The organism is Rhodococcus sp. 06-235-1A, assembly GCF_002258785.1.
In the GTDB taxonomy this organism is placed as follows: domain Bacteria; phylum Actinomycetota; class Actinomycetes; order Mycobacteriales; family Mycobacteriaceae; genus Rhodococcoides.
Genome location: NZ_NOYI01000012.1, coordinates 400,471 through 458,011, shown reverse-complemented (window position 1 = coordinate 458,011; position 57,541 = coordinate 400,471). Strand labels below are relative to the sequence as shown.

Sequence of the window (57,541 nt, the reverse complement as noted above, 5' to 3'; positions counted from 1 at the left end):
CGAGGTGTACGGCACCGGCCGCGAGCGCGGACCGTTCAGTGGAGTGCCGATCGCAGGCATCCTCGGCGATCAGCAGGCAGCGACCTTCGGGCAGGCCTGCCTGTCTCCCGGTGAGGCCAAGAACACCTACGGCACAGGCAATTTCGTGCTGCTCAACACCGGCACCGAAAAGGTCATGAGCAAGAACGGACTGCTGACCACGGTCTGCTACAAGATCGGCGACCAGCCGACGGTGTACGCGCTCGAGGGTTCCATCGCCGTGACGGGCTCGCTCGTGCAGTGGCTGCGTGACAACCTCGGCATGATCTCCTCCGCCGCGGACATCGAGACCGACGCACGTTCGGTGGACGACAACGGCGGCGCATACTTCGTGCCCGCATTCTCCGGACTCTTCGCTCCGCACTGGCGCTCGGATGCGCGCGGTGCCATCGTGGGATTGACGCGATTCGTCAACAAGGGACACCTCGCCCGCGCCGTGCTCGAGGCCACCGCATACCAGACGCGTGAGGTGATCGAGGCCATGAACGCAGACTCCGGCGTCGATCTCGAGGTGCTCAAGGTAGACGGCGGAATGGTCGTCAACGAGCTGCTGATGCAGTTCCAGTCCGACATTCTGAACGTCGACGTGGTGCGTCCCGTGGTGGCCGAAACCACGGCTCTCGGAGCGGCATACGCGGCCGGCCTCGCCGTCGGATACTGGGAGAGCGAGGACGACATCCGCCAGAACTGGGCCGAGGACAAGACATGGACCCCGTCCATGGACGAAGACCAGCGGGCAAAGTTGTACGCCGGCTGGAAGAAGGCAGTAACACGTACTCTCGATTGGGTTGATGAAGAATGAGTTCCACCACAACGGCTTTGAGTCCGCAGTCCCGCGCAGACGCGTTGGCGCGGATGGAGGCCGAAGAGCTCGACATTCTGGTGATCGGCGGCGGCGTCGTCGGTGCGGGAACGGCGTTGGACGCGGTGACGCGTGGCTTGAAGGTGGGTCTGCTCGAAGCGCGTGACTACGCGGCGGGAACGTCCAGCCGCTCCAGCAAGCTCTTCCACGGCGGCCTGCGCTACCTCGAACAGTTCAACTTCGCGTTGGTGTTCGAGGCGCTCAAAGAGCGTTCACTGGTTCTGAACAAGCTGTGCCCGCACCTTGCTCGCCCGGTGCCGTTCATCTATCCGCTCGAGAAGGTGATCGATCGTCCGTACGTCGGGCTCGGCATCGGCGTCTACGACGTCATGGGTGCCGGGCGCGGCGTTCCGAGCCACCACAAGCACCTCGGCAAGAAGAAGACGCTCGAGTCCTTCCCGTCCGGTAAGCGCTCGGCGATCCGCGGTGCGGTGAAGTTCTACGAGGGGCAGGTGGACGACGCACGGCACACGATGATGCTCGCTCGTACTGCGGCCGCGTACGGCGCGTTGTGTGCCAACAGCACTCGCGTCACGGGCTTCCTTCGGGAGGACGACAAGGTTGTCGGCGTCGTGGCGAGCGACCTCGAAACGGGCCGCTCCTTCGAGGTGCGGGCCAAGCAGGTCATCAACGCGGCCGGTGTCTGGACCGACGAGGTGCAGCAGATGGTCGGTGGCCGTGGACAATTCCAGGTTCGCGCCTCCAAGGGCGTACACCTGGTGGTGCCGCGCAACCGCATCAACAGTGCCACCGGAATCATCACGCGAACCGAGAAGAGCCTGCTGTTCGTCATCCCCTGGGGCAGTCACTGGATCATCGGAACCACCGATACCGACTGGAAGCTGGATCTGGCTCACCCGGCCGCGAGCCAGAGCGACATCGACTACATCCTCGGTCATGTGAACAAGCTGCTGGCCGATCCGCTGGACCGGACCGACGTCGTCGGGGTCTACGCAGGCCTGCGTCCGTTGCTGTTCGGAGAATCCGATTCCACCAGCACCCTCTCCCGGGAGCATGCGGTGTCCAGTCCGGTGCGCGGGCTGACGGTCATCGCGGGTGGCAAGTACACCACCTACCGCGTGATGGCCAAGGACGCAGTCGATTCCGCGGTGCACGGACTCGAACGCACGGTGCCGAAGTGCGTCACCGAGGACATTCCGCTCGTCGGTGCCGACGGCTACCTCGGTGCGTTCAATTCCCGCGCTCTGACGGCCGAACGCACCGGGATGCGCGTCTCACGCGTCGAGCATCTGTTGGGTCGGTACGGCACTCTGATGGGTGAGTTGTTGGATCTCATCGACGCCGATCCCGAACTCGGCGAGCCTCTCGAGAGTGCACCGGAGTATCTCAAGGTCGAGGCCGTCTACGCCGCGAGTCACGAAGGCGCGCGGCACCTCGAAGATATCCTGACGCGGCGTACTCGCATCTCCATCGAGGTTTCCGATCGTGGTGAAGCGGCCGCCGACGAGGTGGCCCGGCTGGTTGCGCCTATCCTGGGATGGGACGACCAGCACGTTGCCGAGGAGATCGAGCACTATCGGCTTCGTGTTCTGGCAGAACGGGATTCGCAGCAGCAGCCCGATGACGACACTGCCGATGCAGCCCGACTCGGTGCGCCCGACGTACGCGCCGGGGTGAGCTGACCTTATCGGTCGAGTGGTTCGGTGAGGTAGCGCCGCAGTGTCGGCCCTACCCACCGAACCAACTGCTCGTGGCTCATCCCTGCCAGTGGCGACACCTGGAGGATGTAGCGAGCGAAGACCAAGCCGAGTACCTGGGTTCCGACCAGCGCAGCGCGTTCTGCGTGCCGGTCGACCGTGACGGCGGCCAGGGCAGGCGCTACCTGTGTGGCGAACACCTGTTGCATCGCCGCGGCGGCGGCGGAGTTGGTGGCGGCCGCGCGCATCAAGGCGAGGAATGTGTCGTCCTCCTCCCAGACTTGAAAGAATTTGGGCATCAACACTTCTGCAATTCTGTCGGGTGCCACGTCGGTCAGATCCGGAATGCCGAGTACGAATGTGGCGGCTTCGGCGAACAGCGCTTCCTTGGTTCCGAAATACCGGACGACCATGGCCGCGTCGACGCCTGCAGTGCCGGCGACGGACCGCATGGTGGTGCGGTCGTAGCCGTCGGCGGCGAATTGTGCGCGGGCTGCGTCGAGAATGCGAGCCCGGGTAGCGGCCGCGGATCGAGGTTGTCGTTCGGTCATCTCCGTAGCCTAAGTCAACGACCGTTGACCACCGTGCTCGGCGGGTCTATCGTCGGAAGTCAACAAGCGTTGACCGAGAATTCGCTGACCCAGGAATTCGCTGACCACAGTGGGAGTGCGTCATGCACCATTCGGACGTGATCGTCGTCGGTGCAGGTCCGGCGGGCTGCATGCTGGCGGGGGAACTCGCGCGTGCCGGCCGCTCGGTGACCGTGCTCGAAAAACACGAGGCGCCGTCACCGCTGTCGCGAGCTTTCGGAGTGCACGCCCGCACGCTGGAGGTTCTCGACAGTCGTGGCCTTGCCGAGGACCTGCTCGCCACCGGAGCGCACGCGTCGGGATTGAAACTCTGGAACGGTCTGTCCCTCGACCTCGGCGTACTACCGTCGCAGTTTCCGTATCTACTGGTCACGCCGCAGACAAACGTGGACGGTCGACTCGAGGAGTACGCGCGGGCATCCGGTGCGCGGATTCTGCGCGGGGTGACGGTCACCGGTCTCGAACAGGACGCCGACGGAGTCGTGGTGCGTGGGAGGGCGGCCGACGGCAGCGCGCAGGAATGGACGGCGTCGTACGCGGCCGGCACCGACGGGGTGCACAGTATCGTCCGCACGTCGATAGGACTCGACTTCCCCGGCAAGGAATTGCTGCGGTCGATCATGCTCGCGGATGTCCGGTTGGTCGATCCGCCCAACGGCCTGATCAACATCGGCGCAGGCAAGGACTGCTTTGCGTTCGTCGCGCCCTTCGGCGACGGGTGGTTCCGGGTGATTGCCTGCGACCGTACCGACAGGGCAGATGTAGCTGCATCGGTCGACGAGACGCGGCTTCGTGTCGTGGTGCGCCGCGCGATCGGAACCGACTACGGCTGGACCGACGTGCGATGGAGTTCGCGCTTCTCCTGCGACGAGAGGCAAGTCCGACGCTACCGAGTGGGCCGGGTATTCCTGGCCGGAGATGCTGCGCACGTACATTCGCCTGCCGGCGGACAGGGCATGAACACCGGAATCCAGGACGCGATGAACCTCGGCTGGAAGCTGGCTGCTGTCCTCGGCGGTGCCGACCAGAAGATCCTCGACACCTATCACGACGAGCGGCATCCCGTGGGAAAGCTGGTGCTGCGCACTAGCGGCGCGACGATCCGCATGTTGTTGCTGCGCTCGGTGATAGCGCAGAAGCTACGCAACATCGTGTCCGCACGGGTGCTTCGTAGCCAACGTGCGGTCGCCAAGATTGCGGGCATGTTCTCGGGAGTGGGGATTTCGTACGCGCGCACCCGGGGTGAGCATGCCCTGGTGGGGACCCGGGCCGTACGGATCCCGCTGAACCAGGGCACGGTCACCGACCGGCTTCGTGCGCACGACTTTCTTCTGATCGGCGAGAGAGACTGCAGGACAGCAGATATCGCTCGTCGCACCGATGGAGGCCCAGCCGTTCTCGTCCGGCCCGACGGCTACATCGCGTGGGCCGGACGCTCCGAATCGGCGGAGTGGCAACAGGTTCTCGAACGATGGACCGGTCAGCCCTGCAACAACGTGAACGAGTGCTCGCGAATCAGGATCGATGGACCGCCGGCCTCGTACGCCTGATCCGGGTCGCTCGACGTCGATTGAGTCCACGTGCCCTTCGGTAGCGTGAATTCCACGGTTCCCGGTGAGGCGTTGACCATCCACGCGAACGACGCATCTCCCTCACCGGCCCGCATGAGGACCAGAATGCTGTGGGCGTTGCCGTCCGACCAGTCCTCGTCGGCCAGCTTCTCGCCGTCGGCGCGGTAGAAGTCGACGGTGTCCGGGCCGGCTCCCTCTTCCTCGGAATCGCTGTCGTGCCGGAACCACGTGGGACGCAGTGCCGGGTGTTCGTCACGCAGCGCGATCAGGTGCGTGGTGAAGTCGATGAGATCCTGATCGGCTGTGCTCCAGTCGAACCAGGAGACCTCGTTGTCCTGGCAGTAGGCATTGTTGTTGCCGTTCTGCGTCCGGCCGAGTTCGTCGCCGCCAAGAATCATCGGCACACCGGCCGAGAGCAGCAGCGTCGCAAGATGATTGCGTTGCTGGCGAGCCCGCAATGCGTTGACACCCTCGTCGTCGGTCGGGCCCTCGGCACCACAACCCCACGAGCGGTTGTCGGATTCGCCGTCCTGGCTGTCCTCGCCGTTCTCCTCGTTGTGCTTGTCGTCGTAGGAGTTCAGGTCGGCCAATGTGAAGCCGTCGTGCGCGGTGATGAAGTTGACGCTCGCCAACGTGGGACGACGGGTGCTCTCGTAGACGTCCGGGCTGCCGGTGACACGTTGCGCCAGAGCGGGCAGCGCGCCGCTCTCGCCGCGCCAGAAATCGCGAACATCGTCGCGGAACTTGCCGTTCCACTCCGACCAGCGCGCCGGAAAGCCGCCCACCTGGTAGCCCTGGGTGTCCCACGGTTCGGCGATGAGCTTGACCGATGCGAGCGTCGGATCCTGATGCACGAGGCTGAGGAACGCACTGTGCACGTCGAGGTCCGAGTCCTGACGAGTCAGGGTGCTGGCGAGGTCGAAGCGGAAGCCGTCGACATGCATTTCGGTCACCCAGTAGCGCAGCGAGTCGAGAATGAGCGCAAGGGCAGCGGGGTGACCGACGTTGAGGCTGTTGCCGGTGCCGGTGGTGTCGTAGTACGCACTTCGGTCGTCGTCGACCAGGCGGTAGTGCGAGCCGTTGTCGATTCCCTTGAGCGAGAGCGTCGGTCCGAGGTGGTTGCCCTCGGCGGTGTGGTTGTAGACGACGTCGAGAATGACCTCGATACCGTTGTCGTGCATGGCTTTGACCAGTGCCTTGAACTCGTCGACCTGGCCGCCGGTGTCTCCGTTGCTGCTGTACTCGTTGTGCGGTGCGAAGAAGCCGATGGAGTTGTAGCCCCAGTAGTTGCGACGGCCCTCTTCGAGCAGATGCGAATCCTGAACGAACTGGTGGATCGGCAGCAACTCCACTGCCGTGACCCCGATGCGCTTCAAGTGCGCAATAGCGGCCGGGTGTGCCAACCCGGCATACGTGCCCCGAATATCCTCGGGCACATCTGGATTGGTGGCAGTGAAGCCCTTGACGTGTACCTCGTAGACGACAGTTCGGTCGAGCGGTATTCGCGGAGACTCGTCCCCGGACCAGTCGAAGTTCGACTGCACCGCAACGGAATACGGCATGTGTGGAGCCGAGTCCTCGTCGTTGCGGGTCTCCGGCTCGGCATGCAGATGACTGAAGACCGATTCGTTCCAGTCGACCTGACCGGTGATGGCGGTGGCATAAGGGTCGAGAAGCAGTTTCGCCGAGTTGTGCCGCAGACCCGACGCCGGATCCCACGGGCCGTCGACGCGGAGTCCGTATCGCACGCCTGGCGTCACATCGGGAACCAGATCGTGGAAGACGTGACCGGTGCGCAACGTCAACGGCGTTGTACTGCGCTCTGTTCCGTCGTCGTTCAACACGACCACGGAGACCGAGTCCGCTGTTTCGGAGTAGACGGCGAGGTTGGCACCGTCGTTCGACAGACGCGAGACGCCCAGGGGGTACGGGAGACTGGATGAGGAGGGCATGACTGCGGCTGTACCCCCGTGCGAGGTGTGCGAAACGCCTGCATATCGGTCGCTCGGCTACTATCGATGCCGAGATTGCGCCGGCCGGAGACAAGCGGGACGCATGATGAGAAGGACGATGCGATGGATTCCCCTGAGCCCGCGAGCAGTGACGCCCGACTGGACGAGTTGTTTCCGGGAGACAACGACACCGACACCCGGTTTCGTGAGCTCGACTGGACCGCCACGACACTCGGTCCCGTAGAGCAGTGGCCGCGGGAATTGGTGACCGCCATTCGCACCGTCATGCCGTCGACGATCCCGATGTTGATCTGGTGGGGACCGCACCTGGTGCAGATCTTCAACCACTCGTACACCGATTTTCTCGGCGACAAGTTTCCCGGGGCAGTGGGCCAGCAGGCCAGTGACTGCTGGCCCGAAATGTGGGACTACGTCGGCGGGCTGTGCGCGCAGGTGGTCGAGGACCGAAAGCCGGTGCACGGTGTTCGCCAGCTGTTCGTCATGGATCGGTACGGCTACGACGAGGAGACGTACTGGACGTTCTCGTACAGCCCGATCTTCGGGGCCGGACGCACGGTACTCGGGGTGTTCGTTGCCACCACCGAAGTCACGATGCAGGTACTCGGCGAACGCCGCATGCACGCGCTGCTCGCCCTGGGTTCGCTGACCGGTGACGACGCCGAGGGACCGGTGGGCATCTGCCGGGCTGCCGTCGAAGTGTTGGGCAGTGAATCCCGCGAGTTTCCCCTCGTGGCGGCCTACCTGCGGCGGGACCTGGCCGAAGACGGAGTGCTCGATCACATCGCGACGTCGGGCGCGCTCGGATGCGAGAACGCGACCTGGGATCTCGACAACGTCGTCGCGGTCTCGGACGGAAGCGTCCCTCGGTCGACGATCGACGTTGCCGGATCCATCGCCAATGCGGTCGTGGTCCCGTTGACGCTGGCCGGACACAGTCGTCCGATCGGTGCCCTTCTGATGGGTGTCGACAGGTATCGCGTGTCGGACGACTCCGTCGCGTCCTTCTTCGTCGCCGTGGCCGAGCGGGTGTCCACGGCACTGACCGCCTCGCATGCGTTCGAGATGGAGAGGCGACGCGTCGCGGCCCTTGCCGAGGCCGACCAGGCGAAGACGCGGTTGCTCGAAAACGTCGGGCACGAGTTTCGCACGCCGTTGACCCTGCTCGCCGGGCCGTTGGATTCGGTGCGCGAGAGCGCCGATTCGACGCTGACCGACATCGACCGCGAGTCCCTCGACGTCGTTCACCGCGCATCGACCCGACTACGCCGCCTGGTCGACGATCTGTTGGACGCGGTCAGTGCCGACGCCGGTCAGCTGCGCCCCCGCCTCGAACCCACCGACCTCGGAGCGGTGACGCGTGACTGCGCCTCGATGTTCGCGGCAGTGGCGTCGAACAAGGGGCTCGAACTCGTGGTCGACGTGGCCGACGACATCGTCGTCCTCACCGATGGTGAGATGTGGTCGAAGATCGTGTTCAACCTCGTAGCGAACGCCGTCAAGTACACCGCCGTCGGCCGGATCTCCGTGCGGCTGAGTACCGACCGTGACACGGTCCGGCTGGTCGTCGCCGATACCGGGCTCGGCATCCCCTCGGACGATCTGCCCCTGATCTTCGATCGATTCCACCGGGTCGAACGATCTGGAGCGCACAGCATCGAGGGTTCCGGTATCGGCCTGGCACTCGTGTCGGACCTGCTCGGCGTTCTGCACGGCCACATCGACGTCGACAGCGAAGCGGGCCGTGGCAGCACCTTCACCGTCGTCGCACCGCGCCGACCGGCCGAGGCGGCCGCGGCCGTCGAACTGCCCACCGCGCCCGCCGATTCGGTGTCGGCGATCTTCGCCGCGAACGACGCCGCGACGGTGACCTCCGATCGCGCGGACATCCTCCTCGTCGAAGACAATGTCGACATGCGCAGCTATCTGGTGCGCCTGCTGACCGGAGAGGGCTGGTCCGTCACCACCGCCGGCGACATCGACACGGCGCTCGACAGCGCTCGATCGACGATGCCGGGCCTCGTACTGTCCGACGTCCTACTGCCCGGACGCAGTGGTCTGGAACTCGTGGACGACATCCGCCGCGACGACGACCTGCAGAGGGTGCCGGTGATCCTGCTGACCGCGCGGGCCGGAACCGACTTCGTGCTCGACGGCCTCGGCCGCGGCGCCGACGACTACATCGTCAAGCCGTTCCACGACCGGGAGCTGGTGGCTCGAATTCGAGTGCATCTGGAACTCTCACGCATGCGCGAACAGCTGATCGAGGAAAGCGGCAACGAGGCGGCGACTCTACGCACTGCTCTCGACACCCGCGGAACCATCGGCCGAGCCGTCGGAATCCTGATGTCGGTGTACCGCATCGACGCCGACGCTGCCTTCACACAACTGACCGAACTGTCGCAGAACACCAACCGCAAAGCCCGCGACCTGGCAACGATGATCGCCGACGATTTCACCGCTGGGCTCAGCCGACAGCGTCAGTGATTGCGGCGGTAGTTCTCTCGTTCGCGTTCCATTTCGGCCGTCTTCTTCTCGCTCTTCAGATCTGCTGGTAGTCCGTGGATTTCGAGGCGGCGGGCGCGATTCTGGTCCATGTAGGCGGCGGTGTAGAACAGTGCGAGCAACAAACTGAGCAACACCATCGAAGCCCGTAGCCAGATCGCTCCCGGGAACAGGACGAAGAACCCGATGAAGATCGGCAGGAATGGAATCATCGACCGCAGGATGTGACGCGGTGTGGCTCCCGGTCCGACGAGGTCGCGTCGGACCCAATCCTGCAGGGAGTCAGGAAGTTTGCGACCGAGGACGGCATAGCCCAGCCATTGGCCGAAGGATGGTCGGCTTCGATTCGAGCGAGTGTTCATGCCAGTGCTCCTGCTGCGATGGCAGCGTTGTTGAGACGGGTGAGGACGCGTCGTAGATCCTCGAGTTCGGTCAGGGACACACCGAGCTTCTCCACGACGGCGGGCGGGATCTTCTCGGCCTTCCTTTTCAGCGCGGATCCGGCCGGGGTGAGCGACACGAGCAGAACGCGTTCGTCTTCGAGGCTTCGCTTCCGGGAGAGCAAACCCATCGATTCCAGACGCTTGAGGAGCGGCGAGAGGGTGGGGGAGTCGAGTTGGAGGGTCGATCCGATGGCTTTGACCGACATCGGCGACTCACCCCACAGTGCCAGCATCACCAGATATTGCGGATGCGTCAGCCCCATCGGCTCGAGCAGCGGTCGGTACACCGAAAGCACGGCACGGTTGGCGACGGCGAGTGCAAAGCAGACTTGCCGATCGAGCGCGAGCGGATCGTCGGTGGTGGTCATGAGTCCCAGGGTAGCAGATTTAGTTAGTGCACTAATGATTAGTGGGCGCTGTACTCGACATTTTGTGGGCCTGGATACCGAAAAGCGCTGCAAAGCAAGCTGAATGCTTGTCTCAGGAAGCGTTGCCAGAGTCCCGGTCGGTCCGATTCGGCCAACTTGGTGTTCGACGTTCTATCTCGTCCGAAGTTGTGCGATGCTCCGTACCGATTCGCTGTTTCCTGCGTCACTTTTCGAGAGGATCGCCATGCGTCGTCGACGCATCTTCACCCCGTTCGTCGTCGCCGCGGCGCTGTCCTTGTCCTCGGTCGGCGTCGTTTCCGCCGATCCGCTCGTCTCTGCCGCGCGCATCGTCGACACCGCGATCGCGTCCGACACCCTGCGCACGTTGAGCGTGGAATCGCCTGCCATGGGCGGAATCGTCGAGGTGCAGGTGCTGACTCCGACCGTGAAGGCCGGATCCCGCCCGACGCTGTACATGCTCAGCGGCATCGGTGAAGAGGATCCGCACAACAGCATGTGGCTGCGCAAAGGTGGAGCCGCCGAATTCTTCGCCGACAAGAACGTCAACGTCGTGCTGCCGTTGGCAGGCCCCGGCAGCTTCTACACCGATTGGCAACGGGACGATCCGAAACTCGGCCGCTACCAATGGGAGACGTTTCTGACAGAGGAACTTCCCCCGTTGATCGACGCAGCCGTGGACGGCAACGGACGTAACGCGATCGCAGGACTGTCGATGGGAGCGCAGTCGGCCATGATGCTGGCCGCACGCAACCCGGACGTCTACTCCGGCGTGGCGTCGTACAGTGGGTGTTTCGCGTCTTCGGAGCCGTTGGGCCAGGCCAGTATTCGGGCGATCGTGGGAGCTTTCGGCGGCAACGCCGACAACATGTGGGGCGGGCCCTTCGATCCGGCATGGGCGGAACACGACTCGGTCGTCAACGCCGAGAGTCTGCGGGGCACCGACGTCTACGTGTCGGTGGGGACCGGCGCGCCGGGACCGTACGAAAGCTTCGACAGCGCAGCAGCACTGGATGTGGTCGTCGTCGGCGGAATCATCGAGGTGGGCGCGAACTACTGCACCCACCGACTGGCCGACCGACTCGGCCAGTTGAACATTCCGGCAACCTTCGATTTCACCGAGACCGGAACCCACTCGTGGCCGTACTGGGTGGATCAGCTGCCCAAGAGTTGGCCGACGCTGGCCGGGTCGCTGGGGATCTGACACGACCGGGTCGCTCAGCGCAACGCGTAGCCGCCGTCCGGGTACAGGGTGGACCCGGTGGTGTACGTCGACGTCAGTAGGTAGACGACGGAATCGGCAATTTCGTGCTCGTAGCCGGGGCGACGTAACAGGGCATCGCGGCTGTACTGCTCGAAAGCTGCTGCACGAATGCTCTCGTCGCGCTGCAACCACAGGTGACCGTCGATGGTTCCCGGGGCAACAGCATTGACGCGAATCGGAGCCAGTTCGACGGCCAACCCGCGGGCGAGGCCCTCGATCGCGGCATTTGCTGCGACGTACGCGGGAGCCGGAGCGGGCGGGCGAACGCTGGCGGCCCCCGAGATCAGCACGATGGACGCATCGGCGGTCAGCAGGTCGAGGGCGGCCTTGATCACTCGATACTGACCCCAGAATTTCGACTCGAACGGGGTGCTTGCATCGGTGATGGTCAGCTCCCGCATCGACCCGGTGCGGTAGTCGGCTGCCGTCGTGAAGATCCCGTCCACGGTATCCACCGAGCGAAAGAACTGTTGGACCGATTCGTCCTCGGAGGTGTCGACCGTCGCCCATCTCGTGTGCCCACCCAGGCGGGAGGCAGCCTGTTCCAGGGTCGTGCGGGTGCGGCCGCCCAGGACCACGCGGGCACCGAGCCCCACCAGCTTCTCGGCGACGGCGTAGCCGATTCCGGTTCCTCCGCCGATCAGTACGTAGGTGCGGTTCGCGGTGGTATTCACGCCGTCCAGCATCGCTTCACTCGGTGCGCGTCTGCCGCACAATGTGTGCGCGATCACACAAGACCTTCTCGTAGGCGCGGGCGCAGTCTGGAGCAGACACGCCACAGGTGCCGCGATCGGCACCCGAGAAGGAGCCAACAAACATGACCGCAGTACAGGAATCGGCCGCACCGTCGTTGCCGACAGGAACCGCCACCGAGCTCTACATCGCAGGGCAATGGCACGGCGCATCCGACGGAGGCACCTTCACCGACATCAACCCGACCACCGAACAGCCCTTGGCGGAGGTTGCTGCGGCCACCGCGTCGGACGTCGATGCAGCGGTGCGTGCCGCCCGTGGTCAGCTCGGCGGTGAGTGGGGCGCAACTCCTGGAGCAGTCCGCGGGAAGCTGCTCAACCGGATTGCCGATCTCATCGAGCGCGACGGGGATCTGCTCGCTCGACTCGAGGCTCTCGATGTCGGAAAGCCGGTGGGTCAGCCGGCCATGCTCGATATTCCCAATGCTGCAGCCACTTTCCGGCACTTTGCCGGCTGGGCCGACAAGATCACCGGCAGCTCCATCCCCACTGCAGGCTACTTCGGGCAGCCGACGCACTCGTACACCGTTCGCGAGCCGGTGGGCGTGATCGGCATGATCGTTCCCTGGAACACCCCGCTGATGATCGCCGCATGGAAGCTCGCGCCCGCGCTGGCCGCCGGAAACACCGTGGTCGTCAAGCCGCCGGAGGATGCGCCCCTGTCGATCCTGCATCTGGCTCGTCTGATCGACGAGGCGGGCGTGCCTGCCGGCGTGGTCAATGTCGTTCCTGGACTGGGTGACGTGACGGGCGACGCCTTGGTCGGCCATCCGGACGTCGACAAGATCAGCTTCACCGGGAGCCCGCGGGTGGGAAAGCTCATCGCCAAGAAGGCCGCCGGCACGTTCAAGCGGACCACTCTCGAGCTCGGCGGCAAGTCCCCGCAGATCATTCTCGAGGACGCGGATCTCGAGGCAGCGATCAACGGAACCGCGATGGGACTGTTCTTCAATCAGGGCCAGGTGTGTGCGGCCGGTACGCGAGTGCTGGTGCATCGCTCGCTGTACTCGCAGGTGGTCGACGGCCTGGCCGCTGCGGCGTCTGCTCAGGTTCTCGGAGATCCGTTCGATCCGTCGACAACGATGGGCGCCCTGGTCAACGCGAAGCAGCGCGACAGCGTGCTGGGATACATCCAGGCGGGACGTGACGGCGGCGCCCGAGTGGCGGCCGGTGGTGGCCGACCCGACAGTGCCGGGTATTTCGTCGAGCCGACCATCTTCGCCGACGCCGACAACGGCATGAAGATCGCCCAGGAGGAGATCTTCGGGCCGGTCGGCACGGTGATTCCGTTCGACACCGCTGACGAGGCCATCCGCATCGCCAACGACACCGTGTACGGGTTGGCCGCCTCGATCTGGACCCGCGACGTGTCGAGGGCGCACACCCTGGCCGCACAGGTTCGTTCCGGTGCGGTGTGGGTGAACGGTTGGGCAGCAATCGATCCCGCACTGCCCTGGGGTGGCATGAAGTCCAGTGGCACCGGCCGTGAGCTCGGGTGGGCGGGCATCGAGGCCAACACCGAGGAGAAAGTCGTCACGATCGTCCTGTAGAGCTTGCGCAGGTGAGGAGAGCTGACGCAGGTGAACGGAACTTCGTAGCAGGGGTCGAAGTTCCGCTCACCTGGGGTAACGCGGTGTTTACCGAAGGAAGCGCGATTCGTAACGAGCAGGTCGCAAGATTTAGTTCAACGGACGTAGAACAACGTCCGAACTCATCGGAAGGCGATGATGACGATGCCCGAACCCTAGGTCCGAGCGGGGAGCCGCTACCGTAGGGCTGTGCCGAAGCTCGTGGATCACGACGAACGCCGCCGCGCAATCACCGCGGCAACCTGGCGTTTGATCGCCGCCAAGGGGATCGATGCCGCGAACATGCGGGACATCGCGACCGAGGCGGGTTACACGAACGGAGCGCTGAGCCACTACTTCGCGGGCAAGGACGAGATCCTCCGAACTGCATTCGAGCACGTCTTCGAGGCGACGAACCGCCGTATCGACGAAGCTCTCGGCGACGCAACGGGATTCGATGCCCTCCGCATCTTCTGCCGAGAAGTGATGCCGACGACCGAGGAGACTCTGCTCGAGGCGAGAATTGCAGTCTCGTTGTGGCAGCGCGCGATGTACGACGAGCACATGGACGACACGAACCATCGATCCCTGGTGTCGTGGCGGACGCGGATGGCGGAGTTTCTCGAGCAGGCTCGCGCGGAAGGCGATGCCGGCGATTTCGATGTCGATCTCGCCGTCGAAATGTTGCTCAACATGATGATGGGCATGCAGATCCTCGGCGTGCTCACCCCCGACGACACCACTGCCGACCGGCAGTTCGAGATGCTCGACCGGTTCATAGCTCAGCTGTAACCACCCTGTGTGCAGGTCACCCGTGTGCTTTCGCATGCCTTCGTTATTCAACGTATGTAGAACCAACACCCGAACTCGAGGACACCCATGCCAACCCTCACACCCCACGCAATCGACCATGCCTTGTCGTTGCCCACCGAAGACGAGATCGCCCAGGTCAGAGAAATCGTCGATGCCGCCGGATTCGTCACTCCCGCAACCCGGTTCGTCTACGTCGGACTGGACGAACCGGACAAGTCCGAGCTGTACGTCGCCGAACCGACCACCCGACGCACCTTCCGGGTGCTGTTGCACGACATCTCGACACCCGACGCCGTCGACCTTCTCGTCTCCCTCGACGACCGTCAGGTGATCGGCTCCACTCGGCTCGACGCGATCCGTGACGGCCAGATGCCCGTACTCGACGAAGAATTCGAGCTCGTCGAGAGAGTGCTCTCCACCGACCCGGACTGGCTCGCCGCGTTGGCCGCCCGCGGACTGGACGTAGCCGACGTTCGAGTGGCGCCCCTGTCTGCCGGGGTGTTCGACTACCCGGGCGAGCACGGTCGACGCATACTGCGCGGCTTGGCCTTTCGCCAGGACTACCCCGCCGATCATGCGTGGGCGCATCCCATCGACGGGTTGGTCGCGTTCGTCGACGTGATGAACCGGACGGTGGACAAGGTCGTCGACCTGGGTGCGGTTCCCATCCCGGAGGAGTCGGGCAACTTCGACGATCTCTCCGTCACCGGCCCGCTGCGCACCACACAGAAGCCGATCGAGATCACTCAGCCGGAGGGTCCGAGTTTCGAGGTGCGAGGCAATCGGGTCGACTGGGAGAAGTGGTCGTTCCGAGTCGGCTTCGACGTACGAGAAGGGTTGGTGCTGCATCAGATCGGATTCGAGGACGGGGGAACCGTTCGGCCGATCGTCCACCGCGCATCGATCGCCGAAATGGTGGTTCCCTATGGTGATCCGTCCCCGGTGCGGTCGTGGCAGAACTACTTCGACACCGGTGAGTATCTGGTCGGTCGGTACGCGAATTCACTCGAACTCGGCTGCGACTGCGTCGGGGACATCACGTACTTCGATGCTGTGATCGCAGACGAATTCGGCAATCCGAAAACGCTGACCAATGCCGTATGCATGCACGAGGAGGACTTCGGGGTGCTGTGGAAGCACACCGATCTGTGGTCGGGCTCGCAGGAGACCCGCCGCCAACGCCGACTCGTGATCTCCTTCTTCACCACCATCGGCAACTACGACTACGGCTTCTTCTGGTACCTGTACCTCGACGGCACCATCGAATTCGAGGTCAAGGCAACCGGAATCGTCTTCACGTCCGGACATCCCGGCGGTGACTACCCCTATGCAACAGAGATCGCTCCCGGCCTCGGCGCGCCGTGCCACCAACATCTGTTCAGTGCGCGACTCGACATGATGGTCGACGGCATCGGCAACTCCGTCGAGGAGATCGAGACCCGGCGAGTGCCGATGGGCCCGGACAACCTGCACGGCAATGCCTTTGCGCTGCAACACACTCCGCTTGCTACGGAATCGGAAGCGCAACGCATCGCCGACGGCACGGTGGGCCGCGTCTGGCACGTCACCAATCCCACCTCACTGAGCCGGCTCGGAAAGCCTGCCGGATACACGCTGCACCCCGAGGGACAGCCGCTGCTTCTCGCCGACGACGACTCGTCGATCGCCCGGCGGGCCACGTTCGCCACCAAGCATCTGTGGGTGACGCAGTTCGACCGAACCGAGCGCTATGCCGCAGGCGATTTCGTCAATCAGCATCACGGGGGAGCGGGCCTGCCCGCCTTCGTCGCGTCGAACCGTAGCCTCGTCGACGAGGACATCGTGCTGTGGCACACGTTCGGGCTCACGCACTTCCCGCGTCCCGAGGATTGGCCGATCATGCCGGTGGACTACACCGGCTTCAAGCTCAAGCCCGCAGGATTCTTCGACCGCAACCCCACCCTCGACGTGCCTCGCACGACCTCTGCGCATTGTGCCGTCTCCAGTTGCGTGGGCGGTGATCAGAATGTCTGAAACACAGTCGAATTCGACTGCAGGTGCACTGCGCGGATCCATCGGCGTCGTCGGCATCGTGTTCCTCGTCATCGCCGCTGCGGCGCCACTGACCGCCATCGGTGGAGCCCTGCCGGTCATGATCGCCACCGGCAACGGTGCAGGTGCTCCGCTCGCCTACATCGTCGCGGCGATCGTCCTGCTGATCTTCAGCGTCGGCTACGCGGCTATGAGCCGACACATGGTGGACACCGGCGCGTTCTACGCCTACGTGGAGAAGGGGCTCGGGAGAACCATGGGCCTCGGCGCTGCGGGTCTGGCGCTGCTGACATATACGGCCATCCAGGCGGGGATCTACGGTCTCGCCGCATCGACCGTGGACAACCTGGTCGTGAAATACGGCGGTCCCGATCTTCCGTGGTGGGTCTGGGCGCTCGGCCTCGTCGCGATCGTGGCGCTACTCGGCTACCGCAGCATCGATCTCGGTGCCAAGGTGCTCGGGGTCCTGCTGGTGCTCGAGATCGGCATCATCGTGATCCTGTCGGTCGCGGTGTTCGCCAAGGGCGGTGCCGCTGGGATCGACGTCGAATCCTTCACTCCCTCGGCCTTCTTCAGTGGATCTCCGGGAATCGCCTTGATGTTCGCCATTGCCTCGTTCATCGGCTTCGAGGCGACCGCGATCTATGGGGAGGAGGCACGTAACCCCACGCGGACGGTTCCGATCGCAACCTACGCCGCTGTCGTCACCATCGGACTGGTGTATGCGGTGTCGAGCTGGGCCGTGGTGCTCGCCTTCGGCAGTGCGTCCGTTGCGCAGGCCGCTACCGACGACACGGCGGGACTGACCTTCGCCGCTGCAGCCCAGTACTTGGGCCCGATGTCGGCGGACATCATGGAAATCATGTTGGTCACCAGTCTGTTCGCCGCCCTGTTGGCGTTCCACAACGCAATCGGCCGGTACGTCTTCGCACTGGCCCGAAAGGGAGTCGCCCCGTCGATGTTGGCGCGCACCCACTCTCGGCACGGCTCCCCGCACATGGGGTCGCTGTTCCAGACCGCCTCGGCAGCGGTGATTCTCGTGGTCTTCGCCGCCGCAGGCGCAGATCCGGTGTTGGAGCTGTTCACCTGGATGTCGGGACTGGCCACCGTGAGCATCCTGGTCCTGATGATCCTCACCGGCGGCGCGATCATCGCGTTCTTCCGTCGATCGACCGTGGACAAGCGCACCTGGCACACCGTTGTCGCCCCGGCCCTCGGAACGATGGGCCTGGTTGCGATTCTCGGCCTCGTGCTGGACAACTTCACCCTGCTCATCGGTGGTTCGGGAGTGCTCGCCGCCCTACTGTTGATCGTCGTTGCGGTGTTCTTCGTCGGCGGGCTCCTCGTAGCTCGGCTGACCGGATCTCGGTCTCGAGATCTCGAGCCGACGGGCTGACACCGATGGTCATGACGGTGCTGATGGCACTCGGTGCAGTGGGTGCTGTTCTTCCGCTGATCGGACGCCGGAACCACACGGGGCGGGCCCGGTGGGCTCACCTGTGTATGGGCACCGTCATGGCCGCCATGGTGGCCTTCGGCAACGACCCATCCGTGGCATTGGTATCGATACTCGCTCTTGTTGCGGCTGCCGTACACGTCACCGCAGACCGGCCGAACAGGACGCGATCTATCCCGTGCGCGGTGGACCTGACCTGCATGGCCGTGCTGCTGATGATGCTGCCGCCGACGCAGGCCCACGCGGAACCGCAGTCGTCGATGCGGCAACAGCACGGAGTCGAGGCGGATCCGAGAATCTTCGCCGCGCTGCTCCTGGCGGGGTGGTTGGCCGTGACGATCCACCTGCTGCGCACGAACCCGCCCGGGCGACGAGTGACGGCAGGTTCCGCGCTGATGATCCTGGGAATGGCACCGATGGCCTTCTGACCGAGCTCGCTTCCGGTGCGCATCTGACCCAGAATGTGTGCGCGCAGCGACATGTATGTGCTCGCGGACTCGGCCACTCTTGTGTCGACGGTCACAACAGAAAGAGGCAGCGCATGTCGACGGACTACATCGTGGTGGGAGCAGGATCAGCAGGAAGCGTCATCGCCAGGAGGCTTCTCGACGCAGGGCACACCGTGCATGTGATCGAGGCCGGGCCTGTGGACACCGACCCGGCGATCCACTCACCGCAGGGCTGGCCGACGCTGTTGGGTGGCTCGCAGGACTGGGGACTGTTCACCACCCCGCAGAAGCATGCCAACGATCGGCGAATCTTCTGGCCGCGCGGGCGCGTACTGGGAGGCAGCTCGTCGCTCAACGGAATGATCTACGTGCGAGGGCATTCCAGCGATTACGACGGATGGGCGTCGGCGACCGGTGATGCCGGGTGGGCCTGGGAGAACGTGCTGCCGCTGTTCAAGCGTTCGGAGTCGCACGAGCTCGGTGCCAACGAGTTCCACGGCGGCGACGGGCCACTGCCGGTGTCGATCATGGGCACCCCGCATCCCTTGGCGGCGGCGTTCGTCGACGCAGCAGTCGAGCACGGCCACAAGCTGATCGACGACTTCAACGCCGACGAGATGGTGGGTGCCGGCTACAACCACACCACCACCCGTGACGGCGAGCGAATGAGCGCGTGGAAGAGCTTCGTCGGCCCGGTGCTCGACAACCCAGACCTGACCGTCACCACCGGGGCGCTCGTGCACAAGGTGGTGCTCGAGGACGGCCGCGCGGTGGGAATCGAGTACAGCCTCGGCGGTTCCGAGCTGACGCGATCGTTCGCCGATCACGAGGTGATCCTGTGCGGTGGAGCTCTAGGATCACCGAAGACATTGATGCTCAGTGGAATCGGGCCGGCCGACCATCTCGGTGCACACGGGATCGACACCGTGGTCGACTTGCCAGGCGTCGGCGAGAACCTGCACGATCACCTGCTGCTGAGCAACATCTACGAGTCCCTCGAGCCGCTCGCCGCGGGCACCAACAACCTGCTCGAGGCGCAGCTGTACGCGCGCAGCACCGGATGGGCCGGCGCTGCTCCGGATTTGCAGCCGTTGTTCATGCACATTCCGTACCCCGCCGATGGATATCCGGTGCCCGAGAACGGCTACACGATCGCGCCGGGCATCGTGGCTCCCCGTTCGCGTGGCACGTTGCGGTTGGCGTCCTCGGACCCGGGTGAACTGCCACTGGCGGATCCCAACATCCTCGCCGATCCGTACGACCTCGAAGCCATGGTCGACGCGGTGGAGATCTGCCGCGAGATCGGAGCATCCGACGCGTTCGCGCCGTGGCGCAAAGCGGAAGTGGTTCCGGGACCGAGCGCGCGTACTCGTGACGACCTACGGGCCTACGTTCGACAGACCGCCGGCACGTACCACCACCAGGTCGGCACCTGCAAGATGGGAGCCGAATCGGATGTCAATGCTGTTGTCGGAGGAGACCTTCGGGTCCGCGGCGTCGAGGGCCTGCGGGTCGCTGACGCGTCGATCATGCCCACCGTGCCGTCGGGCAACACCAACGCGCCGTCGATCATGGTCGGTGAGCGGGCTTCGGATCTGATCCTCGGGAAAGTGAGGGGTTGACGCTCACCCGCTGAGTATCCTGCGGTGGTCTGCCGAACACCGATCACCGCATTCCACCCCGACGCCAACTGGTTCGCCCACGAACTGTTAGGAATTGCCGATGCCTGTATGCAAGGCCGAGAAGCTCCGGGCGCAGGAACGGTCTATCCTCTGAAACTCGTTCAGCGACAATCGACACTGAGCTCGCCGGTCCGCTCGGCCGACTCATGATCAGACGTAGGGAACTCCCTGATCATGGGTTCAGGGAGTTCTCTCGAAGCCAGTTGTCGACGTGGTGCATCGTGGGGGAGAGGAATTGTCCGAAGAACATCATGTGATCCGAGTGCGGGATTTCGATGTACTTCGCTGTCGGGTAACGGCGGGCAGTCGCCCTGGCAATCTTCCGATGGATGATGCGGTCGTTCTGTGCGCCGAGGACGAGTATTGGACCGGTGATCGCAGCGAAGTCGACGGTGGACGCATTCGACTTGTCGAGCCACGGCAGGGCCATCTCCCAATAGGCGCGTCCGGACTCGGTCTTGAGTTGTGCGTAGAACTCCTCCTGAAATTCGCGGGAGTGTTCGTTGGCCACTCCCTTCGCCCACCGGTCCCACGTCGGCATGAACGGCTTGGCCCAGGGTCGGGCCTGAAAGTAGTGGGAGGCCACAACTTTCACGGTACTGGGGTAGCCACCCCAGATGCCGGCTGCGGGTGCAGGCGCCCCGGCGATCACGCCCGCGTGCGGTACCCGGGCCGCAACCAACTGGGACAGCAGTCCGCCCATCGACAGGCCCGCGACAATCGGTGGACTGTCCAACGTTTCCACGAACTGCACCAGATCGTCGGTGTAGTCCCGCAGGCTCAGTGTTGCGATGTGTCGCGATCCCTCCATGAACGGTAGTTCGTGATGTCGAAGGGTAGGAGTGTGCACGACGAATCCGCGGGCTTCGAACGCCGCGCGAGCCTCGGTCCACGCGTCGCCGGTTCCCCAGGTGCCATGGATCAGTACGACGTGTTTGGGAGAGGTCATGCGAATCAGAGTATCAAAATCGACTGATTTGGATAATCGATCGATTCGGTAAAAGGGCACCGCTCGGTAGAGTGCACGAGTGACAACTGACAACGCGACGGACGTCGACGGTCGAACGGCGCGCTGGGCGGGGCGACGCCTCGAATTGCTCGCGTTGGCCCGCGAGTACGTACTCGATCAGGGCGTGTCCAACCTGACGCTGCGACCCGTGGCCGACGCGATGGGCGTCACGATCGCTACGGTGATCCGGCAGTTCGGGTCCAAAGATGCACTACTGCGAGCCATCGTCGAAGACATCAACACCGAGCTCGCAGTCGAACTACGGGCAGGCCGGGAACCGGACTCGCGGTCCGCCGAGGATCTCCTGAGGGCACTGTGGCGCAGGTGGTCCCACGATCCGCGCAAGCAGCGCGAGTTCGCGGTGTGCTTCGAGCTCTACGGGTTGGCCATCGCCAACCCGCAGCGTTACCGCTGGTTTCTCGATTCGGTAGTGACGCAATGGCTCGACATCATCGAGGTTCAACTCGATCAGGTGTCCATCGCACAGGCGGAGAAGCGAAAAGTGGCGACGTTGATACTGGCTCTGTTTCGAGGACTGCACTTGGACTTGATCGCAACGGGCAACAGGGAGAGAGTCGACGAAACGTTCGAGCTGGTCGTAGCGACCCTGCTGAACGTGGTCGGACCGCGGTAGACAGTCGAGACGGTGTACTGGAGAGCATCGGTCGCGTCGAGGAGCGGCGCACTGGCGACGGCAATGAACGACCCTGCGTCACGTCGAGGTTCCTCTACGACGCGGTAACCGCTGCCTTTCCGGGATCTCGAAGATCGGTCTTATCCCGTCGAGAGAGTCCGGGGTAGTGCGCAGGAGGCTGGCTGATCACCCGACGCGATACTCGCGCGGCGACACGCCGTACGTCTCCTTGAACAGCTTCGAGAAGTTCGAGGAATCGATCAAACCGTTACGCGCACAGATGGTTCCGATGCTGTCCGTCGCGAAGCGTGGATCCCGGAGTTCGCGGTGGCATCGGTCGAGTCGTCGTGATCTGATCCAGCCGGCCACCGTGCGGCCGTCGGACTCGAAGAGCTTCTGCAGGTAGCGCGTCGAAATATGCAGTCGTGCAGCGATGGATGCCGTGGACAGCGTGGGATCGGACAGGTGCGATTCGACGAGACTCTTGGCCTCGATCAGCAGTGTGGAACCCGGAGCTTCGTGCGGCGCTGCGTCGTCGAGAGCGGCGCAGAGCAAATCGAGGACGGCGTTCTCCAGCATCGGCGTCGTCGGCAGAGTTCCGTCGGCGGCGTTCCGGCGAAGATTGAACAGAAACGGCGACACCAACGCGCCCACGCCGTGATCACCCTCGATGCGCCGCGCGGCGACGGTCGTCAACTCACGGGAATCGATGCGGAGTGCGTCGCGTGGAAACATCACCACGAACATCTCGAAGTCCCCGACGAAGTGCAGATCGTACGGGACACTGGTGTCGTACACCGCGAAGTCGCCCGGATGGAGAACGGCCTCCCGGTCGTTCTGGACGATCGTGCCGCAGCCCGTCAGCTGCAGCCCCACCTTGATCAGGCCCGGATCCGACCGCCGGATGGTCGCGCGCGTACGGCTGACGTCGACCTCTCGGCCGGTCACCTCGCTCAGTTGCAAGGCCCCCAGCGTCGACGACACCAGCGTTCCCTCGAACGACGACGGCCCGGTGGACACAGCGTCGAGCGGCACGAACGCCGTTGAGACGTTCTCGCGCCACTGCTCGAAATCCTGTGCCACCGGGCTCATGTCATACGGCTGGTCGGTTGTCGATCAACCGGCGCGCTTTGCCGATGGAACGCTCGAGGGCGGCCGGTGCCACGACATCGACTCCGACGCTGACGCCGATGCGATCCTTGACGAGCTTCTTGAGCGTCGCCGCTGCTGGTGCATGCGAGTCGAGTGCGGCGTCGGGGCGGGCTTCGACGAGAACGGTCAACGAGTCCATGCGGCCTGCCCTCTCGAGCACGCACTGGAACTGCGGAGCCAGCGCGGGAACCGTCAGGATCAGCTCTTCGATCTGCGTCGGGAAGAGGTTGACGCCGCGCAGAATGATCATGTCGTCGGTGCGGCCGGTGACCTTCTGCATCCGACGCATCGTGCGGGCCGTGCCCGGCAGCAGACGCGTCAGATCGCGGGTGCGGTACCGGATGATCGGCATCGCTTCCTTGGACAGCGACGTGAACACCAACTCACCCTTCTCGCCGTCGGGCAGGACTTCACCGGTCACCGGGTCGATGACCTCCGGGTAGAAATGATCCTCCCAGATGTGGAGTCCGTCCTTGGTTTCGACGCATTCCATGGCGACGCCCGGGCCCATGACCTCGGACAGGCCGTAGATGTCGACGGCGTCCATGTCGAGGGTCTTCTCGATCTCCTTGCGCATCTCCTCGGTCCACGGCTCTGCGCCGAAGACACCGGTTTTCAACGAGGTCTTGGCCGGGTCGATGCCCTTCTTGACCATCGCGTCCACGATCGTGAGCATGTACGACGGCGTCACCATGATCGCGTCGGGCTCGAAGTCCTCGATGAGCTGAATCTGACGATCGGTCATGCCGCCGGACATCGGGATGACGGTGCAGCCCAGTCGTTCTGCACCGTAGTGCGCGCCGAGACCGCCGGTGAAAAGTCCGTACCCGTAGGCCACGTGCACCTTGTCGGACGGCTTCACCCCGCCTGCGCGAAGGCTACGGGCGATGAGGTCCGCCCAATTGCTGATGTCGTTCGCGGTGTAGCCGACGACGGTCGGTCGGCCGGTGGTGCCCGAGGACGCATGAATGCGCGAGACCTGGTTCTGCGGGACGGCGAACATGCCGAACGGGTAGTTCTCGCGCAGATCCTTCTTCGCGGTGAACGGGAACTTCGCCAGATCCGAGAGGTCCTTCAGATCGGTCGGGTGCACACCGGCGTCGTCGAAGGCCTTCTTGTAATGCGGAACGTTGTCGTAGGCGTGCTGCAGCGACCACTGCAGGCGCTCCAACTGGAGGGTGGAGATTCGATCCCGGGACGCGAATTCGATGTCGGGGGTGTCTGTGGGGGCGGACAGCACACTGGTCATGATTGCTCTCTCGTGGTCTCAGGCGTCGAAGTCGACGGTGACGGTGTCGCTGAGCGGGTAGGTCTGGCAGGTGAGCACGAAGCCGGCCTCGACTTCGTTGTCTTCCAATGCGTAGTTGCGCCGCATATCCGTCTCGCCGAACGTGATTTTGGCGCGGCAGGTGCCGCACACCCCGCCCTTGCACGCGAACGGAAGATCGGAGCGCAGTTGCTCGGCGGAGTCGAGAATCGACTCGTCCTGCGGCAGTGCACCTGTCACCTCACGGCCGTCGAGGATGATCGTGACTTCGCTGCTGGGTCCGGTGATGCCCGGTTCGCGGTGCTTCTCCTGCGGCGGGGGCACGTCGTCGACGTAGAACAGCTCGGCGTGGATGCTGGTCTTCGCCACACCGAGGTCTCCCAGAACCTGTTGGGCATCGGTGACCATCCCGAACGGGCCACACAACCAGAAATGATCGATATCCGGTGTGGCGACGACGGTGTCGAGTATCTCGCGCAGTCGTTCGGCGTCGAGTCTTCCGCTGAACAGTTCGACCTCGCGCGGCTCCCTGGACAGGACGTGGATGACGTCGAATCGACTGCCGTACTGGTCCTTCAGGTCTGCGATCTCCTCAGCGAACATCACCGTCCGTGTGCGGCGATTGCCGTACAGCAGAACAACTTCGGCTTCCGGATTGGTGAGAACGGAGGCGGCGATGGACAGCATCGGAGTGATACCGGAACCGGCGGCGATGAGGACGTGCCTGCCTGCTGTGGCGGGATCGGCGTGAAAGGTGCCGGTGGGGCCCTGAACGTCGATTCGATCGCCTGCCTTGACGTCGCGAACGAGCCACGAGGAGAACAACCCGTCGGAGACCTCGCGGACACCGACGCGGGGACGTGCACCGGCCGGGGCGCAGATGGAGTAGGAGCGGCGGTGCTCGACGCCGTCTATCGTGCGGCTGAGCATCAGCGACTGGCCCGGCTTGAAGTCGAACTCCTCACGCAGCTCCTCGGGCACGTCGAAGGTGACGGCTGCTGCGTCGTCGCAGAGCGATTCGACGTCGGCAACGGTCAGCGTGTGGAATGGCTTGTTGCGCAGGTTCTTCAGCTCCGGCTCGGCGGTGACAGTCATCAGATTTCCTTCACGTGGTCGAAGGGTTCGAGGCAGTCGTCGCACCGATACTGGGCTTTGCACAGGGTGGCACCGAATTCGGATGTGAGGCGGGTGTTCGCGGAACCGCACTGAGGGCAGTCGATTCGGCGTGGCTTCACGGTGAGGGTCAACGGGACCGGGCCGGATGTGCGAGCGGGAGCCGGTCCTGGTGTGGAGTAACCGGAATCGCGAAGCTTGCGCAGGCCCTCCTCGGAGATCCAGTCGGTACTCCACGCGGGGGAGAGGCTGGTGACGATCTCGACGTCCGCGTAACCGTGATCCTCGAGCTTGTGCACGATGTCGTCGCGCATCGTCGCCATGGCTGGGCATCCGGAATACGTCGGAGTGATCGTGACGAGCACGCTGCCGTTCTCGCGTACCTCGACGTCGCGCAGGACGCCGAGATCGTCGAGCGTGAGCAGTGGCATCTCGGGGTCCATGACGGTGGCCGCGATCTCGCGTGCCGAGAGTTCCATCGTTGTCACCAGACTCCCTCCGGATGCGCTCTCGCCACGACCTGCATCTCGGCGATCAGCGGCCCGAACGCCTCGGTGTGAATTCCGCGTCGACCACCGCGGCCGCCGATGGTGCCCACGGACTTGCCCTCGGGGGCATCCAGCTCTGCGGCGTGAAGTACCTGCGCCAGAACGGAATCGAACTCTTCGCGAACCTCGCGTGGGTCGACGGCGACACCGACCCCAGCCAGTGCGATCTCCTCGTCCGTGGGGTGAAACAGCTCGGAGACGTACGGCCAGATCCGCGTCACGGCGTCACGGACGCGTCGCTTCGATTCGTCCGTTCCGCAGCCCAGAGTGACGACCCAGCGGGCCGCGTAATCACGGTGATAGGTCAGCTCTTTGACGCCCTTGTTCGCAACCGCGGCGAGAACTGGATCGCGGGAATCCTGCAGGCGAGTGAAGACGGCCAGCCGCCACGTCGAGAACACGAGCAGGCGCACCTGAGTTTTGGCGAAATCACCGTTGTCGAGCTCGGTGAGTCGTACGTTGCGGAAGTCGGCGTCGTCGCGGAAGAACGCCAGCGCATCCTCGGCCGGTGCGGGGGAGGTATCCGAGATGAACGGCACCACCGTCGGATCGGCTTTTGCGGCGCGGGCCAGCAGTAGCCGGGCCTGGCCGAGGAGATCGAGGCCGACATTCGCCAGCGCCACTTCTTCTTCGAGTTCCGGTGCGCGGGTGCTCCACTCGGCGAGGCGCTGCGAGCTGATCAGCGCATCATCACCGAGCATGAGGCAGTATGCGGCAAGAGCTGTCAGGTCGACGTCGTCGGGAACGGTGGTATCGACTCCGGCGAGCGGATCGTCGAAACTCGTCCCGAATGCCCACTGCCCGTGCGAGTCCTCGTCGACGAGGCCCTCGTAGGCGCTGTCGTGATCGGTCATGAGTGCTTGTCCTCTTGAAGTATGGGTCTCACATGTGGGGGACGTTGTCGGGGATCTCGTAGAACGTCGGGTGGCGGTACACCTTGTCGCCACTCGGCGCGAAGAACGGATCCTTCTCCGACGGCGACGATGCGACGATCGAGTTGGACGGAACCACCCAGATGCTGACGCCTTCGTTGCGGCGGGTGTAAACGTCGCGAGCGTGACGTAGGGCCATGTGGTCGTCGGCAGCGTGGAGTGATCCGACGTGTACGTGGTTCAGGCCGCGCTTGCCGCGTAGGAACACCTCGTACAACGGCCAGTCGGCCTTGACCGCTTCTCTTTTCGGCTCGACCGGAACACCCTCGGTGGGTACTGCGCCGTGGCCGCCCTCTGCGGTGCTCGGGTACTTTTCTTGGCTCCTCATGATGCTGCGTTCCTTTCGGCAAATGCGGTCGCGGCCTCGCGGACCCAGGCTCCGCCGTCGTGGGCTGCTCGACGGTTCGCGATGCGCTCGACGTTGGAGGCTCCGTTGCCCTTGATGACCTGCATGAACTCGGACCAGTCGGGCTCGCCGAAGTCGTGCGACTTGCGCTCCTCGTTCCACTTCAGGTCCGGGTCGGGGAACGTGACGCCCAGGGCCTTCGCCTGCGGGATGGACATGTCCACGAAGCGTTGGCGCAGTTCGTCGTTGGTGTGGCGCTTGATGCCCCACTTCATGGACTGCTCGGTGTTGGGGGACTCGTCGTCCGGCGGGCCGAACATCATCAGTGCGGGCCACCACCAGCGGTTGACGGATTCCTGAACCATGGCGCGCTGTTCGTCGGTGCCGCGCATCATCGTCGCGAGCAACTCGTAGCCCTGGCGCTGGTGGAAGGATTCTTCCTTGCAGACGCGGATCATCGCGCGTGCGTACGGGCCGAAGCTGCTGCGGCACAAGGGAACCTGGTTGCAGATCGCTGCACCGTCGACGAGCCAGCCGATGGTGCCCACGTCGGCGTACGTCAGGGTGGGGTAGTTGAAGATCGACGAGTACTTCTGCTTGCCCTCGATGAGTTTGACCGTCAGGTCGGCGCGGTCTGCCCCGAGCGTCTCCGCGGCGGAGTACAGGTAGAGGCCGTGGCCGGCTTCGTCCTGGACCTTGGCCATCAGGATCGCTTTGCGGCGCAGTGACGGTGCGCGGGTGAGCCAGTTGCCCTCCGGCTGCATGCCGATGATCTCGGAGTGTGCGTGCTGGGCGATCTGGCGGATGAGCGACTTGCGGTAGCCGTCCGGCATCCAGTCGCGAGGCTCGACGCGCTGCTCACGGGCAACGGTGTCGTCGAACCCGTCCTGCAGCGTCTCGTCGGACAGGGTGTTTGACGTGGTCATCAGTCCTACTTTCATTACCGAATGATCGGTTGGTAACCAGTATGCATCGAAGTGACCCCTGGCACAAGAGCGGCTTCGCCGCAGGTGCGCGAAACCTCGTAGCAGGGGTCGAGTTTCTGTTCACATGGGTCGTTCCGCAGGCTCCACTCCCGCTCACATGCCGACGAAGGAGGCTCTCGTCTTGTTCAGGAAGGCATCGACGGCGGCTTTGTGGTCGGCGGTCTGTCCCAGAGCGGTCTGCGCCTGCGCCTCGCGGTCCAGGGCGTCGGAGAGTCCGGGCTTTCTGGTCAGCGATTTCACCTGTCGGTACGCCTGGGTGGGACCAGCTGCGAGCGTCGTGGCCAGCGTGCGGGCGGTCTCGAGAACGTCGGCGTCGTCGACGACGCGATGCACCAGGCCCCAGTCGAGTGCCTGTGCGGCGGTGACCCTGTCTCCGAGCAGCATCAGACCGGCGGCCCGGCTCGATCCCAGTGCCTCTACCAGTGAGTAGCTCAATCCTGAGTCACTGGCCAGGCCGATGCCGGTGAACGCAGTGGCGAACGACGACTTGGTGCCGGCAACCCGGATGTCTCCGGCCAGAGCGATTCCGAGACCCGCGCCGACGCACGCGCCGGGGATGGCCACGACGATCGGCACCTCGAGCGCTGCGAGCCCTCGGATGACCGGGTTGTAGTGCTCACCGACGGTGTCCATCGCCGTGGCCGGATCGGCCTCGAGCACGGTGACGTGCTCACCCAGATCCTGGCCGACGCAGAAGTTCTTGCCCTCTGCGGTGATGAGCACCGCGCGCACCTCGGGTGCAGCGGCGCTCTGGACGGCCTCCGCAAGCGCGACCTTCGTCGCGACGTCGAGCGCGTTGTGTGCCTCGGAACGCGCGAGGGTGATGGTCGCCAGGCCGTCGGTGATGTCGAACCGTACCGTCATGCGTTCGTCCAATCGTGAAAGCCGCGACCGGACTTGCGTCCGATGTCGCCGCGAGCAACCATGTCTCGCAACAACTGCGGGGGTGTGAACCTGTCGCCGAGGGTCGACGCCAGGTGTTCTGCGATCGCGAGCCGAACGTCCAAGCCGACGAGGTCGGTCGACCGCAGCGGACCCATCGGATGCTTGTAGCCGAGTTCCATTGCTCGATCGATGGATTCGGCGTCCGCGACGCCTTCCTCCAACATCCGAATGGCCTCGAGCCCCAGGCAGACGCCGAGACGCGACGTCGCAAAGCCGGGGGAGTCGTTGACGAGCACCTCGGTCTTGCCCAGGAGCGACACCCACTGCTGTACCCGCTCCACCACGTCGGCGGAGGTAGCGGGAGCGCGCACGATCTCGACGAGAGTCGACGCCGGAACCGGGTTGAAGAAGTGCATCCCGATGAAGCGGCTCGGATCGGACAGTGCCGCACCGAGTTCGGCGATGGAGATCGAGCTCGTGTTCGACGCGATGACGGTCTGGGGCCCGGCGATCTTGTCGACGAGAGCAAGCACCTCGACCTTGAGCGACGGGATCTCGGGAACGGCTTCGACGATCAGGTCGAGTTCGGCCGGGAGATCCGCGGGCCCGGCGACGGTGGAGACCTGGGCGAGAATCGCAGCGGGATCCTCGCTGAGTTTGCCGCGCTCGTGCGCCCGGTCGAGTCCGGTCGAGACTCGGCCGAGGGCTGCTTGTTGGTCGGCTGCTTCGGCGATGACGACGGTGGATCCGAGGGCTGCGAAGACCTGCGCGATCCCCGCGCCCATCCGGCCTCCGCCGACAACAGCTACTTTCACGGGAGCGGTCATTTTTTCTTCTCCAGAAATGCCGTCATCCGGCGTTGTTTGTCTTCGGTCTCGAACAGCACGGCCTGCGCGATGTCGTCGGCCCACGGGTGTGAACCGGGCGCATCGAGGATCTTCTTGGTGAGCTTCAGTGCTAAAGGTGCTTGCTTGGCAATGCGATCCGCGAGGGAATGCGCTGCGGCCAAGGGCTCGTCGACGACGTCCAGCACCAGGCCGGAGCGGAGTGCCACCTCTGCGTCGAGCGTCCGGCCACCGAGGAGTACCTGCTTCGCGACGGACACTCCCACCAGCGTCGGTAACCGGTAGGTGGCCCCGGCGGCAGCCATGATGCCCAGCCCCGGTTCGGGATTACCGAACACGGCAGTCGACGACGCGATCCGGATGTCGCAGGCGTAGGACAGCTCGGCCCCACCACCGAGGGCGTAGCCGCGGACCGCGGCGATCGTCGGCAACGGGAGTTCCGCGATGCGGTCGAACAGGTTTCGGTTGATGCCGCGCAATGCGTCGTCGCGGGTGCGGGCCCGCAGCTGGTTGATGTCGGCACCGCCGGCGAAGTGCTCGCCCGCGCCGGTCAGGATGACGATTCTCGGATCCTGCTCCACGAGCGCGCACACCTCGTGAAGCTCACCGATCATCTCGGAATCAATTGCGTTGCGTTGCTTCTCGCGACTCAGGGTGACGACAACGCGGTCCGTCAGTTCTTCGACGATGAGCGTGTTCACGGTGCCTCGATCAGCATCGATACACCCTGTCCGACGCCGACACACAGCGTCGCGAGCCCGCGGGACGCCTTCTCGCGTTCCATCCGGCCCAACAGCGTCAACAGAATTCGAGCACCTGACGAGCCGAGAGGGTGACCGAGGGCGATGGCCCCGCCGTCGGCATTGACGATGTTCTCATCGAGCTTCAGCTGGCGGATGACGCCGAGCGACTGCGCCGCGAAAGCCTCGTTGAGTTCGACGGCACCGAGGTCCTCGACCGACCAACCGGCGCGAGCGAGTGCCTTCTGTGTGGAGGGCACCGGCCCGAGCCCCATGATGTGCGGTGCGATACCGGCACTTGCGCTGGTGACGATGCGTCCGCGAACCTCGAGGCCGTACTTGTTCACGGCTTCCTCCGATGCCACCACCAATGCCGACGCACCGTCGGTGAACGGCGACGAGGTGCCTGCGGTGACGATGCCGTCCTTGCGAAACACGGTCTTCAGGGTGCCGAGCTTCTCCACAGTGGTTCCGCGCCGTGGTGTCTCGTCCTCGGTGACCTCGCCGTTCTTGGTCGTGACGGGCACGATCTCGTCGGCGAAGCGTCCGGCGTCCTGCGCGGCGATGGCACGCTGCTGACTGCGGTAGGCGAAGGCGTCGGACTCCTCGCGGGTGATGCCCTCGCTGAGCGCGACCTCCTCGGCGGTTTCGCCCATCGACAGGGTGATCTTGGGATCGATCCCCGCGTCGTGGGCTGCGAAGGTCGGATTGGTGAATCGCCAGCCTAGGGAGGTGTCGAAGATTTCGCCCGGCTTGGCCCACGCGGTTCCCGGCTTGGCCATGACCCAGGGCGCGCGGGTCATCGACTCGACGCCACCGGCGACGATGATGTCGGCCTCGCCGCTGCGAATGGTGCTCGCGGCGTTCGCCACTGCCGTCAGTCCGCTCGCGCACAGGCGATTGACGGTGTAACCCGGCACCGAGTGGGGGAGTCCTGCGAGCAGAACCGCCATTCTGGCCACATCGCGATTGTCCTCGCCCGCCTGGTTCGCGGCACCCAGAATCACCTCGTCGATCCGATCGACGGGCACACCGGCCCGGCGGACGGCCTCGGCGACCACGATCCCCGCCAGGTCGTCGGGACGCACCGAGGCAAGGGCTCCGCCATAGCGTCCGTGCGGGGCGCGTGCACCGGCAACGAGAAATACTTCGCCCACTTGGATCTCCTTCGTACGGTTGGGTCATTAATAACCGAACATTCGGTCGTTTGGCAAGGTCTGCTGCCCGTGGTGCTGTGTAATCGGCCTTCGACTGAGAAGATGTGGCAATGACAACCGCACGCGCGCCGCGCAAGACCGGACAGCCAGGACGGCCGGGATACGACCTGGATTCGCTGTTGGCCGTGGCGGTCAAGGTCTTCAACGACCGTGGATACGACGGCACCAGCATGGAAGTTCTGGCGAAGCGGCTCGGCATCACCAAGTCCTCGATCTACCACCATGTATCGGGCAAGTCCGAGTTGCTCGAACTCGCGCTGTCGCGGGCTCTCAACGCGCTGTTCGCGGTGACGACCGAGGATCGGGCCACGACCGGGCGGTACATCGACCGACTCGAATACCTGGTCCGCCGCAGCGTGGACATCCTGTGTGCGGAACTGCCCTACGTGACGCTGCTGCTGCGCGTTCGCGGCAACACCGACGTCGAGCGCCGGGCCCTCGCCCGTCGACGCGAATTCGATTCCTTCGTCACCGGGCTCGTGGTCGCCGCCGCCGAGGAGGGCGACCTGCGTCCGGGGGTGGATCCGGCACTGACGTCCAAGCTCGTGTTCGGCACGGTCAACTCGCTCATCGAGTGGTATCGCCCGCGCACCGGCGGATCGGTCGAGGAATTGGCCGACGCCGTCGTGGCCCTGACCTTCGACGGCCTGCGCCGCACGTAGCACGACAAGTCTTGACATCTCGGCGTCCGACGGCGATGGTAATTACCGACCGAACGTACGGTGAGATGGAGGCGTTGTGAGCAGACTTCTGGAAAGCTATGCCCAGGGCACGTGGTATTCCGCAACCGATGAGGGAGCGCCGCTGCTGAGCGCCGTCGACGGCAGCGAGATCGCTCGGGTGTCGTCCAGCGGTCTGGACGTCGCAGGCATGGTGGACTACGCCCGCACCGTCGGCGGCCCAGCGCTCGCTGCCCTGACGTTTCACGAACGTGCAGCCCTGCTCAAGCAGTTGGGCCTGACGCTGATGGCCGGCAAGGAGGAGTTCTACCAACTCTCCCGGCACACCGGAGCCACCACCCGCGATTCCGGCGTCGACATCGACGGCGGATTCGGCACCGTGCTGAGCTACGCGAGCAAGGCTCGACGCGAACTCCCCAACGAGACGGTCTACCTCGACGGCGCCATCGAGCAGCTCGGCAAGAAGGGCACCTTCCTCGGTCAGCACATCTACACCTCGCGCCGCGGTGTCGCCGTGCAGATCAATGCGTTCAACTTTCCAGTGTGGGGCTTCCTCGAGAAGCTGGCCCCCGCGTTCATCGCCGGTGTGCCGTCGATCGTCAAGCCCGCCAGTCAAACTGCGTACCTCACCGAGCTGGTGTTCCGACGGATCATCGAGTCGGGCTTGCTCCCCGAGGGTTCGGTGCAGCTGCTCTGCGGCAGTGCGCGCGGCGTGCTCGACCACCTCGGTGGTCAGGACTCGGTGGCGTTCACCGGATCGGCCGATACCGCTGCGACCCTGCGCTCGCATCCCAACGTCGTGGGCGAAGGACTGAACTTCACGGCCGAGGCGGATTCTCTCAATGCGTCGATATTGGCATCCGATGTGGCACAGGATGATCCAGAGTTCGACCTCTTCGTCAAGGATGTCTTCAACGAGATGACGTCCAAGGCCGGTCAGAAGTGCACGGCGATCCGCCGTGTACTGGTGCCGCAAGACTCGGTCGAGCCCGTCATCGAGGCGCTGAAGGCAAAGCTGGAGAAGGTCGTCGTCGGTGATCCGGCCGACGAGGGGGTCACCATGGGTGCACTCGCCAGTATCGATCAGCGCGACGAGGTCCTCAAATCCATTCGTGGACTGACCAAGTCCGCATCGGTGGTCTTCGGCGATCCGGACGCGGTGGATCAGCGAGCGGGGGCATTCATGGCACCGGTGCTGCTGAAGGCCGGCGACAAGACCGCACCCGAACCGCACGAGATCGAGGCGTTCGGGCCGGTATCGACCGTCATCGGCTACGACAACACTGCAGACCTGCTCGATCTCGTAGCCCGCGGAAAGGGCTCTTTGGTTGCATCTCTCGTGACCAAGGATTCTGCGATCGCGCGTGAGATCGTCCTGGGCAGTGCTCCGTACCACGGCCGCATCCTGGTGTTGAACTCCGAGGACGCGAAAGAATCGACCGGCCACGGGTCGCCCCTGCCGGTCTTGGTGCACGGCGGGCCGGGCCGAGCAGGCGGCGGTGAAGAACTCGGCGGTATCCGCGGCGTCCTGCACCACATGCAGCGCACAGCAATTCAGGGAACCCCGGACGTCCTGACGGCCATCGGCAACAAGTGGGTCGCCGGGGCGAAGCAGACGACCGGCGACGTCCACCCGTTCCGCAAGAATCTGGGCGAACTGAAACTGGGCGACACCATCATCGGTGGGCCCCGACAGGTCACGCGTGCTGACATCGATCATTTCGCGGAATTCACCGGCGACACGTTCTACGCGCACACCGATCCCGAAGCGGCAGCGGCCAATCCGTTGTTCGGCGGCATCGTCGCGCACGGCTACCTGGTGGTCTCGCTCGCCGCAGGGTTGTTCGTGGACCCGGCACCGGGCCCCGTCCTGGCCAACTTCGGTGTCGACAGCCTCCGCTTCCTGACGCCCGTCAAGGCCGAGGATTCCCTGACGGTGACGCTGACGGCGAAGCTCATCACACCCCGTCAGAGCGCCGACTACGGTGAGGTGCGTTGGGACGCAGTGGTCGTCAACCAGGACGGTGACCCGGTCGCGACCTACGACGTGCTCACTCTCGTCGCGAAGCCCGAGGCCGCGTCATGAGCGTGCGAGTAGCCGTCTGCTACGGAATGCCCGAGGATCCTGCCGCATTCGATCGTCATTACGCCGACGTGCACGTGCCCCTCGCGCGTGCTGTCCCCGGTCTGATCGACTTCACCTGGGGCACGCTCGACTCGCTCGACGATTCACCACCGCCGCATTACGCGATCGCCAGTCTGTACTTCGTGGACGAGGCATCGCTGAAGACCGGACTGGCCTCGCCCGAGATGAAGGCGGCAGGCAAGGATCTGCGCAACTTCGCGACCGGCGGAGTCACGATGTTCACCCAGAACGAGCGATCGGTGCTGCAGCCGTGACGGATTCGCCTATTGCACGCGAGATGTTCGAGGTCGATGACGCGTCTCGAAAGCTCGGCATCGAATTGATCGAGCTGTCACCCGGCCACGCGAGAATGTCGATGGTCGTCACCGAGGACATGGTCAACGGGTACGCCATCACCCACGGCGGCTACGTGTTCCTGTTGGCGGACACCACGTTCGCGATGGCCTGCAACTCCCACGAGGACTCGGCCGTCGCGGCCCGCTGTGACATCCGCTATCTCCGTCCGACGAAGGCCGGGGACGTGCTGGTTGCCGATGCCGTCGAACGTGCCCGGTTCGGCCGAAACGGCCTTTACGACGTGTCGGTGACGTGTCGAGACGAGCTGGTCGCCGAATTCCGAGGTGACAGTCGCACCGTGGCCAGGTAGTCGGATCTGCTCGGAAGTACGGTGAGTCGATGACCACTGCCGATCTGTCTGCCTTGGCCGACGCCACGGCGGCTGCTGTGGGCGGCGCGGTATCGGTGATGGACCCGGCCGGCTACGTCGTGGCCTACTCGTCGCTGCCCGGGCAACCGATCGACGACGTGCGGCGCGACGGAATTCTCGGCAAGCAGGTTCCGGCCGAGTACATGGCGCACCATACCGACGAGGAGTTCCGGCGCAGTTCCACTGTGCGGATCGTGGCCGTAGCCGGGGTGCTACCTCGCCTGGCCGTGCCTGTAACCAGTGGCGGCGAATATCTCGGTTCGATCTGGTGCATCGTCCCCACCGCGGCGGTGTCGCCGCCCGAGCCGGCCGCGATGGCCGCATTGCTACGAGCAGCCGCCGAAGCAATACCGCTGCTGAGTCAGTCACCGCAGGCTGTGGGCGTCGAAAAGCCCAGGGCACGTGAACTACTGACCGATCCAGCCGCCGTCACACCTGATGGGCAGCTGTACACAGTGCTGGCCACTCGGGTGCAGTCGGACCGGCCGGACGCCGCCGCGTCGCGACTGCGGGGGATGCTCGACCTGACCTTCGGGCAACAGCTCGACTCGGGTGCTGTCGTGATCGACGGCGCTGCCTTCCTCGTGCTGCGTTCCGAAATCCCCCTCACCGTAGACGAATTCGAGCACGTTCGACGCAGGGCTGTATCTGCCCTCGGAATTCCGGTGACGTTCGCGCTCGGTGGACCGGACGAGCGCCCGATGACTGCTCGAGTGCATGCGCAGTGGGCGCTCGACGCCTGCGAGGACGGTTCTCCGACCATCATGTTCGAGGAGGTCCGAGTCCACGCCACGCTGCGCAGGGCAGGGAAGGCTCTGTCGGAAGTGTCGTTGGCGTTGCCTGCCGTCGAACGGATGCTTTCCTGCGATGCTTCGGAAGGTACCGAGTACGCCGCGACGGTGTTGGCGTTGTTGGCGCACGAGTCCAACGTCGCCGCCGCAGCTGCATCGCTGTACCTGCACCCCAACACCTTCCGCTACCGACTCCGGCGTACCAAGGAGTTGTTCGGTCTCGATCTCGACGACGCGGACACCCGGTTGCTGGTGTGGATGTCGCTCCGGCTCAGGGCCGGGCGGTGAGGACCTTCCCGGGGTTGAGCAAGTAGTGCGGGTCCAGCAATTCCTTGATGCCGCGCTGCAGTTCTGCTGCGACCGGATCGAGTTCGGTCTCGAGTAGGTCCCGCTTGAGCAGACCCACCCCGTGCTCGCCGGTGATGGTTCCACCGAGTGAGAGGGCGAAGGCCGCGATCTCGTCGAACGCGCTGTGCGCCTTGGCCAACGATGAGGGGTCGAGGGGGTCGACGATGACCGTCGGATGGATATTCCCGTCACCGGCGTGGCCGACGACTCCGATGACGATACCCAGCCGGTCTGCCACCCGACCCACCTCGTCGATCATCGTGGCGAGTTGCGAAATGGGTACGGACACATCGTCGACCAACGGTGAACCGAGACGCTCGAGTGCCGGATACGCCAGTCGACGGGCCTGCACGAGCTGCTCCGATTCGACCTCGTCCTCGGCAACGGCCACATCGGTCGCACCGGCCGCGGTGCACAGTGCGGCGATAGCCTCGAGCTCCTGCACTGCACCGTCACCGATGTCGGATTGGGCGATCAGCACGGCCGCGGCGTCGGTGCCGAAGTCCATCCGGGCGTAGGCGTCGATAGCGGCGATGGTGGTGCGGTCCAACAACTCGAACAGGCTCGGGGTGATACCTGCCGCACGAATCCTCGACACTGCCTCTCCTGCAGCGACAGTGGACGGGAAGGTCGCGGCCATCGTCAGCGGAGTTGAACTGGGAAAGTCGAGGCCGACGGTGGCCTCGGTGATGATGCCGAGCGTTCCCTCGGAGCCGACGAACAGTTCGGCCAGAGAGAGCCCAGCCACGCCTTTGACGGTGCGTCGACCGACGAACGTCGCGCGGCCGTCGGCGAGTACGACGCGCAGCCCACGAACGAATCGTGCTGTGACCCCGTATTTGACGCAGCACAGGCCGCCGGCGTTGGTGGCGATGTTGCCGCCGATGGTCGACGCCTCCCAGCTGGATGGATCAGGCAGGTACGTCAATCCCTGCTGCACGGCAGCATCTTTCAACTCTTTGTTGGTGACACCGGGTTGCACGACGGCGGTGCGATTGACGACGTCCAACTCGACGATCTTGTTCATGCGCCGGGTATTGAGGGCGATGGCTCCGATGCTGGCGTTCGCTGCTCCGGCCAGGCCGGTCAATGCTCCCTGTGGCACAACAGGAACGCGGTGTGCCGACGCGATCTCCATGATGGCTTGCACGTCCGATTCTGTCGTCGGCAGTACCGCCACCAGTGGCAGGGCGGATTCGCACAGAGCTGCGGCGTCGTGCCGGTAACTGGCGAGAATGTCGGGGTCGGTCACCACCGCGTCGGCACCGAGGGCGCGCATCAGTTCGTCGATGACCGGCGAGGGGTGAACGAGAGTCGACGTAGGTGCGGCCATGAGTTCGAGTATGACCGGCGTCACTGCCCGCGTCTGCGTCGTTTCGGACGAAGCGAGAGCCCCCGGTCGGTAGTTTCCGACGAAGTGCGTCCATCGCCTTGTTATGTACGCGACCACCTTGACAAACTACGGTGGCGCCGGTCACAGTAATTACCGACCGAATGGACGGTGAGTTTTATCCGATTCTGCGCTTGCACGTAGTCGCCATCCTTCACCCATCGCAACCCGCCCCGCCCCACTCCGAACGGCCGCTCGATGCCCGAGCGCCGGAGCGCCGGAGCCCGAACGAAACGAGAGCAAGTCGATGTCAACACAGGTCGAGACGCCCGCCGGGGTGTCGCGTGAGCATCGCCGCGCCGCGATGGCCAGCATGGTCGGAACCACCGTCGAGTGGTACGACTTCTTCATCTACGCGCAGGCTGCGTCGCTCATCTTTGCTCAGCTGTTCTTCGCGCCCATGGGCTCGTCCGGACAGCTGGTCGCCTACGTGACCATCGGTATCAGCTTCGTCTTCCGTCCTCTCGGGGCCATCGTCGCCGGCTACTTCGGTGACAAGATCGGTCGCAAGAAGGTCCTCATCGCGACCCTCACCCTGATGGGTGCTGCCACGGTCGGTATGGGACTGCTGCCGACCTACGCGACCATCGGCATCTGGGCTCCGATCATCCTGATTCTGCTGCGCATCCTGCAAGGATTCTCCACCGGCGGCGAGTGGGGCGGCGCGGCACTGATGGCCGTCGAACACGCCCCGAAGGGCAAGCGCGGAATTTACGGCGCAGCAACCCAGATGGGTGTCCCACTCGGCATGCTCATCGCGGTGGGAACTCTGGCGCTGTGCACCGGCCTGCTTAGTGAGGAGCAGTTCGAGGCCTGGGGCTGGCGCATCCCGTTCCTCATCAGCTTCGTGCTGATCCTCGTCGGCTTCTACATCCGCCGCCGTGTCGAGGAGACTCCGGTGTTCAAGGAGCTCGCAGAACGCAAGGAGCGCAACCACACTCCCGTTCGCGCACTGTGGCGTACCAACAAGAAGCAGGTCATGCTGGCTGCGCTGTCGTTCATCGGCACCAACGGCAACGGCTACATCATCGTCGGTGGATTCATCGTGGCGTACTCGACGCGTGAACACGGACTTGCTCGCGTGGACGTGTTGGTGGCCAGCCTGTTCGCGGCCATCGTGTGGGGAATCTTCACCCTCCTCGGCGCGTATCTGTCCGATCGCTACGCCCGAACCACGATCATGAACCTCGGCAACGCGGCAATGGTGTTGTGCGCCATCCCGTTCTTCCTGCTCGTCGACACCGGCGAATTGCACTGGATCTACGTGGCCCTCGGTCTCTTCGCCGTCGGACTCGGGCTGTCGTACGGTCCGCAGCCGGCTCTGTACGCCGAGATGTTCCCCGCAGCAGTCAGATTCAGCGGCGCATCCATCGGCTACGCCATCGGCACGGTGCTCGGTGGAGCTTTCGTTCCCACGATCTCCGAGGCACTGTTCAAGGGAACAGGCACCTCGATGTCGATCTCGATCTACCTGATGATCCTGGCCGCAATCTCGTTCATCGCGACCTCTCGCATCAAGAACCGTCGAGACGAGGATCTGAACGTCTGAGTTATCTGTGACGAAAGCCCCGAAACCATAGTGGTTTCGGGGCTTTCGTCGTATGTGTGCAAGACCGATCGCGACGGGTTCGGTGTGTTGGACGACATCGAACACGGCATAGACGGCTAACAACCGACCGAGAAGTTGATCGAGCCTGTCTATCAGTTAACGGGGGACGGGGACAACCTGGTCATGCGGTGAAACCGAGACGCTTGAGCGGGGCTCGCACCACAGGCGCGCGGACGGCGGTTGTCCCGTTTGTGGATTTCGGGCCCGATTTGTGGGTGCCTGATATCAAGCGGAGCGGCCTGGAAACTCTCGGACATCCACACATGAGGACCACGTCCGATCCACAGTTGGAGGCAACCGCGACGGCGACCGAAGGGCCATGGACGGAACCGTCTGGTATGCATTGCCGATGACAACTCCGCCCCCACCTGGCTGGCACCGAGACCCGGAGGGCAACGACTACCTACGGTGGTGGGACGGACAGCGATGGACTTCGGCGACGTCCCAACCTTCTCGACCTACCTCGCCGGCCACGGCAGGTGCCGTGACACACAACGCTGCCGAGGAAGTCTCTTCGCCGAGCCCGGACGCAGCATCGAACAGCGCGGAGAACGGGACCGTGGTCACCGAGGACCGAGCGGCACTGCGGCAGCCCTGGCACCGCAACAGAACAGCACTCATCGCTGTCCTCTCGGCGGCCGCTGTTGTCGCGGTTGTCGTCGGCACCAAGGACGATGGCCGATCGGAGGCTGTCTCGCCTTCACCGACACCCACAGTGGCGGCCGGCTCCCCCGAGCAGATCGACGCAGCGGAAGCTGCGTGCGTGGACGCTCTCGGGGTTCGCTTCAGTACCGCGATTCAACCGGTGGGGATCGCTGGCTACGCGACGACAGTCGACGGTGACACCTACCGAACCGTAGGCACCTCCGACCTGTTCTATGGATCCAGCGGTGCACCCGAGCGCTACTCCATCGTGTGCACCGGGACCAGATCCGACGGAAGGATCACCTCCGAGGTGACGACCGCAAGCCAGATCGAATCGCCCTATGCGACAACGACGTCGTCACCCCCGCCAACGTCCTCCGCGGCACCGACAAACCCACCCGCCGCACAACGTCCCCTACCTAGTTCGTGCAACACCCCTTCCCCCTTCGTCATCGCATCGATCGATGCCGCATTCCTCGAAGCAGACCAACATCTCGAAGACGCGTTCCTGGTCTACGGCCAACGCGATGTGGCATACATCGGAGCCAACATCATGGACAGTGCCGGGACACGACTGTCGAGTTCGGACGTGTGGGCGCAACGAGACGGGGTCATCTACTCCCTGTCGGGTGACGCGCGCCGGCGAACATCGTTCCCGGATGGCAGACGAGCTCTCGACATCAGTGCAGGAGATGAGTTCGGCGTAGCAGTCTCCGACTGCGTCCAAATCAGCGTCATCAACCGCAACGCAAACGGAGGAAACTAGTACCCGCACGATGTGCCTACTGCCGAAGGCACGGTCGGATCGGACAACAGTCGAAAGTCGCTAGCATCGAACCAACATCCCAGTCTTGGGTCCAGTCAGGAGATACGCATGGTCGATCCAGTAAGCGCAGCTGCGGCCGGCGCGGCGGTATCGAAGTCTGTCGCCAAAGCAACAGAGGAGGACTCGAAAGAGAAAGACCTGTTGCTCAAGGCTGCCCAAGAGTCTGGCTATCTCGACCCCGCAGCACGTTCGCTCGCAAAACGTATGGCGGTCAAGCAACAAATCAGATTGAAGATCTGGCAGCCTCTCGGACGGCTAGTGGGCATCCAGAAGGACTACTTCAACGATCACTTCAATGACGAGATGGCAGCAAGAATGGCCGACGTACCGGAGGACCAGGTAGTCACTCCGAGAACGTCGATTGCAGGACCGACCATCCAGGGCATCTCTTACACGGTGGAGGAGCCAGAGCTCAAAGAGATGTACTTGAACCTGCTGGCGACCGCGTCGGATGCACGAGTACGAGACACTGCCCATCCGTCATTCGCCGAGGTGATTCGACAACTGAATACTGAGGAGGCAAAAGCTCTCGCGGACATACTCACTGTCCCTCTTCACGCGATCATTGAGGTGCACCTTAATTCGGCGCGTGCGGAGGACCCGACCGCGCAGGGGTTCAGCGATGTGGCGACGCACGTACTGGATTGGAGGGAAGAGGGACGTCAAGTGCACGTCCCAGTCAACGCGATGTATGTCGACAACTGGATTCGACTGGGCCTGGTAAACGTCAGTTACATCACCACTCTGACCGACCCGGCACTGTACGCATGGGCCGAGACGACACCGATTGTGGTCGACTCACGCAAGCAATACGAGACAGAGGGCTTTACTCGTATTGACTATCAGAAAGGCGTTCTCCAAGTGACTAACTTTGGGCAGAAGTTTCACGAGGTGGTGATCGCATCGGGTACACGCGAGCCTGCTCCCGCAGCGCAGGAAGCTGATATCGAGTAGCTCCGACGGCGCTCTCTTTCCCTCAGGCTCCACATCATGCAAACGCGTCGAGATCCAACGCGATTTAGACGCCGTCGTTCTCGACGACGATCTTCGGGTGCGCAGCGCCTGTCGCAGCGAGGTACTGCCGCTGGCTGTCTTTAGCTGCTGACCATGCTGGACGCCAGCTCGGCGCTGTGACGGCCAAGCCATACCGGCGACATCGCACTGAAGCTAGCGAACGGATGTAGCAACCGGCTCAAGGAGAAACAGGCACGATCGCTCCTCGTAGCGGTCGACCTTCGCCGTGATGCTCAGGTTGGTCCCGACGACGATCGTGTCTGGTACCGAGCCGCCCCAGCGCATATCGTCGGTGGTGTTCACATCCCGGAATTGGAAAGCGGGTCCGGGCGCGGACGTTTCGCTGAAGTCGCCCGCGCCGAGCAGGATGAGATACCTAGTGCTTGCACCCTCGTAGGGTGCGATGTCGCCGACGCTGCCCGGGAACGAAATCGTCTGACCACGATGAGCCGCCGCGAACGCCGCGATGTCCGGGGAGCAGTAGTCAGTCAATGCGAGCACAGTCGCGAGCTCCGGACTGTTCTCAGGCGTAAGAACAACGTCATTGGGCTCCGGCTGTGGTGCCTGAGCCGCGACTGTCGCTTCGATGGACGGTTGCTCGCTCGGTGCAGCTTTCTCACTCGACGGAGGACTGGCAGTTTCCGCTGAATCAGTGTCCCTTTCGCCAATAATCCCGATGGCGAAGATGACCGCGAGCGCAAGCGCGAACACTCCGCCACCGACAATCCAGAGGACCCGGCGAGACCTGGGTGCCGGGCGTCGGAACATGATTTCCGTCTGGATTCTGCCGGGTGTCTGAGAGACAACCTCCCAGCCTCCGCTTTCCATCTTCTCGATCGTTCGAGACTCGAGGCCGCGGACCGCGCGGACCGTCTTGCTCTCGTATGTGTTTTCGGTGTCCGTTGGCATGTCCACAAAGCTCCCAGATTCGCGCCGGAAGGTGACCCGGACCCGCAGGGATCTTACCGGCCGACAATGCCTGCGCGGCCCGAGGTGGGCGCTGGCTCGTGGATGGAGGGGAGCGAAGCGCGCCGCCGGGCACGCGGTCCCGATGCGCCGGCACGGAACCCAGTACGAGGGTGAGGGGTGCGCAGGTTACCGACGAAACCCTCGGCGAGGATCGCGTGGGTCTTCGCCGACCCTTGCGGTAAACCACGTGCGGCAGGGGAAGACCTGTAGCCCTCGGATGGCGGTGGCGGGGTGGTAGAAGGCTTCGGCGTCACGGTCGTCCGTCAGACCGTCCGACACGGCATCCCAATCGCCGTCTCGCGGGTGAGAAGCCAAAGCTGCGACGTCGTCGCCGTACTCGGCATCGGACATCGCAGCCGAGGCGTGCAAGATGACGATCATGAGCGCCAGTTGCTCTGCCATCGTGCGAGGACGGGGAAGCTGGCCGGCGTCGAGGTCTTCGGCCAGGTCGTCATACGATCGGGCCATCTGACGCCGCCACAGGGCGGACTCGCTGTACGTGCATTCCGGCAACCGATCGAACAGATTCCACCACTCGGTCGGGTCGACGGGATCGTCTCCGCGTTCCTCGATGTCGTCGTACGCACTGTCGGCGCACACCCACGCGTGTATCCGCATCAGCTCCCGCCGCCGATCGGTCAGGGGAGAACCGCGGCACGAACTCGATGACATCGCCCATGCTCGCCATGCTGCCGGTCCACGGCGGTCTCATGCACGACTTCCACCCCTCTAGAGACGCAGCAGCAGGTAGTGCGACTACACCCGCGACGTGTCTGTTCCATACGCTAAATTGGCTGGAGTGTTCGACCGTCGATGAGGTCACGGTCGAGCGTCCTGTGGTCAGAACCCATCGACCGCTTTTCAGCAGCGTCCGTCCCGGTGGCCGTGTCCTGGCCGACGCGCTCACACCGACGAAGGCCCTCATGTCCGCACTCCCTCGATTCTCTGCCCGTTCCCCACGTCGGTCGCGCACAGGGGACCGCGTATTCGCGGCCTGCGTAGCCGCTCCTGCCGTACCAATCCGTTTACCTGGGTTAGAACTGGCCGAACGACACAGTGTGATTTTCTGCGCAACCATTTTTTGTATGCGCCGCAGCGTCACCGGTCGGCCTTGAAAGAAACGTAACGATTGGCTGCAATGTCCGTATAAGCTTCGCGATCTGTTTACGGTCCAACGTCTCGCCGATAAGTAGAGCTACCACAAGCGCCTCGATCTCGCTGAGTGCTTTGTCGAAAGAGCCTACCGGTCGGCGGTTTTCGTGCGAATCCGGTTCAACTCCACCGGCCTGTAGCTCATCAAGCAACGCTTTCGCCTGCAACCTGAGCTTGCCGGCGGACCCTCTTCGTGTCGTGTTGTTACAGATGTCCAACAAGATCGTTGCAGCACCAGTACGCAACTGATCTTGCTGCGTACCTGAGTTCCCCTCCTTCAGGACAGCACTCAGGTCCAACGCATTCGGATGCTCAGCAAGGTGAAGAAGGTATTTGGCAAGCCCCAGCATCCCAACAACACCGTATCGCCAAGCCTGAAGCAAATCTGTGGGCTGAGGCGCAACAGCGTCGAGTTCTGTTGCGTGCCTTGTCACTTTGAACAAACTCTCCAACTCACGCCGAGTGGTCGAACGTGTAGCGCGCTGAAACATGTGCATCAGTAATTCACGCGCGGCGTTCAGATCCGACCCGGCTGGATCGTTCGGGTAAGCGAGGCGGTAGCACTCGACCCTTGTGGCCACCGTCGCGAGGGAATCGTCTGGAATGGTTTGGCCCTGTGAACGCAAGTCACGCAGGGCCGCGACCGCATCGTTCAACGCAGCCAGCTCGTTCGACCGACTACCTGTGATGAGCGCGTCTGCGCGTCGGGAATGAAAGGTTGCCATCGCAGCGGCAACCCTCATCTGCATGGCTGATGCGAACTCCGCTTCCTGGTTCTTGAACCCTCTTACACGCACCAAATTAGGTAAATCCTGGGATGGATGGGTTCTCGACAGATAGCGCGAGGCCGTTGCTGCGAGCCGGGCTGCCTCCATAGCGATCGGCATGAACGTGACGGGCATCTCGCGGCCCTCGCATAGCAACAAACACTCCTCGGCGTACAGAAGCGCATTACTAGCCCCGTCCGAGGTGTTCAAGTAGGCCTCGGACAAAGCGCATGCAGCCTCCGCTCGACGTAACGGATCCATCGCGGCGGCCGCCGTGTAGATGGCCAACCGACCCTTGAGATCCGACGGAGGCGTGTTCTGAAGTCGGAGACGCCAACCACGTCGGGGATCTGCATTGTGAAGTTGACGCTCGACATGCGAGCGCGCCCGGACTTGCACAGCTTCCGGGACTACCTGGCCCTTTGTTTTCAACCGGGTTGCTACCTCCGCGAAAATTGCCTCGGTGCTACCGAACGCGGCTGAGACCGTCGAGGGCGATCGGTTCGCAGCTGCCGCGAACGCTCGGAGGCTGAGACTGGACAGGCCCCTACCCTCTCTGAGGGTTGCGAAAATCAAGGCTTCTGCCGCTTCTGCGATCGCATCGACCGACTGCCGCCGCTTTCGGGCACCCGCTTCCTGTCTACCGTCCAATGGTTGGCCCCTTTCCGAACTTCGACTGAGGTTACCTGAACAGGTATCTCAAACAGTTCAATTTACTCGCACATTGTTCGACTCAGATCTAACGTTGAAGGGGATCGAACTTCCAGGACTGCGAAAGGGACGTCATGACGCGTACTGCGAGAGCTTGGACGGGAGCAGCCCTAGCTGCGCTAGCAATTTCGACAAGTCTGGCGCTGCCGACTATGGCCAACGCCGCCCCCGTGACCTGTTACGGGGACTACTGCTCGGGCGCAGACCCCACGGAGTCGGGATGTGCTGCGGACGCCTACACGACGGTATTCGAAGAGACCGAGGTTGGACGACTGGATGTTCGCTGGTCACCTACGTGCAAGACGAACTGGGTGCGATGGGTCAAATACGACCGTGGGATCATGATGTCGATGATTCCGCTGGAGATGGCTGCGGTTCAGGATACTGGCTACACACAGTCGTTCAGCTTCGGAGTCAACGGTGACTCCGACCGTGACCATCCCGACTACAACACGTGGGTAACCCCCATGATTTACTCGCCGGTTCATAAAGTGCAGGGTCAGATGACCTTCCAGTGCACGGGCGTTGGCGACTGTCTCATCTACGGAGCCCTGGAAGGACCAATGAAGACCGCCTGGTCATAGGCCCTCGTCGGTCATCGAAGCTTTACTGAAACGCCCTTCCATATTGCGATTACGGAAGGGCGTTTCAGTGCGCCGCGACCTACGAAGACGACGGTTTTGCAGCTGTCACCGCACGCGCCCTAGACGATATCGACGACATCGAAGGTTGAGGACGTGCCGTCATGCACCCCCGATGCGTCGTCATCTCCATGAGAAACACAAGGCGCTTCGACGCTTAAAGCCCGCACTCCGTGACCAATGACAGCGCCAGACAGCCACCATGGGTTATGGGGGCGTTCGACCGTCGATGAGGGTCACGGTCGAGCGCCCATCCAGCAACAGCGCTGCACCACAACATTTCTCGGGTGTCGGTGTCATCGAGCTGTGGGCTGGCCGACCCTCCCAGTGAAGGCCCTCCATGTCGATTCCTCACTCGCTCCCGCCGAGCCATCTTTTAGTCCCGTCACTTGTCGACGGTGGTGACCGTCGATGACCAACGGCACTGTCTCGACCCATCGAGCTGCAGCGCCGCTCGATGGTCGCTGGTGCCACCTACGAACGCGGTTGCCGCGCCACCCTGACGGCCGCACGCCGCCGTAGCCTGGCCGACCGGACGCACGTCCGCCGCGAGCAGATCCGCACTCGGTCGCATTCGTACGAGCCGCGCGGTGACGGTCGCGCGAGGAACTTGGTCTACAAGAACGAACGGGAACGGTGGTGCGACCCACTCGAAAATCTTTCAGCTGTGCGCGTGCAACGGCCGTCCCGACAACGCCATCATGGCCTCACCGAGTGCCTCGCCCTGCGTGGGGTGGGCATGCACGAAACTGCCGACCTCCGACGGTAAGGCCTCCCACGCAACCGCGAGTTGTGCCTCGCCGATCAGCTCGCCTACCCGGTCACCGACGAGGTGGACGCCGACTACCGGGCCGTCGTCGCGGGCTCGGATGACTTTGACTCCACCGGCAGTGGACAGGATGCGGCTCTTGCCATTGCCGCCGAGGTCGTAGACCACCGAGGTCACGGTGCCGTACTTCTGCTCCGCGGCCTTCTTGGTGAGACCGACCGACGCCACCTCGGGATGTGAATAGGTCACGCGCGGAACGAGATCGCCGTCGATACGTGCCGGCGCGAGTCCGGCAAAGTGCTCGGCCACGAACATGCCGTGCTGGAATCCGCGGTGAGCCAACTGATAGCCCGCCACGATGTCGCCGACGGCATAAACGCTCGCCGCGGTGGTGAGCAGATTGTTGTCGACAGTGACGAAGCCACGTTCGGTGGCGATGCCCTGCTCGGCCAGACCAAGGCCATCGGTGCGGGGGCCGCGTCCGACGGAGACGAGCACGAGATCCGCCGAGAGGGTGTCGCCGGAGGACAGCGCCACCGCGACGTCGTCGGACGACTCGGTGACTGTCTCGACCTTGGTGCCGGTACGAATGTCGATGCCGCGTTTGCGCAATGCCTTGGTCAGCTGCTTCGAAGACCATTCGTCCTCACCGGGAACGATGCGATCGAGGGCCTCGACGACGGTGACCTTGGCGCCGAAAGAGGCCCAGATGCTGGCGAATTCGATGCCGATGACTCCGCCGCCCAGTACGACGACGGACTCCGGTACTCGGTCGAGCGCCAATGCGTCGTCGCTGGTGAGAACGCGAGGTCCAAGCTCGATGCCCGGAATGGTGCGCGAATACGACCCGGTCGCGAGCACCAGCGAGGCACCGGTGATGCGTCGACCGTTCACCTCGACGGTACGAGGACCGACCACCTGTCCCCGGCCGGAGACGATCTCGATGCCTGGACGCTTCAGTAACCCTTGCAGTCCGGAGTACAGGCCGGCGACCACAGTGCGCTGATAGCCCAGTGCCGCAGGCATGTCCACGCCCGTCAACGATGCGGTGACGCCGACATGCGCCGCACTGCGCACCGCGTCGGCCACCTCGGCGGTGTGCAGCAGTGCCTTGGTGGGGATACATCCGCGGTGCAGGCAGGTGCCACCGAGCTTGTCCTCCTCGACCAATGCGACCGTCAGGCCGAGTTGCTCGGCGCGTAGGGCGCAGGAGTACCCACCTGATCCGCCACCGAGGATGAGAACGTCGACGTCACTCATCGGACGGAACCCAATGCCACGACGGGGTTCTCGACGAAATCGGCAACAGTGCGCAGGAACCCGCCGGCCACTCCGCCGTCGCACACGCGGTGATCGAACGCCAACGACAGCTGCGCAACCTTGCGGACGGCCAATTGGCCGTCGACCACCCACGGGCGGTCGATGATGCGTCCGATGCCCAAGATGGCGGCCTCGGGGTGGTTGATGATCGCGGCCGAGCCGTCGACCCCGAACACGCCGTAGTTGTTCAGCGTGAAGGTTCCACCGCTCAGTCGAGCTGCAGGGAGAGAACCGGTCCGTGCGAGTTCGGTCAACTCGGCCAGCCGCTCGGACAGTTCCTTCAGATCGGCCTTGTCGGCTTGCGGCACAACGGGAACCATCAGTCCGCGATCGGTCTGCGCGGCAATGCCGAGTCCGACATTCTCGTAACGCAGGATCTCGCCTGCAGCGGTGTCGACCGTGCTGTTGAGCTCCGGGAACTTGGCCAGCGCGATCATCGTCAGCTTGGCCAGCACCGCCAACAGCGTCACCTTGACTCCGTCGATGGAAGCGTCGAGGTCACGTCGGGCCTGCAGCAGAGCCGTCGCGTCGACGTCGACCCAGACGGTCGCTTCGGGTATCTCCGAGCGACTGCGAGAGAGTTTGTCTGCGATGGTCTTACGGATACCGGTGATCGGGATCCGCGTGACGCCCTCCGGCGAGGAAGCAACGGTCGAACCGGCCAAGGCTCGCTCGACGTCCGCGCGGGTGATCACGCCGTGGCCGCCGGCGGTACCGATAGACGTCAGATCGAGCCCACCCTGCAACGCCATGCCCCGAACGATGGGGGAGAGCACCTTCGGTGCATGTGAGCGGCTCTGTTCGCTGGTCGCTCCGCAGGCTCCGCTCCTATTCGTAGCCTGGGTCGAGTTTCCGCTCACCTGCGGCGCAGCCGCTCTCCGTTTGCGACGGTTGGTCGGACCGTGCCCCGTGCCGTAGCCGATCAGCACATTGCCCGAACCGGCGCGCTCTTCTTCGCGGTAACGCTCGTGGGCCGCAGGCGTATCGGCGACGGCACCGCCGGTGATGCTGATCAGCGGCGCGCCGACGGCCAGTGAAGTGCCCTCGGCGGCGTGCAGTTCGCCGACCACACCCTCGAAGGGACACGGCACCTCGACGGACGCTTTTGCAGTTTCGACCTCGACGACAACCTGATCGATGGTGACGGTGTCGCCGGGCTTGACCTTCCACTCCACGATCTCGGCTTCGGTCAGTCCTTCACCGAGATCGGGGAGCAGGAATACCTGCATGCTCATACCGTGACCGCCTTGCTGAGGTCGGGAGCATCGTTCCACTGCAGTCGGTCCATGGCATCGAGAACGCGGTCGGCGGACGGCAGGTGGAAGTGCTCGAGTTTCGGTGCAGGGTAGGGAATGTCGAGTCCGGTCACTCGAAGTACCGGAGCGTGCAGGTGATGGAAGCAGCGCTCGGATACCCGTGACGCGATTTCCGCCGCGACGCCGGAGAAGCCCTGTGCTTCCTGAATCACGATGCAGCGTCCGGTCTTACGTACCGAGGCCGCAACGGTCGCGTCGTCGAACGGATTGAGCGAACGCAGGTCGATCACCTCGACGCTCCGGCCGTCCTCGGCCGCGAACTCTGCGGCCTGCGTGGCCACCGACACGGTGGGGCCGTACGCGAGAAGCGTGACGTCGGTACCGGCACGGCGCACGACGGCCGTGCCGATCGGCTCGGTCTTGGTGAGCTCGATGTCGTCCTTGGAGAAGTACAGCCGCTTCGGTTCGAGGAAGATCACCGGATCGGGGTCGGCGATGGCGTCGCGCATCAGCGAGTAGGCGTCGGCGACGGTGGACGGCGAGACGACCTTGAGGCCAGGAGTGTGGGCGTAGTAGGCCTCGGACGAGTCGCAGTGGTGCTCGACGCCGCCGATACCACCGGCGAACGGAATCCGAATGACCATCGGCGCGGTGAGTGATCCACGAGTTCTGTTGCGCAGCTTGGCAACGTGGGACACGATCTGCTCGAATGCCGGGTAGGCGAAGGCGTCGAACTGCATCTCGACGACGGGCTTGTAGCCCGACATCGCCATCCCGATCGCGAATCCTACGATGCCCGACTCCGCGAGCGGGGTGTCGAAGCAGCGATCGTCACCGAAGTCTCGGGTCAGTCCGTCGGTGACGCGAAAGACACCACCGAGCGTGCCGACGTCCTCGCCGAAGACGACGACCTTGTCGTCCTCGGTCAACGCGTCGCGCAGAGCGGCGTTGAGGGCTCCGGCCATGGTCATCGTGGTCATGACAGTTCTCCTGCAGCGATTTCGGCGGCGACCTGATTGCGTTGTTCGGTCAGGCCAGGGGTGGGGGAGGAGTAGACGAAGCGGAACAGATCCTCGGGGTCGACGTCCTGCTCGACGTTCATGCCTGCGCGAAGTGCCGCAGCGTCGGCGTCGGCGGATACCGTCATCTGCCCGCGGAGCTCGTCGGTGAGAAGACCCTGGGCTTCGAGGTAGGAATCGAGGCGCGAGAGCGGATCTCGGGCCAGCCATCCCTCGACCTCGTCTGCCTTGCGGTAGCGAGTGGCGTCGTCGGCATTGGTGTGCGCATCCATGCGGTAGGTATGTGCCTCGACGACGACAGGGCCCTTGCCTGCTCTGACGTACTTCACGGCCTCGTCCATCACGGCCATCATTGCGATCGGGTCATTGCCGTCCACCTGCTCGCTGCCGATTCCGTAGCCGACGCCTTTGTGCGACAACGACGGAGCTGCAGTCTGACGCGCGAGTGGAACGCTGATGGCGAAGCCGTTGTTCTGGACCAGGAAGATGACTGGGGCACGGAACACGGCGGCGAAGTTGAGGGCCTCGTGGAAGTCGCCCTCACTGGTCGCTCCGTCTCCGCAGAACGCGAGTGCGATGGTGTCTCGGCCCTGCTTGGCCTCGGCATATGCGAAACCGGTCGCGTGCAGCAATTGTGTTGCCAGGGGCGTGCATTGAGGTGCGACCTTGTAGGCGGTCGGGTCGTACCCGCAGTGCCAGTAGCCGGCGAGCATACCGAGCAACTCCACCTGGTCGACGCCTCGCGCCGCGAGAGCCATCGAGTCTCGGTACGTGGGGAACATCCAATCCTGCTCACCCAGGCACAGGGCGGCGGCAATCTGGCAGGCTTCTTGTCCGCGCGAGGAGGGATAGACCGCGAGCCGGCCCTGCTTGGTCAATGCCGTTGCCTGCTGGTCGAATCGGCGACCGTGCACCATCGAGCGGTACATCTCCAGCAGGCGTTCGTTCGACGGGTGTGCGTAGCGGGCGGCACTGTCCACGCCCGTCCCATCGGGTGCGAGGTACTGCACGGGACGGTCGGCAGGCATGAACTGTTGGTAGGACGTTGCCGGAACCTTCTCGACGGTCGTCATGTCGCACTCTCCTGAAATCGACTTGTACGGCGATTCTGGCCGATTCGGTGAGGAAGAAGCCCGATGGTCGTAGAATTGCAGACGTATGGCTGCAAACCTCTATGCAGACACGAAATGTGTCCGATCGGCGCAACGAACTACGAGGTAGGAGCGGACGAATGGACGACGTCTCGAGACGTGTGGAATTGGACGACACGGATCGGCGCATCCTCATCGAGCTGACCGCCGACGGTCGGGTCTCGATGCGGGTGCTGGCCGATCGGTTGAATCTCTCTCGTGCACATACCTATACGCGGGTGGACCGGCTCAAGGATGCGGGCGTCATCGAACGGTTCACCGTGCAGGTGGATCACGCGGCGTCCGGGCTCGGCACCTCTGCATTCATCGCGCTGTCCATCCGTCAGGATTCGTGGCGCAGTGTGTCCGAGGGGTTGCGGTCGATGGAGTTCGTAGACCACTTCAGTTTGCTCGGTGGCGATTTCGACGTGCTGGTTCTGATCAGGACTCCCGACAACGAGAGTTTGCGGCAAGTGGTGCTGGAGGGGCTGCAATCGCTCGACGGCGTTCGGGCAACCCGCACGTGGCTGATCTTCGATGAGGACCGAGGTGGTCTAGGACGAACGGCGCCGCCCACCGAACGCTGACGGTGGGCGGCGTCGAACAGATCACGACTCAGAAGTTGCCGCGAGCGTCCTGCTCGCGCTCGATGGCCTCGAACAGTGCTTTGAAGTTGCCGATGCCGAAGCCGAGCGAGCCATGGCGTTCGATCATCTCGAAGAACACCGTCGGGCGATCGACCAGCGGCTTGGTGAAGATCTGCAGCAGATACCCGTCCTCGTCTCGGTCGACCAGAATACCGCGCTTCTGCAACTCTTCGATCGGCACTCGGACGTTACCGATCCGGGCTCGCAGTGCGGGATCCTCGTAGTACGAATCGGGAGTTGCGAGGAATTCGACGCCTGCCGCGCGGAGCGCATCGACCGAGGACAGGATGTCGTTGGTGGCGAGCGCCAGATGCTGTGCGCCTGGGCCGCGGTAGAAGTCCAGGTACTCGTCGATCTGTGAACGCTTCTTGGCGATGGCCGGTTCGTTCAGCGGAAACTTCACCCGATGGTTGCCGTTGGAGACGACCTTGCTCATCAGCGCCGAGTAATCGGTGGCGATATCTGCCCCGACGAACTCGGCCATGTTCGTGAAGCCCATGACGCGGTGATAAAAGTCGACCCACTCGTCCATCTTGCCGAGCTCGACGTTGCCGACCACGTGATCGAGAGCCTGAAAGATGCGCTTGGGAGCGCCTTCGGGACGTTGCAGAGTCGACGTCCGGGGTACGTAGCCGGGCAGATAGGTGCCGGTGTAGCGCGAGCGGTCGACCAACGTGTGTCGGGTGTCGCCGTAGGTCGCGATCGCCGCGGTGCGGACCGTGCCGTGCTCGTCGGACATGTCGGTCGGCTCTTGCAGTACTCGCGCGCCCTGGGCTCGCGCATGCTCGATGCAACGGTCCACATCCGGCACGGCCAGCGAGATGTCGACGACGCCGTCGCCGTGGCGCGTGTGGTGTGCCACCAGTTCGCTGTCGGGGTCGACGGCTCCCTTGATGACGAAACGCACTGCGCCCGACTTGAGGACGTAGGCGTGGTGGTCACGTTGGCCGGTCGTCGGGCCCGAGTACGCAACGAGCTCCATGCCGAACGCGGACTGGAAGAAATGCGCGGTCTGCGTCGCGTTGCCGACCACCCACACGATCGCGTCCCAGCCGCTGACCGGGAAGGGGTCGCGCTTGTCGTCGTACTCCACGAGGCCGACGAGCTGACGCAATTGCTCGGCATCGAGATCGGCCAGTCTTTCGTCATCGTTGAGGATGTTGTCGAGGCTCATGAAGTCTCCCTGGTTCAGGTGATGGATCGGGCGCGGCGACAAGCATTTCGGCCGCCTTCGGTTCGAGCTGCGCGAACTGTCCTGATGACTCAAACATTGCCGGTGAAAGGTGTCAATCGACCCAACTCTTACTATCGATGCTGTACAGATGGGCCAGGGGTAGACGCAGTTTGCTATACAATTCGCCTAGCAAAACGGAGGTATGCAATGGAATCCACAATGGACGAGTTGGACCGGGCAATGCTCGCTGCGCTGCATGACAATTCGAGGATCGGCGTACTCGAGCTGTCGCGAACGCTCGGTGTTGCACGCGCGACTGTGTCGGCCCGTCTGCAGCGTTTGGAGGACAGTGGCGTCATCACCGGCTATCAGCCTCGAATCGGTCTGGCAGCAGCCGGTTACGGCGTTCAGGCGTTCGTCACGTTGGAGATTGCCCAGGGCGCGCTCGGTGACGTCGTCGCCGTCCTGGAGCAGATACCCGGGGTGTTGGAAGCGTTCGCGACGACCGGAGCTGGAGATGTGCTGTGCCGGGTCGCCGCGGCGTCTCATGACGATCTGCAGCGAACTCTGATCGTGCTCAACCAGTCTCGTACGATCGCGCGGTCCACCAGTGTGGTCGTGCTCTCGGAGTTGGTCGCGTTTCGAGCGATGCCATTGCTGAACACCGCCGAGCCCGAGAGAACGCCGAAGGCCCCTGCCTATCGACGAACGCACGACTGAGCGCGTACGGGTCGAGGCAGGGGCCGCCGAGGCGTTCGGGTCAGATCATCGAGGGCGCAACCACCGTCAGCAGCCATACGGTCGGCGGAGCGATGAGAACGACCAATCCGCAGTAGCCGAGCATCTTTCGTTGGAATCGGGCCTTGTCGTCCACTCGGGCTTCGGCCAGAACCATGACCCCGTTGGTGGAGAACGGGCTCACGTCCACCACGGTAGCCGAGAAGGCAATGGCAGCAACGAATCCGATGGAACCGAGTTCGCCGGCCGCGAGCAGAGGTGCGGCAAGCGGCAGTGCGATACCGATGGTGCCGATCGACGATCCGAATGCCGAGATGATCGCCACCGCGTAGCACAGGATGAGCGCCGTCAACAGGGGTGATCCGAGGGCCGAGGCGGCGTCGCCGAGGAATCCCAATGTGCCGTTCTGGGTCATGACCGCCATGTACGTCTGAACACCGCAGACCAGAACCACTGCAGGCCAGGCGATGTTGTCGACCACCTTGGGGTGGGTCTTGGGTGCCAACAGCAGCAACACGACCGACACGCAGATCGCGCTGACGCCGATGTCGACTCCCAACGTCACGGACAACAGAACCAGCGCTGCGATACCGAGCAGTGTGAGTACCCGTACTCGGGTGAGCGGGACGTTCTCATTCGGAACCGTTGTGACCGATGAAGATTCGATGTGATCGACCTCGACCTTCACGGAAGTGCCGCCTCCACTGCCTTTGGGCAGTCCGGTATGACCCGGGCGTGGCCCCGAGGGGACGGGCAGTCCGCCTTCGTGGTCGCGCAAGTCCTGGACATCGAAGGCACGCGTGCGGTCTCGAATGAGGTCGCGGCCGAGAACCAGGAAGAGTACGAGCGCGATGAGCGTGTTGAGCACGAACGGGATGAGGAACAGGGCCAGTGGGTGTGAGCCCACGCCGGTGGAGTCCATCAGGCCGTTGACGAAGGCACCGTACAGGTTGATCGGCGAGAAGCAGCAGGCGAGAGCGCCGTGGCTGACGACCATGCCCATCAGGAAGGGATTGATGTTGTTGCGCTTGGCGAGTGGCATCGCGATCGGGGCCAGCATGCCCACGGCCAGAACGGATCCCAGAGCCATCAGTAGACCGGACAGCAGGAACATCATCCACAGGATGGCCCAGCGTCGTCCGCCCACCAGTCGGAGGGATCGATCGATGACGACGTCGATGGTTCCGTTGGCTTTGGCGATGGCGAACAGCAGCGTGATGCCGCCGACGATGATGAAGGTACTGCCGGGGAAAGCGTCGATGACATCTTCGACGGGTATGCCGGATATCGCGCCACCGACGATGAAGGCACCGGCGAAGGCGAGTAGACCCATGTTGATGGGTGTGATCGTGGCGACCGTGAAGATGGCGATCAGGGCGACGATCGAGATTGCGTAGACCATGGCTGGCCTTTCGGGCAGGGGGATGAGGTGGGCCGCGAGAGCGCGGCGGCGTACGGGCCGTAGCCCGCGACATCAGTGCGTGGGTGTGAGGAGTGGACGGCCTCGGCCGACCACCGTGCGAGCGAGAGCGGCGGCGTTGGCAAGGGCAGACGTATCGATGCCAGTGTGGATTCCGGCACGATGGAATGTGTCGACCAGTTCCTCGGTAGCGAGATTTCCGTGCGCGCCTGGGGCGAAGGGACAACCGCCGTACCCGGCGAGTGCGCTGTCGAAATATTCGACCTCGAGGTCGAATACTGCACGTACCGCCGTCTCGAGCGCCTGGTCGTGAGCATTGTGTAGATGCAGGCTGATTGTCAACTGCGGCAGGGCTGTTCGGACGGCGTCGACACCGGTCAGTACCTGATCGGTGGTGGCGATCCCCAGAGTATCCGCCAGACCGAGGCTCGATACACCGGTGTCGGCCATACGTTCACACACCTCGACGAGCCGCTCGGGCGTGATGACGCCGTCGAACGGGCACACGAAGGCGGTACTGACTCCACCGATGAACGTGCGGTCCGGGTGCAGTGCGACCGCGGAACTCAGGTCGCGCAACGCGTCGTCGGGCGAGCGGCCGGCGTTGGCGCGGCTGTGGCCCTCGCTGGCGGAGGTGACAATCTGGATCACGTCGATGTCCGTCTCGGCGGCCCGATGGACGCCACGGCTGTTCAAAGTCAATGCACTGTAACGGGTTTCGGATCGGCGCGGTGCGCGCGCTATGACGTCCTCCGCATCGGCCATCTGCGGCACTCGGGTGGCAGAGACGAACGACGCGATCTCGAGGGACGTGATGCCCGACGCAAGGGTGGCGTCGAGCACGGCGAGCTTGTCCTCGGTGGGGACGATGCACTTCTCGTCCTGCAAACCGTCGCGGAGATAGACGTCGGTGATGTGTACGCGAGGCATCTCAGATCACCTTCCTGGCGCGGAGATCGTCCAGCTGCTCCTCGGTGAGCCCGAGTGTGCGGCCGAGGACATCGTCGGTGTGCTCGCCCAGATCCGGGCCCGCCCACTTGACGGCCGTGGCGGTATCGCCGAATCGTGGAACCACACCGGGGAAGCGCACCTCCTCGGTACTGCCCTGTTCCACAGAGACTTTCAGAGGTTGCACCATTCCGCGTGAAACGAAGTGTTCGTCCTCTGCGATCTGAGCTGCATCGAACACTTCTCCGACGGGTATACCGGCGGCACCGAGTTCGTCGACGACAACAGCAGTCGGCCTTACCGACGTCCAGTCGGAGATGGCTCCGTCGAGCTCGGCCTCGCGCGCAAATCGTTTGTCGCCGTTCGCCAGCTCGGGGTCGTCGGCCAGGTCAGTTCGCCCCACCGCGGTCATGAGCCGTCCGAACACGCTACTCGAGTTTCCGGCGATCATGACGCTGCCGTCCTGAGACGGATAGATCCCGCTGGGGACCACGCCGGGAAGATTGCCCGCTGTGCGCTGGCGGACGGTGCCGTATGCGTCGAAGTCCGGGACCAGCGACTCCATGGCCATGAACACTGCCTCGTAGAGTGCGACATCGGCGACCTTGGGCCGAGAATGATCTCCGCTCCGTTCGCGAGCGAGCAGCATAACCAGGGCACCGACGGCCCCGTGGAGTCCGGCCAGGACGTCGCCGATGGGTGCTGCCGGCCGAACGGGCTCGCGATCCGCGTGACCGGTGACGTGACGCAATCCGCCGAATGCTTCTGCTACGCCGCCGAACCCGGCTCGGTCTCGATGTGGGCCGGTTTGGCCGTAACCCGAGATACGGACCATGACCACGTCGGGATTGGCTTCCTGTAGGCGGTCGGGCCCGAGGCCCCAACGCTCGAGGGTGCCGGGCCGGAAGTTCTCCACGACGACATCGGCGGTCTCGACCAACTTCAGCGCGAGATCGCGGCCTTCGTCGGTACGCAGATCGAGAGTCACCGAATGTTTGTTGCGAGCAATGGT

The 57,541-nt window shown here is 63.9% G+C and carries 53 protein-coding genes and 1 pseudogene (2 of these 54 running past the window's edge); 24 read left to right on the top strand and 30 right to left on the bottom strand.

The features are described 5' to 3' along the window. Positions 1–841, top strand: the 3' portion of a protein-coding gene (gene glpK, locus CH275_RS12635) for a glycerol kinase GlpK (protein ID WP_094678498.1). It extends 677 nt beyond the left edge of the window; only the last 841 of its 1,518 coding nucleotides appear in the window; its start codon lies off the left edge, out of view; it ends in the stop codon at positions 839–841. Beyond that, on the top strand, positions 838–2,544 hold the full coding sequence (locus tag CH275_RS12630; RefSeq protein ID WP_094678496.1) for a glycerol-3-phosphate dehydrogenase/oxidase: 1,707 nt from the start codon (positions 838–840) through the stop codon (positions 2,542–2,544). Before glpK ends, CH275_RS12630 begins: the two co-directional genes overlap by 4 nt. 2 nt (positions 2,545–2,546) lie before the next feature. Here the strand turns inward: CH275_RS12630 and CH275_RS12625 are convergent, their stop codons facing one another. Continuing rightward, on the bottom strand, positions 2,547–3,110 hold the full coding sequence (locus CH275_RS12625; RefSeq protein WP_094678494.1) for a TetR/AcrR family transcriptional regulator: 564 nt from the start codon (positions 3,108–3,110) through the stop codon (positions 2,547–2,549). Positions 3,111–3,232: 122 nt separating this feature from the next. Here CH275_RS12625 and CH275_RS12620 point away from each other — a divergent pair, with 122 nt between their 5' ends. Continuing rightward, on the top strand, positions 3,233–4,699 hold the full coding sequence (locus tag CH275_RS12620) for an FAD-dependent oxidoreductase (protein WP_094678492.1): 1,467 nt from the start codon (positions 3,233–3,235) through the stop codon (positions 4,697–4,699). On the opposite strand, the gene glgX is transcribed toward CH275_RS12620, so the two are convergent. After that, positions 4,630–6,672 carry a glycogen debranching protein GlgX gene (gene glgX / locus CH275_RS12615; RefSeq protein ID WP_094678490.1) on the bottom strand — a complete coding sequence of 681 codons (2,043 nt, stop codon included), beginning with the start codon at positions 6,670–6,672 and terminating at the stop codon, positions 4,630–4,632. The genes CH275_RS12620 and glgX overlap by 70 nt on opposite strands. 123 nt (positions 6,673–6,795) lie before the next feature. On the opposite strand from glgX, the gene CH275_RS12610 reads away from it, so the two are divergent. Beyond that, entirely contained in the window at positions 6,796–9,177 is a 2,382-nt protein-coding gene (locus tag CH275_RS12610) for a response regulator (RefSeq protein ID WP_179276118.1), read from the top strand. Here the strand turns inward: CH275_RS12610 and CH275_RS12605 are convergent. Then, positions 9,171–9,557: a DUF5313 family protein gene (locus CH275_RS12605; RefSeq protein ID WP_094678486.1), complete on the bottom strand. Its 387-nt coding sequence runs from the start codon at positions 9,555–9,557 to the stop codon at positions 9,171–9,173. The two genes, CH275_RS12610 and CH275_RS12605, sit on opposite strands and share 7 nt — an antisense overlap. Beyond that, entirely contained in the window at positions 9,554–10,006 is a 453-nt protein-coding gene (locus tag CH275_RS12600) for a MarR family winged helix-turn-helix transcriptional regulator (RefSeq protein ID WP_094678484.1), read from the bottom strand. The genes CH275_RS12605 and CH275_RS12600 overlap by 4 nt, the downstream gene beginning before the upstream one ends. Before the next feature lie 244 nt (positions 10,007–10,250). On the opposite strand from CH275_RS12600, the gene CH275_RS12595 reads away from it, so the two are divergent. After that, positions 10,251–11,228 (top strand): alpha/beta hydrolase, encoded by a 978-nt coding sequence (locus CH275_RS12595; RefSeq protein ID WP_094678758.1) that lies wholly within the window; start codon positions 10,251–10,253, stop codon positions 11,226–11,228. 14 nt (positions 11,229–11,242) lie between these two features. Here the strand turns inward: CH275_RS12595 and CH275_RS12590 are convergent, their stop codons facing one another. Then, the gene (locus CH275_RS12590) at positions 11,243–11,974 is read right to left on the bottom strand and encodes an SDR family oxidoreductase (RefSeq protein ID WP_094678482.1); all 732 of its coding nucleotides are present in this window, start codon (positions 11,972–11,974) and stop codon (positions 11,243–11,245) included. 131 nt (positions 11,975–12,105) lie between these two features. Here CH275_RS12590 and styD point away from each other — a divergent pair, with 131 nt between their 5' ends. The 6 genes from styD to CH275_RS12560 all read left to right on the top strand — a co-directional run bounded on the left by styD (position 12,106) and on the right by CH275_RS12560 (position 19,979). After that, entirely contained in the window at positions 12,106–13,590 is a 1,485-nt protein-coding gene (gene styD, locus CH275_RS12585; protein ID WP_094678480.1) for a phenylacetaldehyde dehydrogenase StyD, read from the top strand. A gap of 240 nt (positions 13,591–13,830) precedes the next feature. Then, positions 13,831–14,400 carry a TetR/AcrR family transcriptional regulator gene (locus tag CH275_RS12580; protein WP_094678756.1) on the top strand — a complete coding sequence of 190 codons (570 nt, stop codon included), beginning with the start codon at positions 13,831–13,833 and terminating at the stop codon, positions 14,398–14,400. An 87-nt stretch (positions 14,401–14,487) separates the two neighbouring features. Then, positions 14,488–16,434, top strand: a complete 1,947-nt coding sequence (locus CH275_RS12575) for a primary-amine oxidase (protein ID WP_094678478.1) — start codon at positions 14,488–14,490, stop codon at positions 16,432–16,434. Next, positions 16,427–17,848, top strand: a complete 1,422-nt coding sequence (locus tag CH275_RS12570; RefSeq protein ID WP_094678476.1) for an APC family permease — start codon at positions 16,427–16,429, stop codon at positions 17,846–17,848. The genes CH275_RS12575 and CH275_RS12570 overlap by 8 nt, the downstream gene beginning before the upstream one ends. Positions 17,849–17,859: 11 nt before the next feature. Beyond that, positions 17,860–18,336, top strand: a complete 477-nt coding sequence (locus CH275_RS12565; RefSeq protein ID WP_143546768.1) for a DUF5134 domain-containing protein — start codon at positions 17,860–17,862, stop codon at positions 18,334–18,336. 113 nt (positions 18,337–18,449) lie between these two features. Next, a complete protein-coding gene (locus tag CH275_RS12560; RefSeq protein WP_094678472.1) occupies positions 18,450–19,979 on the top strand; it encodes a GMC family oxidoreductase in 1,530 nt (509 codons plus the stop codon). 232 nt (positions 19,980–20,211) lie between these two features. On the opposite strand, the gene CH275_RS12555 is transcribed toward CH275_RS12560, so the two are convergent. Further along, positions 20,212–20,988 (bottom strand): alpha/beta hydrolase, encoded by a 777-nt coding sequence (locus CH275_RS12555; protein ID WP_094678470.1) that lies wholly within the window; start codon positions 20,986–20,988, stop codon positions 20,212–20,214. Between the two features lie 79 nt (positions 20,989–21,067). Between CH275_RS12555 and CH275_RS12550 the strand changes: the two genes are divergently transcribed. After that, a complete protein-coding gene (locus tag CH275_RS12550) occupies positions 21,068–21,682 on the top strand; it encodes a TetR/AcrR family transcriptional regulator (protein ID WP_094678468.1) in 615 nt (204 codons plus the stop codon). A gap of 186 nt (positions 21,683–21,868) precedes the next feature. Here CH275_RS12550 and CH275_RS12545 read toward each other — a convergent pair whose 3' ends face one another. The 11 genes from CH275_RS12545 to CH275_RS12495 form a co-directional block, all read right to left on the bottom strand. After that, the gene (locus CH275_RS12545) at positions 21,869–22,774 is read right to left on the bottom strand and encodes a helix-turn-helix domain-containing protein (protein ID WP_094678466.1); all 906 of its coding nucleotides are present in this window, start codon (positions 22,772–22,774) and stop codon (positions 21,869–21,871) included. Between the two features lies 1 nt (position 22,775). Further along, the gene (paaK, locus tag CH275_RS12540) at positions 22,776–24,083 is read right to left on the bottom strand and encodes a phenylacetate--CoA ligase PaaK (protein ID WP_094678464.1); all 1,308 of its coding nucleotides are present in this window, start codon (positions 24,081–24,083) and stop codon (positions 22,776–22,778) included. Between the two features lie 18 nt (positions 24,084–24,101). Then, positions 24,102–25,196 (bottom strand): 1,2-phenylacetyl-CoA epoxidase subunit PaaE, encoded by a 1,095-nt coding sequence (gene paaE, locus CH275_RS12535; RefSeq protein WP_094678462.1) that lies wholly within the window; start codon positions 25,194–25,196, stop codon positions 24,102–24,104. Beyond that, on the bottom strand, positions 25,196–25,693 hold the full coding sequence (paaD, locus tag CH275_RS12530; protein ID WP_094678460.1) for a 1,2-phenylacetyl-CoA epoxidase subunit PaaD: 498 nt from the start codon (positions 25,691–25,693) through the stop codon (positions 25,196–25,198). Before paaD ends, paaE begins: the two co-directional genes overlap by 1 nt. 5 nt (positions 25,694–25,698) lie before the next feature. Continuing rightward, complete coding sequence (gene paaC / locus CH275_RS12525; protein ID WP_094678458.1) at positions 25,699–26,616, bottom strand: 1,2-phenylacetyl-CoA epoxidase subunit PaaC; 918 nt, start codon at positions 26,614–26,616, stop codon at positions 25,699–25,701. A gap of 28 nt (positions 26,617–26,644) precedes the next feature. Continuing rightward, on the bottom strand, positions 26,645–27,022 hold the full coding sequence (gene paaB / locus CH275_RS12520; protein ID WP_094678456.1) for a 1,2-phenylacetyl-CoA epoxidase subunit PaaB: 378 nt from the start codon (positions 27,020–27,022) through the stop codon (positions 26,645–26,647). Then, a complete protein-coding gene (gene paaA, locus CH275_RS12515) occupies positions 27,019–27,966 on the bottom strand; it encodes a 1,2-phenylacetyl-CoA epoxidase subunit PaaA (RefSeq protein ID WP_094678754.1) in 948 nt (315 codons plus the stop codon). The genes paaB and paaA overlap by 4 nt, the downstream gene beginning before the upstream one ends. Before the next feature lie 153 nt (positions 27,967–28,119). Beyond that, entirely contained in the window at positions 28,120–28,890 is a 771-nt protein-coding gene (locus tag CH275_RS12510) for an enoyl-CoA hydratase/isomerase family protein (RefSeq protein ID WP_094678454.1), read from the bottom strand. Then, positions 28,887–29,738 carry a 3-hydroxyacyl-CoA dehydrogenase family protein gene (locus tag CH275_RS12505; RefSeq protein ID WP_094678452.1) on the bottom strand — a complete coding sequence of 284 codons (852 nt, stop codon included), beginning with the start codon at positions 29,736–29,738 and terminating at the stop codon, positions 28,887–28,889. The genes CH275_RS12510 and CH275_RS12505 overlap by 4 nt, the downstream gene beginning before the upstream one ends. After that, positions 29,735–30,457: an enoyl-CoA hydratase/isomerase family protein gene (locus CH275_RS12500; protein ID WP_094678450.1), complete on the bottom strand. Its 723-nt coding sequence runs from the start codon at positions 30,455–30,457 to the stop codon at positions 29,735–29,737. The genes CH275_RS12505 and CH275_RS12500 overlap by 4 nt, the downstream gene beginning before the upstream one ends. After that, positions 30,454–31,653: a thiolase family protein gene (locus CH275_RS12495; protein ID WP_094678448.1), complete on the bottom strand. Its 1,200-nt coding sequence runs from the start codon at positions 31,651–31,653 to the stop codon at positions 30,454–30,456. The genes CH275_RS12500 and CH275_RS12495 overlap by 4 nt, the downstream gene beginning before the upstream one ends. A gap of 110 nt (positions 31,654–31,763) precedes the next feature. Between CH275_RS12495 and CH275_RS12490 the strand changes: the two genes are divergently transcribed. From CH275_RS12490 to CH275_RS12470, 5 genes are all read left to right on the top strand, one after another. Beyond that, positions 31,764–32,375, top strand: coding sequence for a TetR/AcrR family transcriptional regulator (locus tag CH275_RS12490; protein ID WP_094678446.1), 612 nt, complete (start codon positions 31,764–31,766; stop codon positions 32,373–32,375). 76 nt (positions 32,376–32,451) lie between these two features. Beyond that, positions 32,452–34,479 carry a phenylacetic acid degradation bifunctional protein PaaZ gene (paaZ, locus tag CH275_RS12485; RefSeq protein WP_094678444.1) on the top strand — a complete coding sequence of 676 codons (2,028 nt, stop codon included), beginning with the start codon at positions 32,452–32,454 and terminating at the stop codon, positions 34,477–34,479. Continuing rightward, entirely contained in the window at positions 34,476–34,793 is a 318-nt protein-coding gene (locus CH275_RS12480; RefSeq protein ID WP_094678442.1) for an EthD family reductase, read from the top strand. Before paaZ ends, CH275_RS12480 begins: the two co-directional genes overlap by 4 nt. Positions 34,794–34,816: 23 nt before the next feature. After that, positions 34,817–35,185 (top strand): hydroxyphenylacetyl-CoA thioesterase PaaI, encoded by a 369-nt coding sequence (paaI, locus tag CH275_RS12475; protein WP_094678752.1) that lies wholly within the window; start codon positions 34,817–34,819, stop codon positions 35,183–35,185. Between the two features lie 29 nt (positions 35,186–35,214). Next, a complete protein-coding gene (locus CH275_RS12470; protein WP_094678440.1) occupies positions 35,215–36,324 on the top strand; it encodes a helix-turn-helix domain-containing protein in 1,110 nt (369 codons plus the stop codon). Here CH275_RS12470 and CH275_RS12465 read toward each other — a convergent pair. Then, entirely contained in the window at positions 36,308–37,717 is a 1,410-nt protein-coding gene (locus tag CH275_RS12465) for an FAD-binding oxidoreductase (RefSeq protein ID WP_094678750.1), read from the bottom strand. The genes CH275_RS12470 and CH275_RS12465 overlap by 17 nt on opposite strands. Before the next feature lie 304 nt (positions 37,718–38,021). Here CH275_RS12465 and CH275_RS12460 point away from each other — a divergent pair, with 304 nt between their 5' ends. The 4 genes and pseudogenes from CH275_RS12460 to CH275_RS12450 all read left to right on the top strand — a co-directional run bounded on the left by CH275_RS12460 (position 38,022) and on the right by CH275_RS12450 (position 41,808). Further along, positions 38,022–39,323 carry an MFS transporter gene (locus tag CH275_RS12460; RefSeq protein ID WP_094678438.1) on the top strand — a complete coding sequence of 434 codons (1,302 nt, stop codon included), beginning with the start codon at positions 38,022–38,024 and terminating at the stop codon, positions 39,321–39,323. Between the two features lie 379 nt (positions 39,324–39,702). Further along, positions 39,703–39,834, top strand: a pseudogene (locus tag CH275_RS30385) (DUF2510 domain-containing protein); the annotation flags it as partial. A gap of 33 nt (positions 39,835–39,867) precedes the next feature. Further along, positions 39,868–40,794 carry a hypothetical protein gene (locus tag CH275_RS12455; protein WP_256990992.1) on the top strand — a complete coding sequence of 309 codons (927 nt, stop codon included), beginning with the start codon at positions 39,868–39,870 and terminating at the stop codon, positions 40,792–40,794. Positions 40,795–40,902: 108 nt separating this feature from the next. Further along, complete coding sequence (locus tag CH275_RS12450; protein ID WP_094678434.1) at positions 40,903–41,808, top strand: DUF4393 domain-containing protein; 906 nt, start codon at positions 40,903–40,905, stop codon at positions 41,806–41,808. Positions 41,809–42,021: 213 nt separating this feature from the next. On the opposite strand, the gene CH275_RS12440 is transcribed toward CH275_RS12450, so the two are convergent. From CH275_RS12440 to CH275_RS12430, 3 genes are all read right to left on the bottom strand, one after another. Beyond that, positions 42,022–42,777 (bottom strand): DUF4839 domain-containing protein, encoded by a 756-nt coding sequence (locus CH275_RS12440; protein WP_143546767.1) that lies wholly within the window; start codon positions 42,775–42,777, stop codon positions 42,022–42,024. A gap of 186 nt (positions 42,778–42,963) precedes the next feature. Next, positions 42,964–43,509: a hypothetical protein gene (locus tag CH275_RS12435; protein ID WP_143546766.1), complete on the bottom strand. Its 546-nt coding sequence runs from the start codon at positions 43,507–43,509 to the stop codon at positions 42,964–42,966. A 362-nt stretch (positions 43,510–43,871) separates the two neighbouring features. Beyond that, on the bottom strand, positions 43,872–45,044 hold the full coding sequence (locus tag CH275_RS12430; RefSeq protein ID WP_143546765.1) for a hypothetical protein: 1,173 nt from the start codon (positions 45,042–45,044) through the stop codon (positions 43,872–43,874). A 497-nt stretch (positions 45,045–45,541) separates the two neighbouring features. Between CH275_RS12430 and CH275_RS12425 the strand changes: the two genes are divergently transcribed. Next, entirely contained in the window at positions 45,542–46,051 is a 510-nt protein-coding gene (locus CH275_RS12425) for a DUF2690 domain-containing protein (RefSeq protein ID WP_094678426.1), read from the top strand. Positions 46,052–46,493: 442 nt separating this feature from the next. Here CH275_RS12425 and CH275_RS29485 read toward each other — a convergent pair whose 3' ends face one another. The 5 genes from CH275_RS29485 to pdhA all read right to left on the bottom strand — a co-directional run bounded on the left by CH275_RS29485 (position 46,494) and on the right by pdhA (position 51,545). Further along, entirely contained in the window at positions 46,494–46,682 is a 189-nt protein-coding gene (locus tag CH275_RS29485; RefSeq protein ID WP_179276115.1) for a hypothetical protein, read from the bottom strand. 87 nt (positions 46,683–46,769) lie between these two features. Beyond that, positions 46,770–48,137: a dihydrolipoyl dehydrogenase gene (lpdA, locus tag CH275_RS12415; RefSeq protein ID WP_094678424.1), complete on the bottom strand. Its 1,368-nt coding sequence runs from the start codon at positions 48,135–48,137 to the stop codon at positions 46,770–46,772. After that, positions 48,134–49,432, bottom strand: a complete 1,299-nt coding sequence (locus tag CH275_RS12410; RefSeq protein ID WP_094678422.1) for a dihydrolipoamide acetyltransferase family protein — start codon at positions 49,430–49,432, stop codon at positions 48,134–48,136. The genes lpdA and CH275_RS12410 overlap by 4 nt, the downstream gene beginning before the upstream one ends. Then, positions 49,429–50,433: an alpha-ketoacid dehydrogenase subunit beta gene (locus tag CH275_RS12405; protein ID WP_094678420.1), complete on the bottom strand. Its 1,005-nt coding sequence runs from the start codon at positions 50,431–50,433 to the stop codon at positions 49,429–49,431. The genes CH275_RS12410 and CH275_RS12405 overlap by 4 nt, the downstream gene beginning before the upstream one ends. Further along, positions 50,430–51,545: a pyruvate dehydrogenase (acetyl-transferring) E1 component subunit alpha gene (pdhA, locus tag CH275_RS12400; protein ID WP_094678418.1), complete on the bottom strand. Its 1,116-nt coding sequence runs from the start codon at positions 51,543–51,545 to the stop codon at positions 50,430–50,432. Before pdhA ends, CH275_RS12405 begins: the two co-directional genes overlap by 4 nt. Before the next feature lie 158 nt (positions 51,546–51,703). On the opposite strand from pdhA, the gene CH275_RS12395 reads away from it, so the two are divergent. Next, complete coding sequence (locus tag CH275_RS12395) at positions 51,704–52,189, top strand: Lrp/AsnC family transcriptional regulator (RefSeq protein ID WP_094678416.1); 486 nt, start codon at positions 51,704–51,706, stop codon at positions 52,187–52,189. Positions 52,190–52,217: 28 nt separating this feature from the next. Here CH275_RS12395 and hppD read toward each other — a convergent pair whose 3' ends face one another. Next, complete coding sequence (gene hppD / locus CH275_RS12390) at positions 52,218–53,423, bottom strand: 4-hydroxyphenylpyruvate dioxygenase (RefSeq protein ID WP_094678748.1); 1,206 nt, start codon at positions 53,421–53,423, stop codon at positions 52,218–52,220. Between the two features lie 207 nt (positions 53,424–53,630). On the opposite strand from hppD, the gene CH275_RS12385 reads away from it, so the two are divergent. Then, complete coding sequence (locus CH275_RS12385) at positions 53,631–54,143, top strand: Lrp/AsnC family transcriptional regulator (protein WP_032379902.1); 513 nt, start codon at positions 53,631–53,633, stop codon at positions 54,141–54,143. Between the two features lie 40 nt (positions 54,144–54,183). On the opposite strand, the gene CH275_RS12380 is transcribed toward CH275_RS12385, so the two are convergent. The 3 genes from CH275_RS12380 to CH275_RS12370 all read right to left on the bottom strand — a co-directional run. Beyond that, entirely contained in the window at positions 54,184–55,563 is a 1,380-nt protein-coding gene (locus tag CH275_RS12380) for an SLC13 family permease (protein WP_094678414.1), read from the bottom strand. Between the two features lie 72 nt (positions 55,564–55,635). Continuing rightward, on the bottom strand, positions 55,636–56,511 hold the full coding sequence (locus tag CH275_RS12375; RefSeq protein ID WP_094678412.1) for a hydroxymethylglutaryl-CoA lyase: 876 nt from the start codon (positions 56,509–56,511) through the stop codon (positions 55,636–55,638). 1 nt (position 56,512) lies between these two features. Beyond that, on the bottom strand, positions 56,513–57,541 hold the 3' portion of the coding sequence (locus tag CH275_RS12370; protein WP_256990991.1) for a CaiB/BaiF CoA transferase family protein. It continues 195 nt past the right edge of the window; 1,029 of the gene's 1,224 nt are visible here — the last part of the coding sequence; its start codon lies off the right edge, out of view; the stop codon is at positions 56,513–56,515.

Coding starts and splice junctions, on each gene's coding strand:
- CH275_RS12630 (WP_094678496.1), top strand. CDS start 838: ATGAGTTCCACCACAACGGCTTTGAGTCCGCAGTCCCGCGCAGACGCG.
- CH275_RS12625 (WP_094678494.1), bottom strand. CDS start 3,110: ATGACCGAACGACAACCTCGATCCGCGGCCGCTACCCGGGCTCGCATT.
- CH275_RS12620 (WP_094678492.1), top strand. CDS start 3,233: ATGCACCATTCGGACGTGATCGTCGTCGGTGCAGGTCCGGCGGGCTGC.
- glgX (WP_094678490.1), bottom strand. CDS start 6,672: ATGCCCTCCTCATCCAGTCTCCCGTACCCCCTGGGCGTCTCGCGTCTG.
- CH275_RS12610 (WP_179276118.1), top strand. CDS start 6,796: ATGGATTCCCCTGAGCCCGCGAGCAGTGACGCCCGACTGGACGAGTTG.
- CH275_RS12605 (WP_094678486.1), bottom strand. CDS start 9,557: ATGAACACTCGCTCGAATCGAAGCCGACCATCCTTCGGCCAATGGCTG.
- CH275_RS12600 (WP_094678484.1), bottom strand. CDS start 10,006: ATGACCACCACCGACGATCCGCTCGCGCTCGATCGGCAAGTCTGCTTT.
- CH275_RS12595 (WP_094678758.1), top strand. CDS start 10,251: ATGCGTCGTCGACGCATCTTCACCCCGTTCGTCGTCGCCGCGGCGCTG.
- CH275_RS12590 (WP_094678482.1), bottom strand. CDS start 11,974: ATGCTGGACGGCGTGAATACCACCGCGAACCGCACCTACGTACTGATC.
- styD (WP_094678480.1), top strand. CDS start 12,106: ATGACCGCAGTACAGGAATCGGCCGCACCGTCGTTGCCGACAGGAACC.
- CH275_RS12575 (WP_094678478.1), top strand. CDS start 14,488: ATGCCAACCCTCACACCCCACGCAATCGACCATGCCTTGTCGTTGCCC.
- CH275_RS12570 (WP_094678476.1), top strand. CDS start 16,427: ATGTCTGAAACACAGTCGAATTCGACTGCAGGTGCACTGCGCGGATCC.
- CH275_RS12565 (WP_143546768.1), top strand. CDS start 17,860: ATGACGGTGCTGATGGCACTCGGTGCAGTGGGTGCTGTTCTTCCGCTG.
- CH275_RS12560 (WP_094678472.1), top strand. CDS start 18,450: ATGTCGACGGACTACATCGTGGTGGGAGCAGGATCAGCAGGAAGCGTC.
- CH275_RS12555 (WP_094678470.1), bottom strand. CDS start 20,988: ATGACCTCTCCCAAACACGTCGTACTGATCCATGGCACCTGGGGAACC.
- CH275_RS12545 (WP_094678466.1), bottom strand. CDS start 22,774: ATGAGCCCGGTGGCACAGGATTTCGAGCAGTGGCGCGAGAACGTCTCA.
- paaK (WP_094678464.1), bottom strand. CDS start 24,083: ATGACCAGTGTGCTGTCCGCCCCCACAGACACCCCCGACATCGAATTC.
- paaE (WP_094678462.1), bottom strand. CDS start 25,196: ATGACTGTCACCGCCGAGCCGGAGCTGAAGAACCTGCGCAACAAGCCA.
- paaD (WP_094678460.1), bottom strand. CDS start 25,693: ATGGAACTCTCGGCACGCGAGATCGCGGCCACCGTCATGGACCCCGAG.
- paaC (WP_094678458.1), bottom strand. CDS start 26,616: ATGACCGATCACGACAGCGCCTACGAGGGCCTCGTCGACGAGGACTCG.
- paaB (WP_094678456.1), bottom strand. CDS start 27,022: ATGAGGAGCCAAGAAAAGTACCCGAGCACCGCAGAGGGCGGCCACGGC.
- paaA (WP_094678754.1), bottom strand. CDS start 27,966: ATGACCACGTCAAACACCCTGTCCGACGAGACGCTGCAGGACGGGTTC.
- CH275_RS12510 (WP_094678454.1), bottom strand. CDS start 28,890: ATGACGGTACGGTTCGACATCACCGACGGCCTGGCGACCATCACCCTC.
- CH275_RS12505 (WP_094678452.1), bottom strand. CDS start 29,738: ATGACCGCTCCCGTGAAAGTAGCTGTTGTCGGCGGAGGCCGGATGGGC.
- CH275_RS12490 (WP_094678446.1), top strand. CDS start 31,764: ATGACAACCGCACGCGCGCCGCGCAAGACCGGACAGCCAGGACGGCCG.
- CH275_RS12480 (WP_094678442.1), top strand. CDS start 34,476: ATGAGCGTGCGAGTAGCCGTCTGCTACGGAATGCCCGAGGATCCTGCC.
- paaI (WP_094678752.1), top strand. CDS start 34,817: ATGTTCGAGGTCGATGACGCGTCTCGAAAGCTCGGCATCGAATTGATC.
- CH275_RS12470 (WP_094678440.1), top strand. CDS start 35,215: ATGACCACTGCCGATCTGTCTGCCTTGGCCGACGCCACGGCGGCTGCT.
- CH275_RS12465 (WP_094678750.1), bottom strand. CDS start 37,717: ATGGCCGCACCTACGTCGACTCTCGTTCACCCCTCGCCGGTCATCGAC.
- CH275_RS12460 (WP_094678438.1), top strand. CDS start 38,022: ATGTCAACACAGGTCGAGACGCCCGCCGGGGTGTCGCGTGAGCATCGC.
- CH275_RS12450 (WP_094678434.1), top strand. CDS start 40,903: ATGGTCGATCCAGTAAGCGCAGCTGCGGCCGGCGCGGCGGTATCGAAG.
- CH275_RS12440 (WP_143546767.1), bottom strand. CDS start 42,777: ATGCCAACGGACACCGAAAACACATACGAGAGCAAGACGGTCCGCGCG.
- CH275_RS12435 (WP_143546766.1), bottom strand. CDS start 43,509: ATGTCATCGAGTTCGTGCCGCGGTTCTCCCCTGACCGATCGGCGGCGG.
- CH275_RS12425 (WP_094678426.1), top strand. CDS start 45,542: ATGACGCGTACTGCGAGAGCTTGGACGGGAGCAGCCCTAGCTGCGCTA.
- CH275_RS29485 (WP_179276115.1), bottom strand. CDS start 46,682: ATGCGACCGAGTGCGGATCTGCTCGCGGCGGACGTGCGTCCGGTCGGC.
- lpdA (WP_094678424.1), bottom strand. CDS start 48,137: ATGAGTGACGTCGACGTTCTCATCCTCGGTGGCGGATCAGGTGGGTAC.
- CH275_RS12410 (WP_094678422.1), bottom strand. CDS start 49,432: ATGAGCATGCAGGTATTCCTGCTCCCCGATCTCGGTGAAGGACTGACC.
- CH275_RS12405 (WP_094678420.1), bottom strand. CDS start 50,433: ATGACCACGATGACCATGGCCGGAGCCCTCAACGCCGCTCTGCGCGAC.
- pdhA (WP_094678418.1), bottom strand. CDS start 51,545: ATGACGACCGTCGAGAAGGTTCCGGCAACGTCCTACCAACAGTTCATG.
- CH275_RS12395 (WP_094678416.1), top strand. CDS start 51,704: ATGGACGACGTCTCGAGACGTGTGGAATTGGACGACACGGATCGGCGC.
- hppD (WP_094678748.1), bottom strand. CDS start 53,423: ATGAGCCTCGACAACATCCTCAACGATGACGAAAGACTGGCCGATCTC.
- CH275_RS12385 (WP_032379902.1), top strand. CDS start 53,631: ATGGAATCCACAATGGACGAGTTGGACCGGGCAATGCTCGCTGCGCTG.
- CH275_RS12380 (WP_094678414.1), bottom strand. CDS start 55,563: ATGGTCTACGCAATCTCGATCGTCGCCCTGATCGCCATCTTCACGGTC.
- CH275_RS12375 (WP_094678412.1), bottom strand. CDS start 56,511: ATGCCTCGCGTACACATCACCGACGTCTATCTCCGCGACGGTTTGCAG.